The organism is Streptomyces sp. NPDC015171, from assembly GCF_043079545.1.
Lineage (GTDB): Bacteria > Actinomycetota > Actinomycetes > Streptomycetales > Streptomycetaceae > Streptomyces.
The window spans coordinates 745669-801824 of sequence record NZ_JBIBUO010000002.1; the positions used below are offsets into that span (position 1 = coordinate 745669).

At 74.5% G+C, this 56156-nt stretch carries 54 protein-coding genes and 1 pseudogene (2 of these 55 only partly in view); 40 read left to right on the forward strand and 15 right to left on the reverse strand.

Annotated elements, in window-relative coordinates; all coding sequences use genetic code 11:
* On the reverse strand, nt 1-1070 hold the 5' portion of the coding sequence (locus ACF073_RS07785; protein ID WP_392067542.1) for an alpha/beta hydrolase. Its footprint begins 493 nt before the window's first position; the window shows 1070 of its 1563 coding nt (coding positions 1-1070); its start codon is at nt 1068-1070; its stop codon lies beyond the left edge, outside the window.
* 148 nt (nt 1071-1218) lie between these two features.
* Entirely contained in the window at nt 1219-2292 is a 1074-nt protein-coding gene (locus tag ACF073_RS07790) for an Rv2578c family radical SAM protein (RefSeq protein ID WP_392067544.1), read from the reverse strand.
* Nucleotides 2293-2426: 134 nt separating this feature from the next.
* Between ACF073_RS07790 and ACF073_RS07795 the strand changes: the two genes are divergently transcribed.
* From ACF073_RS07795 to ACF073_RS07815, 5 genes and pseudogenes are all read left to right on the forward strand, one after another.
* A complete protein-coding gene (locus ACF073_RS07795; RefSeq protein ID WP_392067545.1) occupies nt 2427-2870 on the forward strand; it encodes an SRPBCC family protein in 444 nt (147 codons plus the stop codon).
* 151 nt (nt 2871-3021) lie between these two features.
* A complete protein-coding gene (locus ACF073_RS07800) occupies nt 3022-5460 on the forward strand; it encodes an MFS transporter (protein WP_392067547.1) in 2439 nt (812 codons plus the stop codon).
* A gap of 152 nt (nt 5461-5612) precedes the next feature.
* Nucleotides 5613-8072, forward strand: coding sequence for a SpoIIE family protein phosphatase (locus ACF073_RS07805; protein WP_392067548.1), 2460 nt, complete (start codon nt 5613-5615; stop codon nt 8070-8072).
* Nucleotides 8073-8149: 77 nt separating this feature from the next.
* Entirely contained in the window at nt 8150-8869 is a 720-nt protein-coding gene (locus ACF073_RS07810; protein WP_392067549.1) for a class I SAM-dependent methyltransferase, read from the forward strand.
* A gap of 195 nt (nt 8870-9064) precedes the next feature.
* Nucleotides 9065-9376: pseudogene (locus tag ACF073_RS07815) on the forward strand (aldehyde dehydrogenase family protein); the annotation flags it as partial.
* Between the two features lie 136 nt (nt 9377-9512).
* On the opposite strand, the gene ACF073_RS07820 reads toward ACF073_RS07815, so the two are convergent.
* Entirely contained in the window at nt 9513-10757 is a 1245-nt protein-coding gene (locus ACF073_RS07820; RefSeq protein WP_392067550.1) for an NADH:flavin oxidoreductase/NADH oxidase family protein, read from the reverse strand.
* A gap of 96 nt (nt 10758-10853) precedes the next feature.
* Here ACF073_RS07820 and ACF073_RS07825 point away from each other — a divergent pair, with 96 nt between their 5' ends.
* The 6 genes from ACF073_RS07825 (at nt 10854) to ACF073_RS07850 (ending at nt 17805) form a co-directional block, all read left to right on the forward strand.
* Nucleotides 10854-11471, forward strand: a complete 618-nt coding sequence (locus tag ACF073_RS07825; RefSeq protein ID WP_392067552.1) for a TetR/AcrR family transcriptional regulator — start codon at nt 10854-10856, stop codon at nt 11469-11471.
* Nucleotides 11472-11564: 93 nt separating this feature from the next.
* Nucleotides 11565-12398 (forward strand): M55 family metallopeptidase, encoded by an 834-nt coding sequence (locus tag ACF073_RS07830; protein WP_392067553.1) that lies wholly within the window; start codon nt 11565-11567, stop codon nt 12396-12398.
* On the forward strand, nt 12391-13695 hold the full coding sequence (locus tag ACF073_RS07835; protein ID WP_392067554.1) for a M20/M25/M40 family metallo-hydrolase: 1305 nt from the start codon (nt 12391-12393) through the stop codon (nt 13693-13695). Before ACF073_RS07830 ends, ACF073_RS07835 begins: the two co-directional genes overlap by 8 nt.
* Nucleotides 13696-13710: 15 nt before the next feature.
* Nucleotides 13711-15666, forward strand: coding sequence for a prolyl oligopeptidase family serine peptidase (locus ACF073_RS07840; protein ID WP_392067555.1), 1956 nt, complete (start codon nt 13711-13713; stop codon nt 15664-15666).
* Nucleotides 15663-16586, forward strand: coding sequence for an LD-carboxypeptidase (locus ACF073_RS07845; protein ID WP_392067556.1), 924 nt, complete (start codon nt 15663-15665; stop codon nt 16584-16586). The genes ACF073_RS07840 and ACF073_RS07845 overlap by 4 nt, the downstream gene beginning before the upstream one ends.
* Nucleotides 16587-17259: 673 nt before the next feature.
* Nucleotides 17260-17805, forward strand: a complete 546-nt coding sequence (locus ACF073_RS07850) for a GNAT family N-acetyltransferase (protein WP_392067557.1) — start codon at nt 17260-17262, stop codon at nt 17803-17805.
* Between the two features lie 5 nt (nt 17806-17810).
* Here ACF073_RS07850 and ACF073_RS07855 read toward each other — a convergent pair whose 3' ends face one another.
* Nucleotides 17811-18158 carry a VOC family protein gene (locus ACF073_RS07855; RefSeq protein ID WP_392067559.1) on the reverse strand — a complete coding sequence of 116 codons (348 nt, stop codon included), beginning with the start codon at nt 18156-18158 and terminating at the stop codon, nt 17811-17813.
* Nucleotides 18159-18238: 80 nt separating this feature from the next.
* On the opposite strand from ACF073_RS07855, the gene ACF073_RS07860 reads away from it, so the two are divergent.
* The 13 genes from ACF073_RS07860 (at nt 18239) to ACF073_RS07920 (ending at nt 28010) form a co-directional block, all read left to right on the forward strand.
* Nucleotides 18239-18664, forward strand: a complete 426-nt coding sequence (locus ACF073_RS07860) for a phage holin family protein (protein WP_392067560.1) — start codon at nt 18239-18241, stop codon at nt 18662-18664.
* Nucleotides 18665-18812: 148 nt separating this feature from the next.
* Complete coding sequence (locus ACF073_RS07865; protein ID WP_392067561.1) at nt 18813-20429, forward strand: NAD(P)/FAD-dependent oxidoreductase; 1617 nt, start codon at nt 18813-18815, stop codon at nt 20427-20429.
* Between the two features lie 46 nt (nt 20430-20475).
* Entirely contained in the window at nt 20476-22323 is a 1848-nt protein-coding gene (locus ACF073_RS07870; protein ID WP_392067562.1) for a transketolase, read from the forward strand.
* A 276-nt stretch (nt 22324-22599) separates the two neighbouring features.
* Nucleotides 22600-22995 (forward strand): gas vesicle protein, encoded by a 396-nt coding sequence (locus ACF073_RS07875; RefSeq protein ID WP_392067563.1) that lies wholly within the window; start codon nt 22600-22602, stop codon nt 22993-22995.
* Between the two features lie 64 nt (nt 22996-23059).
* On the forward strand, nt 23060-23479 hold the full coding sequence (locus ACF073_RS07880) for a gas vesicle structural protein GvpA (RefSeq protein WP_392067564.1): 420 nt from the start codon (nt 23060-23062) through the stop codon (nt 23477-23479).
* Nucleotides 23476-24246, forward strand: a complete 771-nt coding sequence (locus ACF073_RS07885) for a GvpL/GvpF family gas vesicle protein (RefSeq protein ID WP_392067566.1) — start codon at nt 23476-23478, stop codon at nt 24244-24246. Before ACF073_RS07880 ends, ACF073_RS07885 begins: the two co-directional genes overlap by 4 nt.
* A gap of 30 nt (nt 24247-24276) precedes the next feature.
* Nucleotides 24277-24540, forward strand: coding sequence for a gas vesicle protein GvpG (locus ACF073_RS07890; protein WP_392067567.1), 264 nt, complete (start codon nt 24277-24279; stop codon nt 24538-24540).
* Nucleotides 24537-25250 carry a DNA primase gene (locus ACF073_RS07895; protein WP_392067568.1) on the forward strand — a complete coding sequence of 238 codons (714 nt, stop codon included), beginning with the start codon at nt 24537-24539 and terminating at the stop codon, nt 25248-25250. Before ACF073_RS07890 ends, ACF073_RS07895 begins: the two co-directional genes overlap by 4 nt.
* Nucleotides 25247-26428: an SRPBCC family protein gene (locus ACF073_RS07900; protein ID WP_392067570.1), complete on the forward strand. Its 1182-nt coding sequence runs from the start codon at nt 25247-25249 to the stop codon at nt 26426-26428. The genes ACF073_RS07895 and ACF073_RS07900 overlap by 4 nt, the downstream gene beginning before the upstream one ends.
* A complete protein-coding gene (locus ACF073_RS07905; RefSeq protein ID WP_392067571.1) occupies nt 26425-26763 on the forward strand; it encodes a gas vesicle protein in 339 nt (112 codons plus the stop codon). Before ACF073_RS07900 ends, ACF073_RS07905 begins: the two co-directional genes overlap by 4 nt.
* Nucleotides 26760-27521, forward strand: a complete 762-nt coding sequence (locus ACF073_RS07910) for a GvpL/GvpF family gas vesicle protein (RefSeq protein WP_392067572.1) — start codon at nt 26760-26762, stop codon at nt 27519-27521. Before ACF073_RS07905 ends, ACF073_RS07910 begins: the two co-directional genes overlap by 4 nt.
* Before the next feature lie 13 nt (nt 27522-27534).
* Nucleotides 27535-27720 carry a gas vesicle protein gene (locus ACF073_RS07915; RefSeq protein WP_392067574.1) on the forward strand — a complete coding sequence of 62 codons (186 nt, stop codon included), beginning with the start codon at nt 27535-27537 and terminating at the stop codon, nt 27718-27720.
* Nucleotides 27720-28010: a gas vesicle protein K gene (locus tag ACF073_RS07920; protein ID WP_392067575.1), complete on the forward strand. Its 291-nt coding sequence runs from the start codon at nt 27720-27722 to the stop codon at nt 28008-28010. Before ACF073_RS07915 ends, ACF073_RS07920 begins: the two co-directional genes overlap by 1 nt.
* A gap of 13 nt (nt 28011-28023) precedes the next feature.
* Here ACF073_RS07920 and ACF073_RS07925 read toward each other — a convergent pair whose 3' ends face one another.
* Nucleotides 28024-28845 (reverse strand): class I SAM-dependent methyltransferase, encoded by an 822-nt coding sequence (locus ACF073_RS07925; protein WP_392067576.1) that lies wholly within the window; start codon nt 28843-28845, stop codon nt 28024-28026.
* Between the two features lie 142 nt (nt 28846-28987).
* Nucleotides 28988-30481, reverse strand: coding sequence for a bifunctional phosphatase PAP2/diacylglycerol kinase family protein (locus ACF073_RS07930; protein WP_392067578.1), 1494 nt, complete (start codon nt 30479-30481; stop codon nt 28988-28990).
* Nucleotides 30482-30561: 80 nt separating this feature from the next.
* Between ACF073_RS07930 and ACF073_RS07935 the strand changes: the two genes are divergently transcribed.
* The 3 genes from ACF073_RS07935 (at nt 30562) to ACF073_RS07945 (ending at nt 33296) form a co-directional block, all read left to right on the forward strand.
* Nucleotides 30562-31218, forward strand: coding sequence for a histidine phosphatase family protein (locus tag ACF073_RS07935; RefSeq protein ID WP_392067579.1), 657 nt, complete (start codon nt 30562-30564; stop codon nt 31216-31218).
* Between the two features lie 90 nt (nt 31219-31308).
* On the forward strand, nt 31309-32928 hold the full coding sequence (locus tag ACF073_RS07940; RefSeq protein WP_392067580.1) for an ABC-F family ATP-binding cassette domain-containing protein: 1620 nt from the start codon (nt 31309-31311) through the stop codon (nt 32926-32928).
* Between the two features lie 56 nt (nt 32929-32984).
* Nucleotides 32985-33296, forward strand: coding sequence for a DUF6158 family protein (locus ACF073_RS07945; protein WP_392067581.1), 312 nt, complete (start codon nt 32985-32987; stop codon nt 33294-33296).
* A 13-nt stretch (nt 33297-33309) separates the two neighbouring features.
* Here the strand turns inward: ACF073_RS07945 and ACF073_RS07950 are convergent, their stop codons facing one another.
* Nucleotides 33310-33852, reverse strand: coding sequence for a type 1 glutamine amidotransferase domain-containing protein (locus ACF073_RS07950; protein ID WP_392067582.1), 543 nt, complete (start codon nt 33850-33852; stop codon nt 33310-33312).
* A gap of 105 nt (nt 33853-33957) precedes the next feature.
* Nucleotides 33958-34335, reverse strand: a complete 378-nt coding sequence (locus tag ACF073_RS07955) for a DUF2795 domain-containing protein (protein WP_392067583.1) — start codon at nt 34333-34335, stop codon at nt 33958-33960.
* A gap of 287 nt (nt 34336-34622) precedes the next feature.
* Here ACF073_RS07955 and ACF073_RS07960 point away from each other — a divergent pair, with 287 nt between their 5' ends.
* The 3 genes from ACF073_RS07960 to ACF073_RS07970 all read left to right on the forward strand — a co-directional run bounded on the left by ACF073_RS07960 (nt 34623) and on the right by ACF073_RS07970 (nt 37893).
* Nucleotides 34623-35423, forward strand: coding sequence for a hypothetical protein (locus ACF073_RS07960; protein ID WP_392067585.1), 801 nt, complete (start codon nt 34623-34625; stop codon nt 35421-35423).
* A gap of 134 nt (nt 35424-35557) precedes the next feature.
* A complete protein-coding gene (locus tag ACF073_RS07965) occupies nt 35558-36817 on the forward strand; it encodes an aminotransferase class I/II-fold pyridoxal phosphate-dependent enzyme (RefSeq protein ID WP_392067586.1) in 1260 nt (419 codons plus the stop codon).
* Nucleotides 36814-37893 (forward strand): MBL fold metallo-hydrolase, encoded by a 1080-nt coding sequence (locus tag ACF073_RS07970; protein WP_392067587.1) that lies wholly within the window; start codon nt 36814-36816, stop codon nt 37891-37893. Before ACF073_RS07965 ends, ACF073_RS07970 begins: the two co-directional genes overlap by 4 nt.
* Nucleotides 37894-37897: 4 nt before the next feature.
* Here the strand turns inward: ACF073_RS07970 and ACF073_RS07975 are convergent, their stop codons facing one another.
* Both ACF073_RS07975 and ACF073_RS07980 read right to left on the reverse strand, forming a co-directional pair.
* Nucleotides 37898-38518: a DedA family protein gene (locus ACF073_RS07975; RefSeq protein ID WP_392067588.1), complete on the reverse strand. Its 621-nt coding sequence runs from the start codon at nt 38516-38518 to the stop codon at nt 37898-37900.
* Nucleotides 38515-39288 carry an MBL fold metallo-hydrolase gene (locus ACF073_RS07980; protein WP_392067721.1) on the reverse strand — a complete coding sequence of 258 codons (774 nt, stop codon included), beginning with the start codon at nt 39286-39288 and terminating at the stop codon, nt 38515-38517. The genes ACF073_RS07975 and ACF073_RS07980 overlap by 4 nt, the downstream gene beginning before the upstream one ends.
* 84 nt (nt 39289-39372) lie before the next feature.
* On the opposite strand from ACF073_RS07980, the gene ACF073_RS07985 reads away from it, so the two are divergent.
* The 5 genes from ACF073_RS07985 (at nt 39373) to ACF073_RS08005 (ending at nt 45470) form a co-directional block, all read left to right on the forward strand.
* On the forward strand, nt 39373-39804 hold the full coding sequence (locus tag ACF073_RS07985) for a hypothetical protein (protein ID WP_392067589.1): 432 nt from the start codon (nt 39373-39375) through the stop codon (nt 39802-39804).
* Between the two features lie 139 nt (nt 39805-39943).
* Nucleotides 39944-42040 (forward strand): phage holin family protein, encoded by a 2097-nt coding sequence (locus tag ACF073_RS07990; protein WP_392067590.1) that lies wholly within the window; start codon nt 39944-39946, stop codon nt 42038-42040.
* Nucleotides 42041-42121: 81 nt separating this feature from the next.
* Nucleotides 42122-43183 (forward strand): ATP-binding protein, encoded by a 1062-nt coding sequence (locus ACF073_RS07995; protein ID WP_392067591.1) that lies wholly within the window; start codon nt 42122-42124, stop codon nt 43181-43183.
* Nucleotides 43184-43239: 56 nt separating this feature from the next.
* Nucleotides 43240-44973, forward strand: a complete 1734-nt coding sequence (locus ACF073_RS08000; RefSeq protein WP_392067722.1) for a hypothetical protein — start codon at nt 43240-43242, stop codon at nt 44971-44973.
* 71 nt (nt 44974-45044) lie between these two features.
* Nucleotides 45045-45470, forward strand: coding sequence for an OsmC family protein (locus ACF073_RS08005; RefSeq protein WP_392067593.1), 426 nt, complete (start codon nt 45045-45047; stop codon nt 45468-45470).
* 74 nt (nt 45471-45544) lie between these two features.
* On the opposite strand, the gene narJ is transcribed toward ACF073_RS08005, so the two are convergent.
* The 3 genes from narJ to ACF073_RS08020 form a co-directional block, all read right to left on the reverse strand.
* Entirely contained in the window at nt 45545-46039 is a 495-nt protein-coding gene (narJ, locus tag ACF073_RS08010) for a nitrate reductase molybdenum cofactor assembly chaperone (RefSeq protein ID WP_392067594.1), read from the reverse strand.
* A 133-nt stretch (nt 46040-46172) separates the two neighbouring features.
* Complete coding sequence (locus tag ACF073_RS08015) at nt 46173-47036, reverse strand: helix-turn-helix domain-containing protein (RefSeq protein WP_392067595.1); 864 nt, start codon at nt 47034-47036, stop codon at nt 46173-46175.
* 96 nt (nt 47037-47132) lie between these two features.
* On the reverse strand, nt 47133-47966 hold the full coding sequence (locus tag ACF073_RS08020; RefSeq protein ID WP_392067596.1) for a helix-turn-helix domain-containing protein: 834 nt from the start codon (nt 47964-47966) through the stop codon (nt 47133-47135).
* Nucleotides 47967-48125: 159 nt separating this feature from the next.
* On the opposite strand from ACF073_RS08020, the gene ACF073_RS08025 reads away from it, so the two are divergent.
* The 3 genes from ACF073_RS08025 (at nt 48126) to ACF073_RS08035 (ending at nt 50338) form a co-directional block, all read left to right on the forward strand.
* Entirely contained in the window at nt 48126-48431 is a 306-nt protein-coding gene (locus tag ACF073_RS08025; RefSeq protein WP_392067597.1) for a 4a-hydroxytetrahydrobiopterin dehydratase, read from the forward strand.
* A 5-nt stretch (nt 48432-48436) separates the two neighbouring features.
* Complete coding sequence (locus ACF073_RS08030; RefSeq protein WP_392067599.1) at nt 48437-49216, forward strand: methyltransferase domain-containing protein; 780 nt, start codon at nt 48437-48439, stop codon at nt 49214-49216.
* Nucleotides 49217-49441: 225 nt separating this feature from the next.
* Nucleotides 49442-50338, forward strand: coding sequence for a class I SAM-dependent methyltransferase (locus tag ACF073_RS08035; protein WP_392067600.1), 897 nt, complete (start codon nt 49442-49444; stop codon nt 50336-50338).
* 22 nt (nt 50339-50360) lie between these two features.
* Here ACF073_RS08035 and ACF073_RS08040 read toward each other — a convergent pair whose 3' ends face one another.
* Nucleotides 50361-51890 carry a hypothetical protein gene (locus tag ACF073_RS08040; RefSeq protein WP_392067601.1) on the reverse strand — a complete coding sequence of 510 codons (1530 nt, stop codon included), beginning with the start codon at nt 51888-51890 and terminating at the stop codon, nt 50361-50363.
* A gap of 101 nt (nt 51891-51991) precedes the next feature.
* On the opposite strand from ACF073_RS08040, the gene ACF073_RS08045 reads away from it, so the two are divergent.
* Complete coding sequence (locus ACF073_RS08045) at nt 51992-55372, forward strand: hypothetical protein (RefSeq protein ID WP_392067602.1); 3381 nt, start codon at nt 51992-51994, stop codon at nt 55370-55372.
* A gap of 60 nt (nt 55373-55432) precedes the next feature.
* Nucleotides 55433-56134 (forward strand): SDR family oxidoreductase, encoded by a 702-nt coding sequence (locus ACF073_RS08050; protein ID WP_392067603.1) that lies wholly within the window; start codon nt 55433-55435, stop codon nt 56132-56134.
* A 13-nt stretch (nt 56135-56147) separates the two neighbouring features.
* Here ACF073_RS08050 and ACF073_RS08055 read toward each other — a convergent pair whose 3' ends face one another.
* Nucleotides 56148-56156, reverse strand: partial view of a glycoside hydrolase family 75 protein gene (locus ACF073_RS08055; RefSeq protein WP_392067605.1) — the final stretch only. The gene runs 684 nt beyond the window's last position; only the last 9 of its 693 coding nucleotides appear in the window; its start codon lies beyond the right edge, outside the window; it ends in the stop codon at nt 56148-56150.

Sequence of the window (56156 nt, forward strand, 5' to 3'; positions counted from 1 at the left end):
GCCGTGTAGACGCTGTAGCCGTTGTCGCCCGCGGCGTCCACGGCACCGAAGTTCTGGTACGCCTCCACCAGCGGCCCGGTGCCCTTGTGGTGGACGTAGGCGGCGAAGGCGTCGGCGAGGTAGGGCCAGTAGCCGTTGTAGTAGCCGCCCAGCATGAAGGTGTCCTCCAGCTCGGCGGCGCCGACCTTGCCCCCGGCCGGCTTCTTCGCCAGGTCCGAGCGCATCGCGTACCAGCGGGCCTCGATCCTCGCGGGGTCCTTGCCGAGCCGGTAGGCGGCGTCGTGCCGGGCGATCCAGGCCATCAGGGCGCGATGGCGGTCGTTGAAGGCGTAGTCCTGGCCGAGGTTGTCGCCGTACCAGACGCCGCTCGGGTCGACGATGGAGTCCAGCACCAGGCGGTGCACCCGGGCGGGATACAGCTTCGCGTAGACCGCGCCCAGATAGGTGCCGTAGGAGTAGCCGAAGTAGCTGATCCGCGGGGCGCCGAGAGCACGGCGGACGGTGTCCATGTCCCGGGCCGCGCTGACGGTGTCCAGGTACGGCAGCAGACCGGCGTACTTGCGGCCGCAGGCCGCGGCGAAGGACTTCGCCCGGTCGAGGCCCGCCCGCTCCAGCGCGGGCGTGGCCGGCACGGGGTCCGGGCGCCCGGGTGCGAAGTGGCCGGGCGCGCAGTCCAGCGCGGGGCTGCTCCGGCCGACCCCGCGCGGATCGAAGCCGATGACGTCGTACCGGCCCGCCACGCTCCTCGGCAGCGCCGAGGCCACGAACCCGGCGAGCGCGAGGCCGCTGCCGCCGGGGCCGCCGGGGTTGACCAGCAGCGGGCCCTGGGAGACCGACGCGGTGTGCGGGACGCGGGTCAGGGCGAGCGTGAGCTGCCGGCCCGACGGGCGCGCGTGGTCCAGCGGCACCCGCACGGCGGCGCACTGCAGCTTGGGATACTCGCGGGTGCCGCACTTCTTCCAGGCAACCTTCGGCACCGGGGCGGCGCCCGACGCGTGGGCGGGCACGGCGATGAGCGAGCCCGCCAGCACGGCGGCGGTCGCGCACAGCGCTGCTGCGCGTGTTCTCATACGGGTCCTCCCGGGACGGCGGGTCACGCGAACCGCGAGGCTCACGGTTCTCGCCGGATCGTCCCGGAGCCGGGGCCCCGAAGAACGCGTTGCGGCCATACTTGACCCAATTGGGCCGTGGGATGCCCCCTAACGCCCTCGCGCGCGCTCACATGAGGCTGAGCTGGACCGGCTCGGGCCCGGCGGGTTCCTCGGCGGGTCCCGCCGGGCGGATCCGGCGGGACAGACCCGCGCGCGTGGGGCCGATGCCGTACTCCCGCGCCAGCTCGTGCACCTGACGGGTGATCCGGCGCTGGTACCACCGGGGCGCGTAGGCGCCCTCCGCGTACAGCCGCTCGTAGCGCCGCACCAGGTGCGGATGGTGCCGCCCCAGCCAGGCCATGAACCACTCCCGGGCGCCCGGCCGCAGATGCAGCGCCAGCGGGGTGACGGAGGTGGCCCCGGCCGCCGCGATCGCCCGTACCGTGGCCCGCAGTTGGGCCGGGTCGTCGCTCAGGAACGGGATCACCGGCGCCATCAGCACCCCGCAGCCGATCCCGTGCTCGCCGAGGGTGCGGACGACGTCCAGCCGGCGCTCGGGCGCGGGTGTGCCCGGCTCCACCGTGCGCCACAGCTCGGTGTCCAGGAAGCCGACGGAGACCGAGACGCCCACCTCCGTCACCTCGGCCGCCCGGACCAGCGGCTCCAGGTCGCGCAGGATCAGGGTGCCCTTGGTGAGGATCGAGAACGGGTTCGCGTGCTCGGTGAGCGCGGCGATGATGCCCGGCATCAGCCGGTAGCGGCCCTCGGCCCGCTGGTAGCAGTCGACGTTGGTGCCCATCGCGACGTGGTCGCCCCGCCAGCCGCGGGAGCCGAGCTGGCGGCGCAGCACCTCGGGGGCGTTCACCTTCACCACGATCTGGGTGTCGAAGCCGATGCCCGTGTCCAGGTCCAGATAGCTGTGCGTCTTGCGGGCGAAGCAGTAGACGCACGCGTGCGAGCAGCCGCGGTAGGGGTTCACCGTCCATTCGAACGGCATGCGCGAGGCACCCGGCACCCGGTTCAGCACCGAGCGCGCCCGCACCTCGTGGAAGGTGATCCCGCGGAACTCGGGCATGTCGAACGTACGCGTGATCACGGCGTCCGCGCCGAACAGCGCGGCATCGGCGGGCCGGCCGTGCTCGGCGGGTTCTCCGGACGGACCGGATCGCGTCGGCTCCACAGTGAGGTTGTCCCAGCGCATGACGCCTCCTCGGTAGCGCTGGGCCCAGAATAGAACATGTGTTCCCATGATCGTGCGGACCCCGATTTGGGCGGCCGGGCGCCGGGGTGGTTGGCTTGCCCCCACCCCGAGAAACCAGGTCCTGGAGGGACGCAATGGCGCAGGTCGAGGCCACTACCGAGCGGGTCGTCGCAGCGGACGCGGAGAAGGTGTTCGACACCCTCGCCGACTACCGCGACGCGCGGCGCAAGCTGCTGCCCGAACCGTTCAGCGAGTACGAGGTGCGCGAGGGCGGCGACGGCGAGGGCACCCTCGTCCACTGGAAGCTCCAGGCCACCAGCAAGCGCGTGCGCGACTGCCTCCTGGAGGTCAGCGAGCCCACCGACGGCGAGCTGGTCGAGAAGGACCGCAACTCCTCCATGGTCACCACCTGGCGCGTCACCCCCGCCGGCGAGGGCAGCTCCCGCGTGGTCGTCACCACCACCTGGCAGGGCGCCGGCGGCATCGGCGGCTTCTTCGAGAGGACCTTCGCGCCCAAGGGGCTCGGCCGGATCTACGACGCGCTGCTCGCCAACCTCGCCGCCGAGGTCGAGAAGTAGCCTCAAGAACCCGACGGCGAAGGGGTGTTGCCCCCTTCACCGGTTCGAGTGGATCTCCGCCCCGTACCGGGCGGTGCCGTAACTCGCCGCAGTTGCTCGCAGTTGTCGCCTTACGCGGGAAATGTGACAGGTGTGGCGAGGGGAGCGGTACGTGGGCGGGACGACTCTGGTGCAGCACGAGCCGATCGCGGCTCCGGCGGCGGACGAGGAGAAGGCCGTCGCACCCCCGCCCTCCGCGCCGGCCGCCGAACTCGGCCCCCGCCGGATCCGGCTGGTGTTCTTCGGCCTGATGCTGGCGCTGCTGCTGGCCGCCCTCGACCAGATGATCGTCGCCACCGCCCTGCCGAAGGTGGTCGGCGAACTGCACGGCCTGGACAAGATGTCCTGGGCCATCACCGCCTATCTGCTGACCTCCACCATCGGCCTGCCCCTGTACGGCAAGCTCGGCGACCTCGTCGGCCGCAAGGGCGTCTTCCAGTTCGCCATCGCCGTCTTCGTCGTCGGCTCCGCCCTCGCCGGGCGGGCCGGGAGCATGGACCAGCTGATCGCCTTCAGGGCCGTCCAGGGCGTCGGCGCGGGCGGACTCATGATCGGCGTACAGGCGATCATCGCCGACATCGTGCCGCCCCGGGAACGCGGCCGGTACATGGGCCTGATCGGCGCCGCCTTCGGCCTCGCCTCCGTCGCGGGGCCGCTGCTCGGCGGCTACTTCACCGACCACCTCTCCTGGCGCTGGTGCTTCTACATCAACGTCCCCTTCGGCCTGGTCACCCTGGCCGTCGTCACCGTCGTCCTCAAGCTGCCCCGGCAGCGGGTGCGGGCCAGGCTCGACCTCCTCGGCGCGCTGCTGCTCGCCGCCGCCTCCACCTGCCTGGTGCTGCTCACCAGCTGGGGCGGCACCGAGTACGCCTGGGGCTCGCGGCAGATCCTCGGCCTCGGCGCCGGCGCCCTCGCCGCCACCGTCCTCTTCCTCGTCGCCGAGCGCTTCGCCGCCGAACCCCTCATCCCGCTCCGGCTGTTCCGCGACTCCGTCTTCAACATCAGCGGTCTGGTGGGCCTGGTGATCGGCGTCGCCCTGTTCGGCGCCGCCAGCTATCTGCCGACCTTCCTGCAGATGGTCGACGGGGCCAGCGCCACCGAGTCCGGGCTGCTGATGCTGCCCATGATGGCCGGGATCGTCGGCGCGTCGATCATCGGCGGGCAGCTCATCAGCCGCACCGGCCGCTACAAGATCTTCCCCGTGCTCGGCGGCGCCCTCTCGGCCCTCGGCATGTGGCTGCTGTCCCGGCTGGAGGTCGACACCTCCCGGCTGCAGTACAGCATCTGGATGGCCGTCCTCGGCGCCGGCATCGGCCTGGTGATGCCCGTCCTCGTCCTCGCCGTGCAGAACTCCGTGCGCCCCGCCGACCTCGGCAGCGCCACCAGCGCCAACAACTACTTCCGGCAGATCGGCGGCAGCGTCGGCGCCGCGATCTTCGGCACCCTCTTCGCCGACCGGCTCACCGACTCCCTGCGCCGCGAACTGCCCCCGCGCGCGGGCGCCGCACTGCCGGACCCCGACTCGATCACCCCGCAGCTCGTCCACACGCTGCCCCCGGCACTGCGCGACGCCTACATCCGCGCCTACGCCGACGCGATGCCCCGGATCTTCCTCTACCTCGTCCCGGTGCTCGTGCTCGGTCTGCTCATCGCGTTCTTCCTCAAGGAGAAACCACTGGTGTCCCACCACACCGCCGAAACGGAGCCCGAGACCGTGAACGCCTCGATCCCGCAGGCCCGCCCCCAGCCCCCGGCCGCGGGGACCCCCCTGCCGCCCCGCTCCCCGTACACCGCCGGGATCCCCGTCTGCGGCACGGTGCAGCACCCCGACGGAACCGTGGTGCCCCGCGCGGCACTCACCCTCATCGACGTCTCCGGGCAGCAGATCGGCCGGGGCGCCAGCGGCGACGACGGCCGGTACGCGCTCAGCACGCCCGGCGTCGGCTCCTACGTCCTGATCGCCGCCGCCGGCGGACACCAGCCGCAGGCCGTCTCCGTCACCGTCGGCGAACGGCCCGTCGAACTCGACGTGGTCCTCGGCGGCGCCGGACGCCTCGCCGGCGCCGTCCTCACCGCCGACGGCAGCCCCGTCCGGGACGCCACCGTCACCCTCACCAATGTGCACGGCGAGGTCGTCTCGGCCACCCGCAGCGGGCGCGAGGGCGGCTACGTCATCACCGAGCTGGTCGCGGGCGAGTACACCCTCGCCGCCAGCGCCCCGGCCTTCCGGCCCGCCGCGCTCCCGGTCACCGTGCAGGCATCCCGGGAGACCCGGCAGGACATCGAACTCGCGGGCGGCGCGGTGCTCAAGGGCATCGTGCGGGCCAGCGGCGGACGTCCCGTGGAGGACGCCCGGGTGACCCTGCTCGACGCGGCGGGCAACGTCGTCGACACCCTCACCACCGGAGCCGACGGATCGTTCCGGTTCGTCGACCTCTCGTCCGGCGAGTACACCGTCATCGCCGCGGGTTACCCGCCGGTCGCCACGGTCCTGCAGGTCGCGGGCGGTGGCCGCACCGAACGCGATCTCCAGCTGGGGCACGAGGACTGACGGGGCGCGCGCCGCGCGCCCGGCCGCGCGCCGGTGCTTTCCGGTGCTGTCAATTCCCGGATTGCCACACATCGCGACCGGCCGCCGCCTTACCGTAGTGGCGGGCGGCACAGATCGTTTGCGGACAGCCGTGGGGAGAAAGGGCCTGGGTCATGGACCGTGGCAGCGAGCGGGACACCTCTCCCGGGCGCGGCGTCGGCGACACCGGAGCGGGCCGGATTCCCCTGGCCGTGGTCGTCGTCGACCGGGCCGGGCTGGTGTCCCACTGGAGCAGTGGTGCGCGGCGCCTGTTCGGCGTGGACAGGCAGGACGCCGTCGGGCACCCGGCGGCGGACCTGCTGCCGGTCTCCGGCGCCCTGCCGGAGCAGCCGCACGACATGCCGGACACGGCGACGCCGCACGCCTACGCGGCGTACGACGGACCGGGACCCGACCTGGAGTCCTCGCTCGGCGGGCACACCGGCTACGCCACGGCGGGCCGCGCCCGGCTCGCCCCGCCCCGGCAGGACGCCGGCGGCGAGCGGCTCGACGTGCTGTGGTGGGCCTACCCGCTGGTCGGCCCCGGCCCCTCCCGGCTGCTCGTGCTCGCCGCCGACGCCACCCGGCTGCGGGACGAGCGCGGCTACGACGACGAGACCGCCGAGCGCATCGCGCCCGGCTTCGCCCGCCACACCGAACTGCCCGCCTCCGTGGAACTCGAGCGGCGCCTGCCCGACATCCTGCCCAGCATGGGCCCGGGGCTCAGCGCCCGGATCGTCTCGCAGATCCTCGAACTCGGTTATCCGGTCCTGGAGTTCAGCCAGTTCGACCGGGTGCCCGTCACGCCGTACTGGGGCGTGCCCCGGCGGCCGGGCCGCACCCGCGCCCAGGCCGTCGTACCGCAGGAGCGGGTCGCCGCGGCCGTGGTCCCGGCCGGCGCCGAACTCGATCTGGAGTACGCCGCCGTACGCGAGCGGCTGGAGTTCCTCAACGAGGTCAGCTCCGGCATCGGCTCCTCCCTCGACCTCGGCGAGACCATCCGCGAGGTCACCAGCGCCGCCGTGCCCCGCTTCGCCGACTTCGCCGGCACCCATCTGCGCGCCGCCGTGCTGGCCGGCGAGGGCTTCCCGGACGGCCCGCCGGACACCAGCACCGTGATGTTCCGCGTCTGGGTCGAGCACAACGACGAACCGGGCCGCTGGGACGACACCGTGCCCGTCGGCGAGGCCTTCGCCTTCCCCGAGCACACCCCGTTCTACCAGTGCATGGTCACCGGTGAGCCGGTCCTCGTGCCGCAGGTCACCGCAGAGCTGTCCGAGCGCATCTCCGGCGAGTTCGAGAAGCGCGACCTGCGGCCGCTCATCGGCGGCCGGTCCCTGCTGATCGTCCCGCTCAAGGCGCGCAACGTCGTCCTCGGCTTCATGGTGCTGATGCGCCGCCCCGACCGCGCGCAGTTCGACGACATCGACCGCACCACCGGCGCCGAACTCGCCGCCCGCGCGGGCCTCGTGCTCGACAACGCGCGCATGTACACCTACCAGGAGAACGTCGCCGACACCCTCCAGGACAGCATGCTGCCGCAGGTGGCGCCGCGGATGGCGGGCTGCGACATCGCCACCCGCTATCTGCCCGGCACCCGGCTCGGCCGGATCGGCGGCGACTGGTTCGACACCATCAAGCTGCCCGGCTCCCGCACCGCCCTCGTGGTCGGCGACGTCATGGGCCACGGTCTCAACTCGGCCGCGATGATGGGCCAGTTGCGTACGGCCGTACAGACCATGGCCACCATGGAGACTCCGCCGGCCCAGCTGCTGCGCAACCTGGACGACCTGGCCCGCAGGCTCGGCGACACCTACCTCGCCACCTGTCTGTACGCGGTCTACGACCCGATCCGCGGCGAGCTGACCCTCGCCAACGCCGGGCACATCCCGCCCGTGCTGGTCCGCGCCGAGGACGGCAGCAGCGAACTCCTCGACCTGCCCACCGGCGCACCCGTGGGCGTCGGCGGTGTCCCCTTCGAGGCCGTCCGGGTCAAGGTCGCGCCCGGGGACCGGCTGGTGCTGTGCACCGACGGCCTGGTGGAGGTGCGCGGCACCGACATCGGCGAGGGCCTGGCCGCGCTCTGCGAGTCCGCCGCGCACCCCGCCGCCTCGATGGACGACGCCTGCGACACCATCATCCGCGCGCTGAACCCCCGCGGCGGACGCAAGGACGACGTCGCCCTGCTGATGGCCCGCCTCAACGGCATCCCCGACGACCATGTCGCCGAATGGCGGCTCGACGCCGACCCGCGCGAGGTGGCCAGGGCCCGCCGCCTGGTCCGCGCACGGCTCCTCGACTGGGGTCTGCCGCAGACCGTGGAGACGGCCGAGCTGCTGGTCAGCGAGGTCGTCACCAATGCCGTACGGCACGCGGCCGGCGACGGGATCGGACTGCGGGTGGTCCGCACCGACGCGCTGCTGTTCGAGGTCACCGACCACGAACCCGCCCTGCCCGCCATGCTCGCCGCCGGCCCCTACGAGGAATCGGGCCGTGGCCTGCGCGTGGTCAGCCGGCTGGCCAAGGAGTGGGGTGCCAGCGCCAGCGGGCACCGCAAGACCGTCTGGTTCGAACAGATCATCCACATCTCGTGAAGGTGGCCTCCCGGCTCTTGCCCCGCTCCCGGTCCCCGCGATATCCCGATCACGGAACCGAACCGTGGGGAGATCGTATGAACGTCTCGGACAAGTACCGTCATTCCTGGGAGAGTTACTGGCGGGAGACCTCCGACGCCCGGGGGGAGGCGATATGGGACGCCGACGCCTCGCTGAGCGCGGCGCCGCACAGCGAACTGCTCCTGCCGCACGCTGATCCGGACCGCACCATCCTCGACCTCGGCTGCGGCAACGGCACCCAGACCCGCTACCTGGCCACCCGGTTCGCCCGTGCCGTGGGCGTCGACCTCTCGCACGCGGCCGTCGAGCACGCCCGCCGCGCCGGCAGCGGCGGCGATGTCGAGTTCCAGCAGCTCGACCTGACCGACACCGACGCCGTGCGCGGCCTGCACCAGCGGCTCGGCGACAGCCACGTCTACATGCGGGCCGTCATCCACCAGAGCGAACCGGCCGCGCGCCCCGTGGTGGCCGCCGCCGTCGCCGAGCTGATCGGCACCGAAGGCCGCGCCTTCGTGGTCGAACTCACCTCCGCCTCCCGGGACGTCCTCGAGCGGGCGGCGTCCGAGCCGGGCGGCCCGGGCCCCAAGCTCCAGCGTGTCTTCCAGCACGGGCTCAAGCCCGCCGACGCCGCCGACGAGGAGATACCGCGCCTGCTCGCCGAGGCCGGCCTCACCGTCCTCGCCGAGGGCGAGACGGCCCTGCCGCAGACCGAGTACCTCGCGGACGGCACCCGCATCGAACTGCCCGCCCACTGGTTCGTCCTCGCGCGGGCCTGACCGCGCTCCGGCGGTCCCCGGGCGGGGCGGCCGCCGGTCCTGACCGCCGTCGCCCGTCCGCCGCTCGGCGGTCTTCCCTCGCGCACAGGGCCGCACAGGCCGGGTCCGCCGACGCCCCCGTGGCGTGGGCCGGGCCCGGCTTCGCCGTTCCGCGGGCCGCGACCGCAGATTGTTGACGGTGCTCACATTGCAGGTCACGGTCATGTCTGGTCCGGCGACGGGGCCCGGGGCCGGGCCGTCGCCGCCCGTGTGCACGCCGGCACCGTCAATGCGAACGAGGCCTTCGCCGCCGCGTGGGGAAGCGTCGACGCGCCGATGGGCGGCATGGGCGACTCGGGACTGGGCCGTCGGCGCGGCGCCGAGGGCATCCTCAAGTACACCGAGCCCCAGACCGTCGCCCACCAGCGCGTCCAGGGGTTCACCCCGCCGGCCGGCGTCTCGCCCGAGACCTGGGCCGCGCTGCTGACCGGCGCGCTCAAGGTGCTCAAGGCGGCCGGCGTCCGCTGAGACGCCGCCTCGGCACACCAGGGGACCCCGGAAGGACGGGGTCCCCTGTGGCGGGCGCCGCGCAGGCGACCGAGCGGAAGGGCCCCAGGCGGGTCGCGGCGAGCGACGAGCGCCTGGGGCCCTTCCCCTCGCACGCCTACGCGGCGCCCTGCGACGCGGACAGCCAGGCGCGGTAGCGGCGCAGGGCCCGTCGCTGCCTGCGCCGCTCGGAGAGGAGGGCGAGCGCAGGGTGGGTGCGGGGCGTGGGGCGGCTGCCGCGGGCGATGCGCCGCATCTGGTGGCGGACCTGGGCCATGCCGGCCGCCGAGGCGAGGGCCTTGTCGGACCAGGTGACCGGCCGCAGGCTCGCGTCGGCCTCGCGGCCCTGGCGCCAGCGCTCGGGCAGGTCCGGGGTGACGGCGAGGGCCGTGCCCATCCCGACGATCGCCACGCCACTGTCGAGGACCCGCTCTGCGGTGCCGCGCCGGGTGATGCCGCCCGTGAGCATCAGCGGCAGCGGGCTGGCGGTGACCAGGTCCTTCGCCAGGTCGAGGAAGTACGCCTCGCGGGCCTGGGTGCGTGCGTCGGCCGCGCGGCCCGACATCGCCGGGCTCTCGTAGCTGCCACCGGACAGTTCGACCAGGTCGACGCCGAGCGGTGCGAGCATCTCGATCACCTGGCGAGCGTCGTCGGCGTCGAAGCCGCCGCGCTGGAAGTCGGCGGAGTTGAGCTTCACCGCGACCGCGAAGGACGGGGAGACGGCGGCGCGCACGGCGCGGACGACGTCCAGCAGCATCCGGGCCCGGTTCTCCAGCGAACCGCCCCACTGGTCGGTGCGCTTGTTGACCAGGGGGGACAGGAACTGCGACAGCAGGTATCCGTGCGCGGCGTGGACCTCCACACCGTCGAAGCCCGCCTGTTCGGCACGCCGTGCGGTGACGGCGTACCGGGCGACGGTGGCCTGGATCTGCTCGGGGCTCATGGCGACGGGCTTCCCGAAGCGGCCGCTGTGCCTGCCCAGGTCGACGGCGACCGCGGAGGGCCCCCACACGACGCCGGGCATGTCGGATCCGATCTGGCGGCCGGGGTGGTTGATCTGCATCCAGATCGCCCCGCCACCGGCCTTGCCGGCCGCCGCCCACTCGATGAACGGCTCCAGCGGTGCCGCCTCGTCGAGCACCACGCCGGCGGGCCCGGTCAGCGCCTCGGCGTGGACCATCACGTTGCCGGTGATGAGCAGTCCGGTGCCGCCGGCCGCCCAGCGCCGGTACAGCCCGAACAGCTCCTGGTCCGGGAGCTGGCCGTCGCCGGCCATGTTCTCCTCCATGGCCGCCTTCGCGATCCGGTTGTCCAGTACCTGCCCGGAGCGCAGGGACAAGGGCGAGAACAGCTCGCTGGTCATCCGGGTTTCCCCTCTCGATCTCGGTCGCCTAGAATGTATGCAGCGTTCACATTAGGGCAGCGATGTAAGCGACGTAAACATGAGGGAGCGTGACCTATGTCGCAGGCGAGCGGCACGTACCACCACGGCGATCTGCGCGCCGCCTGCCTGCGCGCCGCGCGCGAGCTGCTGGAGGAGGACGGCAGCGCCGGGCTGTCCCTGCGGGCCGTGGCACGGCGGGCCGGCGTCTCGGCGACGGCGCCCTATCGCCACTACGCGGACCGGGACGCGCTCGTCTCCGCGGTCGCCGCGCAGGGCTACCGCGAACTCGCCGAACACCTGGCCGCGGCGCACCCCTCGCCCGCCACCCCCGACGAGCTGGCGGCCGTCGCCGTCGCCTACGTCCGCTTCGCTCTGGATCGCCCGGCGCTGTTCCGGGTGATGTTCGCGGAGCCCTGCGATCCGACCAGCGAGGAACGGGTCGCCGCGACCACCGCCATCTCGGAATACGTCCGCGCCGCCGTCCGCGGCGCCTTCCCCGGCGCCGACCCGGACGCCCTGTCCACCACGGTGTGGGCCCTCGTCCACGGCCTGGCGTTCCTGCACCTCGACGGCAAACTCGACACCTCCACCCCCGAGGTGGTCGCCGACCAGGTCCGCGCGGCCGTCCGCGCACTCTTCACCGCCCCCGCCGCGGCGCCGGGGCCGACGGCCGCACCGCACGGGCGGGGGTAGGGGGAGGGGACCGCGGGGGCGGGCGGCGGGAGTGCGGGCGACCTCCTTCCACCTCGTAGGAAGTTCCCCCGTCGGCGCGTAACGTGAGGCACCATGAAGATCCTCATCAGTGCCGACATGGAGGGTGCCACGGGTGTCACCTGGCCGGGCGATGTGCTGCCGGGGACACCGCAGTGGGAGCGGTGCCGGTCGATGTTCACCTCGGACGTGAACGCCGCCGCGGAGGGCTTCTTCGACGGCGGCGCCGACGAGGTGCTCGTCAACGAGGCCCACTGGTCCATGCGCAATCTGCTCCTCGAACGGCTCGACGAGCGGGTGGAGATGCTCACCGGCCGGCACAAGGCGCTGTCCATGGTGGAGGGCGTCCAGCACGGTGACGTCGACGGCATCGCGTTCGTCGGCTACCACGCGGGTGCCGGCATGGAGGGCGTCCTCGCCCACACCTACCTCGCCAACCAGATCACCGGGGTGTGGCTGAACGACGTGCGCGCCAGCGAGGGCCTGCTCAACGCGCATGTCGTCGCCGAGTACGGCGTCCCCGTCGTCCTCGTCACCGGCGACGACGTGGCCTGCGAGGACGCCCTCGGCTACGCCCCCGAGGCACTGAAGGTCGCCGTCAAGGACCATGTGTCGCGGTACGCCGCCGTGTGCCGGACCCCGGCCCGTACGGCGGCCGACATCCGCGCGGCGGCCGAGCAGGCCGCACCGCTGGCGGTCCGTCACGAGCCGGTGGAGGCCGGGCCGTTCACGGTCGCCGTCGAGTTCGACGCGGAGCACCTGGCGCAGTCCGCCACCGTCGTCCCCGGGGTGGCGCGGACCGGCGAGCGCAAGGTCGCCTACACCAGCGCGACCATGTACGAGGGGATCAGGACGTTCAAGGCGGTCACCACGATCGTCTCCGCCGCCGTGGAGGAGCAGTATGGCTGACCGGCTGGCCCTCGACGAGGTGGTGGAGTTCACCTCCGGGCTGATCCGCATCGACACCACCAACCGGGGCGGCGGTGACTGCCGGGAGCGGCCGGCCGCCGAATACGTGGCCGGGCGACTGGCCGGGGCGGGCCTCGAACCCCTGCTGCTGGAGCGCGTCCCGGGACGCACCAACGTGGTGGCCCGGATCGCGGGCACCGACCCCTCCGCCGACGCGCTGCTGGTCCACGGTCACCTCGACGTGGTGCCGGCCGAGGCCGCCGACTGGAGCGTCCACCCGTTCTCCGGCGAGGTCCGCGACGGTGTGGTGTGGGGGCGCGGAGCCGTCGACATGAAGAACATGGACGCGATGATCCTCGCGGTGGTCCGGTCCTGGGCCCGGCAGGGCGTCCGGCCCCGGCGCGACCTCGTCATCGCGTTCACCGCGGACGAGGAGGCCAGCGCCGAGGACGGCTCGGGGTTCCTCGCCGACCGGCACCCCGAACTCTTCGAGGGCTGCACGGAGGGCATCAGCGAGTCCGGCGCCTTCACCTTCCACGACGGCTCCGGCCGGGAGATCTATCCGATCGCCGCGGGCGAACGGGGCACCGGCTGGCTGAAGCTCACCGCCCGCGGCCGCGCCGGGCACGGCTCCCGGGTGAACGCGGAGAACGCCGTGACCCGGCTCGCCGCCGCCGTCACCCGCATCGGCGAGCACCGCTGGCCGCTGCGGATCACCCCGACCGTACGGGCGGCCCTCGACGAACTCGCCGCCCTCCACGGCATCGAGGCCGGCTCCGCCGACGTGGACACCCTGCTGGAGAAGCTCGGGCCGGCCGCGCGGCTGGTGGAGGCGACCGTCCGCAACAGCGCCAACCCGACCATGCTGGACGCCGGTTACAAGGTCAACGTCATCCCCGGCGAGGCGGTCGCCCACGTGGACGGACGCTTCCTGCCCGGCGGCGAGGACGAGTTCGCCGCCACCCTGGACGAGCTGACCGGCCCCGATGTGCGGTGGGAGTTCGCGCACCGGGAGAGGGCCCTGGAGGCACCGGTGGACACGCCGCTGTTCGCCAAGATGCGGGCCGCCGTGACGGAGTTCGCGCCCGGAGCCCATGTGGTGCCGTACTGCATGGCGGGCGGCACGGACGCCAAACAGTTCTCCCGGCTCGGCATCACCGGCTACGGTTTCTCTCCCCTGAAGCTGCCCCCCGGCCTCGACTACCACGCGCTGTTCCACGGCGTGGACGAGCGCGTGCCCGTGGCCGCGCTGCACTTCGGGGTCCGTGTCCTGGACAGCTTCCTGCGGACGGCCTAGACAGTGGGGGACGAGATGCTCAGATCACCGTACGGCTCGTGGCCGTCGCCCATCGACGCGGCGCTCGCCGCCGCGCACGACGGACGGCCGGAGTGGGTGGGCTTCGTCGGGGACGAGGTCTGGTGGACCGAACCCCGGCCCGCCGAGGGCGGCCGGCGGACCCTGGTGCGACGGCGCTCCGACGGCGGCGAGGAGTCGGTGCTCCCCGCCCCGTGGAACGTGCGCAGCCGGGTCATCGAGTACGGCGGCCTGCCCTGGGCCGGCGTGCACCACGACGGCCGGCTCCTCGTCGTCTTCGTGCACTTCGCCGACCAGCGGCTGTACCGCTACGAGCCCGGCGGCGAGCCCGTCCCGCTCACCCCGGTCTCCCCGCTGGGCGGCGGCCTGCGCTGGGCGGAGCCCCGGGTGGACCTCGCCCGCGGAGAAGTGTGGGCGGTGCTGGAGGAGTTCACCGGGGACGGCCCCGACGACGTACGGCGGATGCTCGCCGCCGTACCGCTGGACGGTTCGGCCGCCGGCGACCGGGCCGCCGTCCGGGAGCTGACCGGGTCCCGGCACCGGTTCGTCACCGGCGCCCGGCTGTCCCCCGACGGCCGGCGGGCCGCCTGGCTGGGCTGGGACCACCCCCGGATGCCCTGGGACGGCACGGAGCTGCTGGTCGCCGACGTGGGCGAGGACGGCGTGCTGACCGGCGTGCGGACCGTCGCCGGCGGCCCTGACGAGGCCGTCGCCCAGGCCGAGTGGTCGGCCGACGGCCAGCTCCTGTACAGCAGCGACCGCAGCGGCTGGTGGAACCTCTACCGGGACGGCACCCCGCTGTGCCCGCGCGAGGAGGAGTTCGGCGGGCCGGTGTGGCAGCTCGGGCTGCGCTGGTTCGCGCCGCTGGACAGCGGTCTGCTGGCGGTCGTGCACGGCCGGGGCCCGACCGTGCTCGGCATACTCGACCCGGAGTCCGGCGAGATAGTCGACGCGGCAGGACCGTGGACGGAGTGCACCGCCACCCTCGCCACCCATGGCGCCCGGGTCGTCGCGGTCGGCGCGAGCCCGCGCACCGGACACGAGGTGGTCGAGCTGGACACCGCCACCGGCCGCGCCCGGGTGATCGGCGCCCGGCACCGGGACCCCGTCGACCCGGCGTACTACCCGGAGCCGCAGATCCGCGCCTTCGGCGGCCCCGACGGCCGCGAGGTGCACGCCCATGTCTACCCGCCGCACCACCCCCGCCGCGCCGCGCCCGACGGCGAACTGCCGCCGTACGTCATCTGGGCGCACGGCGGCCCCACCAGCCGCGTCCCGCTCGTGCTCGACCTGGCGATCGCCTACTTCACCTCCCGCGGCATCGGCGTCGCCGAGGTGAACTACGGCGGCTCCACGGGATACGGCCGGGCCTACCGCGAGCGGCTGCGCGAGCAGTGGGGCGTGGTCGACGTCGAGGACTGCGCGGCCGTCGCCCGCGCCCTCGCCGACGAGGGCACCGCCGACCCCGCCCGGCTGGCGATCCGGGGCGGCAGCGCCGGCGGCTGGACCACCGCCGCCTCCCTGACCACGACCGACGTCTACGCCTGCGGCACCATCGTCTATCCGGTGCTGGACCTCGCCACCTGGGGCCCGGGGGAGACCCACGACTTCGAGTCCCGCTACCTCGAGTCGCTGATCGGCCCGCTCGCCGAGGTGCCCGCCCGGTACGCCGAGCGCTCCCCGACCGCGTACGCCGACCGGCTCACCGTGCCGTTCCTGCTGCTCCAGGGGCTGGACGACGTCATCTGCCCGCCCGCGCAGTGCGAGCGCTTCCTCGCCCGGATCGCCGGCCGGGGCGTGCCGCACGCCTATCTGACGTTCGCCGGGGAGGGACACGGGTTCCGGAAGGCCGAGACGCTGGTGCGCGCCCTGGAGGCCGAGTTCTCGCTGTACACCCAGGTGTTCGGACTGGAGCCGACACCGCCGATACCGAAGGTGGACCTGATCCCGTGAAGGAACTGGTACGGCCGCACCGGCTGGCCCCGGGGGCCCGGGTGGCCGTCGTCGCCACCAGCGGCCCGGTGCCCGAGGAGCGGTTGCAGGCGGGGCTCGACGTGCTGCGCGGCTGGGATCTCGACCCGGTGGCCGGGGACCATGTCCTGGACCGGCACGCGGAGTTCGGCTATCTGGCCGGCTCGGACGCCGACCGCGCCGCCGACTTCCAGCGCGCCTGGTGCGACCCCGGCGTGGACGCGGTGCTGTGCGCCCGCGGCGGGTACGGCGTCCAGCGCATGATCGACCTGCTCGACTGGGACGCGCTGCGGGCGGCCGGGCCCAAGCTGTTCGTCGGGTTCAGCGACCTCACCGTCCTGCACGAGGCCATCGCCGCCCGGCTCGGTCTCGCCACGCTGTACGGCCCGATGGCGGCCGGCATCGACTTCATCAAGAACGCGCGGGCCCAGGAGCATCTGCGGGCCACCCTCTTCGCGCCCGAGACGGTCCGCACCATCGCCTCCAGCGGTACGCCGCTCGTGCCGGGCCGGGCCCGGGGCGTCACCCTCGGCGGCTGCCTGTGCCTGCTCGCAGCGGAACGCGGCACCCCGCACTCCCGCGCCTCGGCGCGCGGCGGACTGCTCTGCCTGGAGGACGTGGGCGAGGAGGCGTACCGGCTGGACCGGTACCTCACCCAGCTCCTGCGCTCCGGCTGGCTGGAGGGCGTGCGCGGGGTGCTGCTCGGCTCCTGGGAGGGCTGCGGTGACCCGGCCGGGCTGCGGACGATGCTGGCCGACCGGCTCGGCGGACTCGGCGTCCCGGTCGCGGCGGACGTCGGATTCGGGCACTGCGAAGGGGCGTTGACGATCCCCTTCGGGGTGCCCGCCGAACTCGACGCGGACGCGGGCACGCTGACACTGGAGAAGCCGGCACTGCGCTGACGGCCGCGGCCGGCAAGCGTGGGGGCAGGCGGTCCTGGTGGAGGCCGTGGGGCAGGCGGCCCTGGACTGGCGGTAGCGGGGCAGGCGGTCCTGGGGTGGAGGTCGTGGGGCAGCCGGTTCTGGGCTGGTGGCAGGGGGGCAGGTGGCCCTGGGGCGGCGGGCGGGGGCTGGCAGGGGGTCAGCGGTCGGGGGCACGTGGCCGTGGGCTGGTGGTCGGGGCTGATGTCGGGTGCCGGTGGCTGTGGGGGGCAGCTGGTCCTGGGCCTGGTGGCAGGGGAGTAGGTGGCCCTGGGGCGATGGCCGGGGGCTGGTGGTCAGGGGTCAGCGGTCGAGGGCACGTGGCTGTGGGCTGGTGGTCGGGGCTGATGTCGGTGCCGGCAGGTGTGGGGTGGCCGTGGCCGGGCCGGCTGCTGGGTGCCGGTGGCTGTGGATCGGTCGCGGTGGGCAGGGCGTCGGGTGCCGACGGCCGGGGGCGCCCTCTGTGGGGTGACGGCTGGGGGTCGGGTGCCGGGGTGGTGACGGCCGAGCCGGCGTGGGCGGAGGGACGTTGACGCTGGGCCGGCAGCCGAGGGCGGTCGGTTGCCGGGGGCGTGGCGGCCGAGCCGGCGGGCGACGGCGGAGGTGGGTGGATATGCGGGCGACGCCGCGGTCGGTGGCGTCGTACGCTGGCCGGATGCCGCACCCTCCGTCCCGTCGGCTCTCCGTCGGCCCGCGCGTCGCCATCCGCCCCTTCACCCTCGAAGACGGCCCCGAGTTCACCGCACGGGCCCGGGAGAGCAGGGAACTGCACCGGCCGTGGCTGTTCCCGCCGGACAGTGACGAGACCTACGCCGACTACGCCGGCCTGCTGATCGAGGACCCGGCCCGGGCCGGCTTCCTGGTGTGCGAGCGGGACGGCGGGGGCATCGCCGGCTTCATCAACATCAACAACATCGTGCGGGGCGGCTTCCGGTGCGGCGCCCTCGGATACGGGGCCTTCGCGCACGCGGCCGGGCGCGGCCTGATGCGCGAAGGCATGGAGCTGGTGATCGGGCACGCGTTCGGGCCGCTCGGCCTGCACCGCCTGGAGATCAACGTGCAGCCCGGCAACGCCGCCTCCATCGCCCTCGCCCGGGGCGCCGGCTTCCGCCTCGAAGGCTTCTCGCCGAACATGATCTACATCGGCGGAGCCTGGCGCGACCACGAACGCTGGGCCCTGACCACCGAGATGCGCGACTGAGCGGCTCAGCCGCGCTGGTCCACGTACTCGAAGACCGACCCGTCCGGATGCACCGCCAGCAGATTGCGGCCGGCCGGTGTCGCCAACGGCCCCGCGACGACCTGGGCGCCCAGCTCGGTCAGCAGCCGGTGGGCCTCGTCCACGTCCTGGACGGCGATCGTCGCCGCCACCTTGCGCAGGATCTCCAGCTCCGACTCCGGGCCGCTCATCAGCAGGAACGAGCCGACCGCCGCGACCTCGACACCGCCGCGCCTGAAGCGCAGCGCTCTGCCGCCCGCCAGACGCTCGTAGAAGGGGACGGCGGCTTCGAGGTCGTCGACGCAGATGCGCAGCGAGGCGCCCAGAATCTCCATGCGCACGAGCCTAGTTGGGCGCGCGGGCAGTGCGCAGGGGCTCCGCGTTACCTGCCCTGTCCTGCGGGTACCCGCACACCATGGACCGCTTGGATCACCTGGAACATCTGGACAAGGACGTCGTCGAAGAGCTGGCACAGGTGGCACGCGAGACGGTACGCGACGAGCTGCGCACACAGAGCCGCAAGCAGCGCCGCACCGCCCTGCTGTACGGCGCGTCGGGCGCCGTCGCCCTGTACGCGGGCGGCGCGGTGGCCCTGGCCGTCGGCCTGGCCCTGACAGCCGTGCTGCCCGGCTGGGCCGCGGCACTGATCACCGCTGTGCTGCTGGGCGCGGTGGCGGCCTGCCTCCGCAGCGCCGCCCACTCCGGCCACCGCCTGCATCCCCTGCACCGCGTGCCCGGCGGCAGCCCGCCGGCCGCCCCGCCGAGCGGCCTCGGCCTGCCCTACCCGCCGATGCCGCCGTACCCCCCGGTCGACCCGGACAGCCCGCACCACCGGAGCTGAGCCGTTCGCTGCCCCCGGCCGCCGCGGCAGGGCCGGGGACGGCGTTCGGGTGCCCGGACCGGCGGACGAGTGACCCGCCCGGCGTTTGGGTGCCCCCGGCCCGGTTACGCGGAACACCTCGGAGGAGCCATACCGCCGGAGGCACACCGTGAGCCGACCTCGCGTCCTGATCGTCGGCGCCGGTTTCGCGGGGTACCGGGCTGCCCGCACCCTCGCCCGGCTCACCCGCGACCGTGCCGACATCACCCTGCTGAACCCCACCGACTACTTCCTGTACCTGCCGCTGCTGCCCCAGGTCGCCGCCGGTGTCCTGGAGGCCCGGCGGGTCACCGTCTCGCTGCCCGGCACGCTGCGCGGGGTGCGTCTGGTGCTCGGCGAGGCGGACGCTGTCGACCTGGAGCGGTGCGCCGTCCACTACACGGGCCCCGAGGGCGGCACCGGCAGCCTCGGCTACGAGCGCCTCGTGCTGGCCGTCGGCAGCGTCAACAAGCTGCTGCCCGTGCCCGGTGTCGCCGAGCACGCGCACGGCTTCCGGGGGCTGCCCGAGGCGCTGTACCTGCGCGACCACGTGACCCGGCAGGTGGAGCTGGCCGCCGACGACGACCCGGAGACCAGCGCCGCCCGGTGCACCTTCGTGGTGGTCGGCGCCGGCTACACCGGCACCGAGGTGGCCGCCCAGCTGCAGATGCTCACCGACCGGCTGGCCCGCAGGCAGCCGCTGCCGGCCGGCCTGCGCCCCCGCTGGCTCCTGCTCGACCTGGCGCCGAGGGTGCTGCCCGAGCTGGACGAGCGGCTGTCCCGTACGGCCGCACGCGTGCTGCGGGCGCGCGGTGTCGAGGTGCGGACCGGCACCTCGGTGAAGGAGGCCACCCGGGACGGGGTGCTCCTCACCGACGGGGAGTTCGTCCCGTCCCGGACCCTGGTGTGGTGCGTGGGCGTGCGGCCCGATCCGCTGGTGGAGGCGGTCGGGCAGCCGCTGGAGCGCGGCCGGCTGATCGTCGATCCGTATCTGCGGCTGCCGGGCCGTCCCGACGTGTTCGCCTGCGGGGACGCGGCGGCGGTGCCGGATCTGGAGCGGCCGGGCGCGTTCACGCCGATGACGGCCCAGCACGCCTGGCGGCAGGGCCGGGTGGCCGGCGAGAACGTGGCGGGCTCGCTCGGCCTCGGCCGGCGCCGGCGCGCGTACCGCCACCACGATCTGGGCTTCGCCGTCGACCTGGGCGGTGTCCGGGCCGCCGCCAACCCGTTCGGCATCCCGCTGTCCGGGCCGGCGGCGGGCGTGGTCACCCGTGGCTACCACCTGGCAGCGCTGCCCGGGAACCGCGTCCGGGTCGCCGCCGACTGGCTGCTGGACGCCGTCCTGCCGCGCCAGGGCGTCCAGCTGGGCCTGGTACGGGCCTGGTCCGTGCCACTGGACACGGCCTCACCCGAACTGGCGCGGGTACCCGGCGCTCCGCCGCCCCCGGCCGCTCGGGCGACGGCCGGGCCGCCGACGGAGCAGGCGCCGCCACCGGCGGCGTACGAGCCGCGGCCCCCGGGCCGCGAGCCGCCGCCGGCCGGTTCCGACCCCCGCCCGGAGGGCCGTGCGCCGAGGCCGCCGGCCCGGGGGAGGGGCCCGGAGTCCGCGCGGAAGCCGTCCGGCGCCGGAGCCGCCGGGAGCGGGCCGGACCGCCCGGCCCCCGGTTCCCCCGAGCGCGCCGGCCCCGCGGCCCCCGAACCCGGCGCCCCCGCAGACCCCGCCGACCGTCCGGACCCGTCCGACTGAGCGCGGCCGGGCGCGACGAGACCGACAAGGAAGACCGAGGAGACCTATGAACACCGACGAACTCGCCGAACTGGGACAGCAGTTGCGCGTGGACAGCGTCCGGGCGTCCGCCGCGGCGGGATCCGGGCACCCCACGTCCTCGATGTCCGCGGCCGACCTGATGGCCGTCCTGCTCGCCCACCATCTGCGGTACGACTTCGAACGCCCCGACCACCCGGCGAACGACCGCTTCGTGCTGTCCAAGGGACACGCCTCCCCGCTGCTGTACGCCGCGTACAAGGCGGCCGGTGCGATCGAGGACGGCGAACTGGTCACGTTCCGCAAGCTCGGCAGCCGGCTGGAGGGCCATCCGACGCCCCGCAGGCTGCCCTGGGTGGAGACGGCCACCGGCTCGCTCGGCCAGGGTCTGCCGGTCGGCGTCGGCATCGCGCTGGCCGGGAAGCGGCTGGACCGCACCGGCTACCGGGTGTGGGTGCTGTGCGGCGACAGCGAGATGGCCGAGGGCTCGGTGTGGGAGGCCGCCGAACACGCGGGCCACGAGAACCTCGACAACCTCATCGTCATGGTCGACGTCAACCGGCTCGGCCAGCGCGGCCCCACCCGGCACGGCCACGACCTGAACGCCTACGCCCGCCGCTTCCAGGCGTTCGACTGGCACACCATCGAGATCGACGGCCACGACGTCGACGCGATCGACCGGGCCTACGGGGAGGCGCTGGCCACCACCGGACAGCCCACCGTGATCCTCGCCCGCACCCTCAAGGGCAAGGGCGTGGCCGCCGTGGAGGACCGCGAGGGCCTGCACGGCAAGCCGCTGCCCGACCCGGAGGAGGCCGTCGCCGAACTCGGCGGACAGCGCGAGCTGCGGGTGCGCGTGTCCGAACCGCAGGCCGCCGCCGCGCTGCGCTCGCTGACCACCGAGGTGGTCCAGCTCCCGCAGTACGAGGTGGGCGAGGACGTCGCGACCAGGGACGCCTTCGGCAAGGCCCTCGCCGCCCTCGGCGGCGCCCGCGGCGATGTCGTCGCCCTGGACGGGGAGGTCGGCGACTCCACCCGCACCGAGGAGTTCGCCAAGGCCCACCCCGACCGGTTCTTCGAGTGCTACATCGCCGAGCAGCAGCTCGTCGCCGCTTCCGTCGGCATGGCCGTGCGCGGCTGGGTGCCGTTCGCCTCCACCTTCGCCGCGTTCTTCACCCGCGCCTACGACTTCGTGCGCATGGCCTCCATCAGCGGCGCCGGGATCAATCTGATCGGCTCCCACGCCGGTGTCGCGATCGGGCAGGACGGGCCCTCGCAGATGGGTCTGGAGGACCTGGCGATGTTCCGGGCCGTGTACGGCTCGACGGTGCTCTACCCGTGCGACGCCAACCAGACCGCCCGGCTGGTCGCCGCCATGGCCGGCCTGGACGGCATCCGCTATCTGCGCACCTCCCGCGGGAAGAGCCCGGTGATCTACGGACCCGGCGAGGAGTTCCCGGTCGGCGGCAGCAAGACGCTCCGCTCCAGCGAGGAGGACCGGCTGACCGTCGTCGCGGCCGGGGTGACCGTGCCGGAGGCGCTGGCCGCCGCCGACCGGCTCGCCGAGGACGGCATCCGGGTGCGGGTGATCGACCTGTACTCGGTCAAGCCCGTCGACGCCGAGACCCTGCGCCGGGCGGCCGACGAGACCGGCTGCCTGCTGACGGTGGAGGACCACCACCCGGAGGGCGGCCTCGGCGACGCCGTCGCGGAGTCGTTCGGCGACGGCCGGCCGGTGCCCCGTCTGGTCCGGCTCGCCGTGCGCACCATGCCGGGCTCCGCCGCGCCCGACGAGCAGCTGCACGCGGCCGGTATCGACGCCACGGGCATCGCGGCGGCGGCCCGGCTGCTCATCGAGGAGGCGGTGGTGCGCTGAGCCACGGCGCGCGGCCCGTCCGAGCGGGCCGTCGCACGGTGCGGCCCCGGCGGCCGGGGAAGAGCGCCTGAGAGCGCCTTCCCCGGCCGCTGGGGCGTCACGGGGGCACCCCGGAGGCCGCCCCGCCCTCCGGAGGAGCCCCCCAACTGTCTGTGCGGCACTGCGTGGCTGACACACGCACGCGCTCCGACCAGGCATGACGGGTCGTCGAGCAGAGGCGTTGGCCCGGCGAGGTTTGGCCAAGGATGTGGCGGCCACCCGCAGAGAGAGGTGGCCATGTCGAACGCAAAAGACACATCGCAATCACATAACTCACGAGAAACACAGAACTCCAGTGGGTCACGAGGGGCGCGTGAGGACCCCGAGACACAGCACGACACCCACGGGCACGCGGCGGAGACCCGGCGTGCGAGCCCCATGGAGGTGCTGCGCCAGGCGCGCGCCCAACTCGCGGAACTCATCGGACTCACGCCCGAGTCGGTTTCCTCCTTCGAGCAGACGCGGGACGGCTGGGCGCTGGAGGTCGAGGTCCTCGAACTGGAGAGGGTGCCCGACACGATGAGCCTGATGGCCAGCTACCAGGTGGAGCTGGATCTGGAGGGGCAGTTGACCGGCTATCGCAAGGTCCGCCGGTACGAACGGGGGAGAGCCGAAGGACGCGGGGGCCGCTGAGCCGCCGCCCGGGCCCGCCCGCGCGGGCCGTGCACCCGACCACGCATGAGGAGGAATCGCCAGTATGACTGTAGTTCCGGCACAGCAGACCGGAGGCGGAGGGGGCAGCAGCGGCCTCTACGACGTACTAGAGCTGGTCCTGGACAGGGGACTCGTGATCGACGCCTTCGTGCGCGTCTCCCTGGTCGGCATCGAGATCCTGAAGATCGACGTCCGGGTCGTCGTGGCCAGCGTCGACACCTACCTGCGCTTCGCCGAGGCGTGCAACCGCCTCGACCTGGAATCCGGCCCGCACAAGGACCCCGGTCTGCCCGAGATCGTCGGCGAGGTCACCGAGTCCGGTGCCCGCGGCAAGTCCAAGGGCGCCCTGTCCGGGGCGGCCCAGACCATATCCGAAGCCTTCAACCAGGCCCGTGAGGAAGGACAGCCCGAGTCCCGGCCCCGCCGCAAGGCTCCGGCGCGTCGGAAGGAGGAGCAGGAGTGAGCACCTACGTCTACGGCATCACCGCCCGCTCCCACCCGGGACCTCCCGAGGGCATGACCGGTGTGGGCGAGCCCGCCCGCGAGGTGCGCGTCCTCACGGCCGGTGAGCTGACCGCCGTCGTCAGTGACGCCCCGGAGGATCTGCGTCCCAAGCGCAGGGACCTGCTCGCGCACCAGAACGTGCTGGCCGAGACCGGCGCGGCCGGCTGTGTGCTGCCGATGCGCTTCGGCAGCGTGGCCACCGACGACGAGGCCGTCGCCCAGGTGCTCGCCGACCGCTCGGAGCACTATCTGGAGCGGCTGCGGGAGCTCGACGGCAAGGTCGAGTACAACGTCAAGGCCACCCATGTCGAAGAGGCCGTGCTGCATCTCGTGATGGCCGAGAACGCCCAGGTGCGCTCCCTGGCCGAGGCCAACCGCCGCTCGGGCGGAGGCGCCTACGACGACAAGATCCGTCTCGGCGAGATGGTCGCCGCCGCCGTCCAGGCGAGGGAGGCGGAGGACGCCGTCGAGGTGCGGAACCTCCTGGAGCCGGCCGCCGCCGCGGTCAGCGTGGGCCCCGAATCCACCGGCTGGCTGGTGAACCTGTCGTTCCTGGTCGCCCGGGACTCGGCGGACCGCTTCATCGCCGCCGTCGAGCAGGTCCGCAAGAGCCACGCCCATCTTGAGCTGCGGATCAACGGGCCGCTGCCGCCGTACAGCTTCATCGAGCCCGGCCCCGCCGAGCCCGCGGGCAGTACGGCCGGCATGGACGCCGGAACGCAGTAGCGCTCCCGGCCCGAACGGAAGGAGGACCCCGTGGGACTGATCGGCGAAGTGCTGATGCTGCCGTTCGCGCCGGTGCGCGGCAGCGCGTGGGCGATCAGACAGGTGCTCCGCGAGGCGGAACGGATCTACTACGACCCCGCCACCGTACGGGCCGAGCTCGCCCGCCTCGAAGAGCAGCTTGAGGCGGGCGAGATCACCGAGGAGGAGTTCGACCAGCGCGAAGACGAACTGCTCGACCGGCTGGAGACGGCCCTGCGCTCCGGCGACACCACAGGCAACGGGACGGGACGATGAACCGAACGGCAATGGGCCTCGCCATAGGGGCCGGATATCTGCTCGGGCGTACGAAGAAGCTGAAGATGGCGCTCGCGATCGGCTCGCTGGTGGCGGGCAAGAAGCTCAACCTCAGTCCGAAGATGATCGCGGACGTGGTGAACCAGCAGCTGAAGAACAACCCGCAGTTCAAGGAGATCCAGGATCAGCTGCGCCAGGATCTGCGGGGCGTCGGCAAGGCCGCGAGCGGTGCGATGGTCGAGCGCCAGATGAACGCGCTCGCCGACCGGCTGCACAGCCGCACCGCCCAGGTGCGCGACGAGGTCTCCGGGGCGGGGGACGAGAAGGACGACGAGGACGCCTACGAGGACTCCGCCGAGCAGGAGGAGGACGGCGGCCGCGAGGACGAGGGCGGCCAGGAGGACGACGGCGGCCGGCAGGACGAGGGCGGCCGGAAGCGCGGCGGCGACCGGGAGGACCGGCGTGGGCGCGACGGCCGGGCGAGCCGCGGGGACGAGCCCCGCCGTACGGGTAGGCCGGCCGAGAGGACGGCCGGCAAGAAGTCGGCTCCGGCCAAGAAGGCCGCCGCCGGCAAGACGGCCCCCGCCAAGAAGGCGGCGGCCAAGAAGACGGGCACGGCCCGCAAGACGGCCGCGAAGAAGACGGCCGCGACGGGCGGAGCGACCCGGAACGCCGCTGTGCGGCAGTCGAAGGGCGGCGATGACCGATGACCGATTCCCGCGGATCAGCCACCTCGGTGGCGGGCAAGGCCAAGGACACGGCCCAGGGCGGTCCGCTCGCCGGGCTGGCCCAGAGCGAGGCCGCCGACCGGCTGAAGGCGGAGGCCCAGGAGTTCCTGGCCGCGCAGGCCACGAAGATGCTCACCGGCCTGGGGCGCAAGCTGGGCCAGACCACGCTCAAGCTCAACGACATAGCCGACGGCAACAGCCCGGGTTTCGCCAAGCTGGCCCTCGACGGCGGGCGCAAGCTCGCCGAGGGCAAGGGGCCGTTGCGCTCGGCTCTGGAGCTGGGTGCCTCGCGTGCCAAGGAGAACGTGATGGACGCTGTCAGAGGCCTCGGGGGTGGCAAGGGCAAGAAGGGCGGGGCGGGCAAGAAGCCGACCGTCATCATGGAATCCGTCGACGTCGGCGTGCCGCTGCGCACCGCCTACGACCAGTGGACCCAGTACCAGAGCTTCAGCAGCTTCGCCAAGGGCGTCAAGAGCGCGAACCGGGCCGACGACACCCACTCCGACTGGCAGGCGAAGATCTTCTGGTCCACCCGGAGCTGGAAGGCCCAGACGACCGAGCAGATCCCCGACTACCGCATCCAGTGGACGTCGGAAGGCGCGAAGGGCACCACGAAAGGTGTCGTCTCCTTCCACCGGCTTGAGGAGAACCTCACCCGGGTCCTGCTGGTCATCGAGTACTACCCGACCGGCCTCTTCGAGAAGACCGGCAACATCTGGCGCGCACAGGGCCGCAGGGCGAGGCTGGACCTGAAGCACTTCGCCCGCTTCATCACCATCAAGGGCGAGGCCGAGGACGCCTGGCGCGGTGAGATCCGCGACGGCGAGGTGGTCCGCAGCCATGAGGACGCCGTCGCCGCCGAGGAGGAGGAGCAGGAGCAGGACCAGGATCAGGACGTCGAGGGCGAGTACGAGGACGAGGAAGAAGGGGAAGAAGAGGGCGAAGCCCCCGAGGGCGAGGCCGCGGAAGAGGGCTCCTACGAGGACGAGGAGGAAGAGGAGGACGAGGACGAGGAGGGCCAGGAGCCGGCGGACGAGTACGAGGACGAAGAGGAACCCGAGGGTGAGTACGAGGAGGAGCAGCCCGAGGGCGAGTACGAGGAGGAAGAAGAGGAAGAGGAAGAGGAACCCGAGTACGCCGGGCGCGGGAGCCGTCGATGACGATGCCCAGTCGCTTTCCCGAGCCCTATGGACAGGGGTCGGGGGCGAACCTGGCCGACATCCTCGAACGCGTGCTCGATAAAGGTATCGTCATCGCCGGCGATATCAGGATCAACCTGCTCGACATCGAACTCGTCACCGTCAAGCTGCGGCTCATCGTCGCCTCGGTCGACAAGGCCAAGGAGATGGGTATCGACTGGTGGGAGACGGACCCGGCGCTCTCCTCCAAGGCGCGGCGGGACGAGCTGACGCGGGAGAACGCCGAGCTGAGAGAACGCCTCGCCCGGCTGGAGGAGCTGGAGGGCGGTCGCCGCACCCCGAAGGAGGCCCCATGACCGGACTGCGGTACGTGTACGCCGTCTGCCGTCCCTTCGAGCTGCCCCTGCAGTCCCAGCTCGCCGGCGTCGGGGGCGCCCCGCCCGGGGTGCTGCACCACCACGGGCTGGTCGCCGTGGTCAGTACGGTGCCGGAGGCCCACTTCTCCGAGGAGGCGCTGAAGGCCCACCTGGAGGACCTGGACTGGCTGGCCGCGACCGCCCGAGCCCACCAGGGCGTGGTCGACGCGCTCAGCACGGTCACCACCCCGCTGCCGTTGCGGCTCGCGACGGTCTTCCACGACAACAGCGGTGTCCGGGCGATGATCGAGGCCCGGGAGGACGACTTCCGGCGCATTCTCGACCGGCTCGAGGGCCGGGTGGAGTGGGGCGTGAAGGTCTACCTGGAGCCGGAACCGGAACCCGCCGAGGCCGTCCCCGTCGCGTCCGGGCAGGTCAGCGGGCGTGACTATCTGCGTCGGCGGCGTGAGCACAGCCGGGGGCAGGAGGACAGGTGGCAGCGGGCGGAGCGGTTCGCGCGGTCCCTGCACGAGCGGCTCGTCGGGCACGCGGAGGACGTCCGGATCCACGCCCCCCAGAACTCCGCACTCTCCGCGGTCCCGGGGCAGAACGTCCTGAACGCGGCCTACCTGGTGCCCCGGCGGCATTCCGAGGAGTTCGTGGAACTGGTCGACCGTACGAAGGACGAGGAGCCGGGGATCCGCGTGGAACTCACCGGTCCGTGGGCCGCCTACTCGTTCACCGGAGAGGAATCATGAGGAGGGTCCGACGGTGACCGTCGTGGAACGCCGTGAGATCGCGCTGGTCGATCTCCTCGACCGGCTGCTGGCGGGCGGCGTGGTGATCACAGGCGACCTCACGCTGCGCATCGCGGACGTCGACCTGGTGCGCATCGACCTGAACGCCCTGATCAGCTCCGTGAACGAGCAGGTCCGTTCCCCCTTCGAGGAGCTGTGATGACCTCCCCCGGACCGCGCAAACGGCTCGACCTCGAACCCGACACCGTCGAGCGGGACCTGGTGAAGCTCGTCCTCACCGTGGTGGAGCTGCTGCGCCAGCTCATGGAGCGGCAGGCCGTGCGCCGCTTCGACACCGGAGAGCTGACCGAGGAGCAGGAGGAGCGGATCGGGCTCACCCTGATGCTGCTGGAGGACCGGATGGCCGAGCTGCGGGACCGGTACGGCCTGCGGCCCGAGGACCTGAATCTGGACCTCGGGCCGCTCGGACCGCTGCTGCCCCGTCAGTGACGCCGGGCGCGGATCAGGACTCCTTGCGGCACAGGATCTCGCCGTGCAGGACCGCGAACCAGCCGTCCTCCTGCCCGCCCCACTCCCGCCACGCCCGCGCCACCGCCGCCAGCTGCTCCGCCGTCGCGTGCCCGCCTTCCGCGGCGCGGCCTGCGTAGGCGGAGGCGAGCGTGCGGTCCGCCCACAGGCCGCTCCACCAGGCCCGCTCCTCGGGCGTGGCGAACGTCCAGGTGCTGGAGGTGGCCGTGATGTCCCGGAGCCCCGCGGCCCGCGCCCACGCCGTCAGCCGGCGCCCGGCGTCGGGTTCGCCGCCGTTGGCGCGGGCCACCCGTTCGTACAGGTCGAGCCAGTCCGCCAGGCCGGGCACCGCCGGATACCAGGTCATCGCCGCGTAGTCCGCGTCCCGTACGGCGATGAGGCCGCCCGGTCTCGTCACCCGGCGCATCTCGCGCAGCGCCCGCACCGGGTCGCCCACGTGCTGGAGCACCTGGTGGGCGTGGACCACGCAGAAGGTGTCGTCCGGGTAGTCCAGCGCGTGGACGTCGGCCACCGCGAAGTCGATGTTGGCCAGACCGCGCTCGGCGGCCGTGGCCCGGGCCCGCTCCAGGATGCCGGGCGCCCGGTCGACGCCGGTGACCCGGCCGTCGGGGACCAGCGCGGCCAGATCGGCGGTGATGGTCCCGGGACCGCAGCCGATGTCCAGGATCTTCATGTGGGGCTTGAGCGCGCCGAGCAGATAGGCCGCGGAGTTGGCCGCGGTCCGCCAGGTGTGCGAGCGCAGCACCGACTCGTGGTGCCCGTGCGTGTAGACGGCGGTCTCCTGCGCTTTCGGCATGGCGGTACCCCTTCACCCTCGTCGGCGGACCGGCCGGACCCGTCCGCCGGTACGGCTCAAAGGTACGCGCGCATGCCGAATGATGAGACCCCGATTTCGAGATGTGGACTGATGGCGTGTCAGTTCCTGAGTCGACGGCCCGTCAGGGTGTGCTCGGCATCGGGCAGTAGACCGTCAGGGCCCGCGGCAGCTTCTCCAGCGTGACTTCGCCCGACACCGCCGTGACCTCGCCGTCGTACGCCAGCGGGGTGCCCGGCGCCAGGCCGGTCAGCCGCAGCCGCTTCACCTGGACCGCCGAGTGCGCGGGGGAGCGGGTCAGCGGACCGGCCGCCGCCGCTGCCAGCAGCCGCAGCGCCGGCCGGCGGCTGCCGTGCACGACCCGCACGTCCAGCAGGCCGTCCGCCAGATCCTTACGGCGGCCGGGAGAGAGACCCATGCGGTGGTAGACACCGCTGCCCACGAACAGCAGCCACAGCGGCCGCCGTTCACCGCCCAGCTGCACCTCCAGCGGATGCCGGTCGGCGCGCAGCACACGCAGCGCGCCGAGCACCCCGGCCGGCCAGCCGCCGATCCGGGGCGACCAGCGCTCCCGCCGGCGCACCAGCTCCGGGTAGACGCCCAGGCTCAGCGTGTTCAGGAACAGCCCCTCGCCGTCCGCCGTGACGAAGCGGCCCGTGTCCACCTGGACCGCCTCGCCGTGCCGGACCGCCCGGGCCAGCGCGCGCTCGTCCTCCACGCCCAGGTCGTAGGCGAAGTGGTTGAGGGTGCCGCCGGGCAGCACCGCGAGCGGCACCCCGTGGCGCAGGGCCACCCCGGCGGCCGCGTTCACGGTGCCGTCGCCGCCGCACACCCCGAGCACCCGTGCCCGCGCCGCCGCCTTCTCCAGTGCCTCCGCGACCTCCTCCGGCGCGCACTCGACGATCTCCGCCGCCGGCAGCGCGGCCCGCAGCGCCCGCACCCGGTCCGCGGTGCCCGATCCCTGGTTGGCGACCATCACCAGACCCTCGCCCTCGGGCAGCGCCGGCACCTCGGCGCACGGCCGCACGGGGCCCCGCAGCTGCGCCCGGGTGGGCACCAGGCGCCGGATCAGAAAGGCCGCCCCGACACCGAGCGCCGCCCCTGCCAGCACATCGCTCGGGAAGTGCACCCCGGTGTACACCCGCGAGGCAGCCACCGAGGCCGCCACCGGTGCCACCGCCGCACCCCACGCCGGGGACTCCAGGGCCACCCCGGCGGCGAACGCGGCGGCCGACGCGGCGTGCCCGGACGGGAACGAGGTGGTGATCGGCTGCCGCTTCAGCTGCCGCACCCGTGGTACCTGGTCCAGCAGCGGCCGCGCCCGGCGCACGGAGCGCTTGCCGATCGTGTTGATCGTCAGCGAGGCCAGGCCGAGGGAGGCCAGCCCCCGCACCGCGGCCCGGCGGGCCCGGGGCGTACGGCTCGCGGCGATCCCGGCGGCGGCGGCGAACCACAGCACCCCGTGGTTCGCGCCCCGGCTCAGCCGGGGCAGCACCCGCTCGGCTCCGGGCCAGCGCCAGGAGGCGGCCGCCTCGAACACGCCGGCGTCGAGGTCGAGCAGCCGGCGCACCGCGCTTCGGCCGCTCTGGAGGGGGGTCAGGTCCAGGTCTTGGCTCATGGGGGGCGGTTACCCTGAAGTGCCCGTTTCTTGTGTACCGTGCGCCGGCCGCCCGCCCGGCGCGAGAGGAGAACCCCCGGATGCGCCTGCTCCTCGTCCGCCACGGCCAGACGCCGTCCAACCTGCGCCATCTGCTGGACACCGCCGTGCCGGGCCCCGGGCTCACCCCGCTCGGCGAGGCACAGGCCGCCGCCCTGCCCGCCGCGCTCGCCGGCGAGGACATCGAGGCCCTCTACGCCTCCACCCTGATCCGCACCCAGCTCACGGCCGCCCCGCTGGCCGCCGCCCGCGGCCTGGACGTGACCGTCCGCGACGGCATCCGCGAGCTGGCCGCCGGCGACCTGGAGATGCTGCCCGGGCACACCCCGGAGGCCGAGCGGTACATGCGCACGGCGTTCGCATGGGCGACCGGGGACACCGCGCTGCGCATGCCCGGCGGGGAGAGCGGCGAGGAGGCCCTCGGCCGGTACGACGCCGTGGTCGCCGAGGCCGCGGCGAGCGGTGCCCGGTGCGTCGCCATGGTCAGCCACGGCGCGGCGATCCGGGTCTGGACCGCCGCCCGCGCCGACAACGTCGACGTCGCCTTCGCCGCGGCCCGCCCGCTGGAGAACACCGGCGTGGTGATCCTGGAGGGCTCCCCGTCCGACGGCTGGAAGGCGCTGTCCTGGGAGGGGGCCGTGGTGGAACCGGCCGGCGAGGGCGGCCCCACCGGGGAGGCGCTGGACTCCGTCGGCTGACCGGGGCGGCGCCTGACACCGGCCCCGTGCCGGGGCACCTGCGGATATGCGTTTGCCCCGGGCGCGGGGCGGCACGGAGAATGCGTGCCCATGGGACATCTGGAAGCCGCGCACCTGGAGTACTACCTGCCCGACGGGAGGGCGCTGCTCGGCGATGTGTCCTTCCGGGTGGGGGAGGGCGCCGTCGTCGCGCTGGTCGGCCCGAACGGCGCCGGCAAGACCACGCTCCTGCGGCTGATCTCCGGCGAGCTGAAGCCGCACGGCGGCACCGTCACCGTCAGCGGCGGCCTCGGCGTGATGCGCCAGTTCGTCGGCTCCGTACGGGACGAGACGACCGTGCGGGACCTGCTCGTCTCCGTCGCCCCGCCCCGTATCCGCGAGGCGGCGCGGGCGGTCGACGCGGCCGAGCACGCCCTCATGACGGTCGACGACGAGGCGGCCCAGCTGCAGTACGCGCAGGCCCTCGCCGACTGGGCCGAGGCGCGCGGCTACGAGGCCGAGACCCTGTGGGACATGTGCACCACCGCCGCGCTCGGGGTCCCCTACGAGCGCGCCCAGTGGCGTCAGGTGCGCACCCTCTCCGGCGGCGAGCAGAAGCGGCTCGTGCTGGAGGCGCTGCTGCGCGGCACCGACGAGGTGCTGCTGCTGGACGAGCCGGACAACTACCTCGACGTGCCCGGCAAGCGATGGCTGGAGGAGCGGCTCAAGGAGACCCGCAAGACGGTCCTGTTCGTCTCCCACGACCGGGAACTCCTCGCCCGCGCCGCCGAGAAGATCGTCTCCGTCGAACCGGGCCCGGCCGGCGCCGACGCCTGGGTGCACGGCGGCGGCTTCGCCACCTACCACGAGGCCCGCCGCGAACGCTTCGCCCGGTTCGAGGAGCTGCGCCGCCGCTGGGACGAGAAGCACGCCCAGCTGAAGAAGCTCGTCCTGAACCTGCGCCAGGCCGCCTCCGTCAGCCACGAGATGGCCTCCCGCTACCAGGCGGCGCAGACCCGCCTGCGCAAGTTCGAGGAGGCGGGCCCGCCGCCCGAGCCCCCGCGCGAGCAGGACATCACGATGCGCCTGAAGGGCGGCCGTACCGGCATCCGCGCCGTCACCTGCGCGGGACTGGAACTGACCGGGCTGATGCGGCCGTTCGACCTGGAGGTGTTCTACGGCGAACGGGTCGCCGTCCTCGGCTCCAACGGCTCGGGCAAGTCCCACTTCCTGAGGCTGCTGGCCGGCGAGGAGGTCGCGCACACGGGGCAGTGGAAACTGGGCGCCCGGGTCGTACCCGGCCACTTCGCGCAGACCCACGCCCACCCCGAACTCCAGGGCCGCACCCTCCTCGACATCCTGTGGAAGGAGCACGCCCAGGACCGGGGCGCCGCCATGTCCCGGCTGCGCCGCTACGAGCTAACCCAACAGGCCGAACAGACCTTCGACCGGCTCTCCGGCGGGCAGCAGGCCCGTTTCCAGATCCTGCTGCTGGAGCTGGCCGGCGCCACCGCGCTGCTCCTGGACGAGCCCACCGACAACCTCGACCTGGAGTCGGCCGAGGCGCTCCAGGAGGGCCTGGAGGCCTTCGAGGGCACGGTCCTCGCGGTCACCCACGACCGCTGGTTCGCCCGTTCCTTCGACCGCCACCTGGTCTTCGGCAGCGACGGCCGGGTCCGCGAGACCCCGGAACCCGTCTGGGACGAACGGCGGGTCGAGCGGGCCCGCTAGCCCGGACCCGCGCACCGGTCTGCCGGGCCTCCGCATGCGGAGGCCCGGCAGACCGGATGTTCGTACAGTGGACTCAGGACCGTGACGGACACGACGAGCGGGGTGCCACCATGACCGGAGTCGACCCCAGCCGGCTGGACGACCAGCAGCTCATGAAGGAGCTGGAGACGATCCACCGCACGCGCCACGACACCCTCCTGTACGGCTCGAACGACGCACTGCGGGCCCACAACGAGCGCATGGCCCAGCTGGAGGGCGAGTACCTGCGCCGCAACCCCCGCCGCCTGGTCAGCGCCGGCCGCACCCGCGAGGGTGCCCGCGAGCGCGGCTGCGGCGAGACGGCGGCTCCGGGCACGCCCGGCACCTGAGCGCCGGCGGTGGTCAGCCGGCCGCTCCCGCGAACACGTGCAGGAACGCGTCGCAGAACGCCGGCAGATCGTCCGGATTGCGGCTGGTCACCAGCGGGCTCGACCCCTGCTCGCAGATCTTCACCCGCTCGTCCACCCAGGTGCCGCCGGCGTTGCGGATGTCCGTGCGCAGACTCGGCCAGGAGGTCAGCACCCGGCCGCGTACGACGTCCGCCTCCACCAGCGTCCACGGCGCGTGGCAGATCGCGGCGACCGGCCGGCCCTCGGCGAAGAAGTCCTTCACGAAGGCGACGGCCTTCTCGTCCGTCCGCAGGAAGTCGGGGTTGGCGACGCCGCCCGGCAGCACGAGAGCGCCGAAGGAACCGGCCGACGTCTCGCCCACCACCTCGTCCACGGGGAACGTGTCCGCCTTGTCCAGATGGTTGAACGCCTGGATCTTGCCGGAGTCGGTCGACACCAGCACCGGCTCGTGCCCGGCCCGCTTCGCCGCCTGCCACGGCTCGGTCAGCTCGACCTGCTCGACGCCCTCCGGCGCCATGAGAAACGCGATACGCATGATCTCGGCTTCCTTTCCCGCCGCGAGGCCCTGAGGGGCCCCGCGGAGTCCCACTGCGGCGCGCGGACCGGCGAGGGGCGCCCGTCCGCGCCGTCCGGTCCCGGCTCAGGCGCCGCCCGACAGCGCCTTCGCCAGCTGCTGGACGTTCTCGTACCGTTCCCCGTGCCGCAGCCCGGCCACCGCGTCGACCAGCCCGCCCGGCGCGTTGCTGCGGCGCAGCGCCCGGGCCAGCTCGCCCGGCTTCGCGGGGAACGCGTGCCGGCCCAGGTGCCGGGCCAGCTCGAGCCGGTTCCGCTCCAGCGACGCCGGGGAACCCAGTCCGCCGACCGGTCCGCTCCAGACCTCCGGGTCGTCGTCGGCCGCGGGCTCCGGGTCGTGCCACTCGTCGGCGCGCGTCGGATGCCCGGACCGCAGCTGGTTCCTCAGCTCATGCTTCATCTCCTCGTCCCGGTGGACGCTCAGCCGGTCGTTGCCTCGCTGCATGTCTCCCTCCAGGGTTGCCGTCCGCTCCGCGTACCCGGTGCCGCCCGTCCGACACCGGTTCCCCGGCCCCCTCCGTCATGTCCCCGGTACGGTCACCCGCCTGGCCCCGCGCGTCCCGCGAATGGGCCCCGGCCGCGCGCGGTACGGCCCCGCGCGGGCTGTCATGGCAGCGAGGGCACGAGCCGTGCCCCCCGTACCCGGACGCCGCACGGCGCCGCCGTCGTACCGGTGCGCCGGTGTACGGCCGTCCGACCGCCCCCGCCGCAGTCCGCCGAGGAGCCCCTCCCATGCGCCGCACCGCCCGCGCCCTGACCGTCGCCTTCGCCGCCGGTGCCGTGCTCGCCCTCACCGGGCCCACCGCCTGTGCCGGCCCTTCCGTCTCCGCAGATCCCGCCGTCTCCGCAGACCCCGCCGTCCCGGGCCTGACCGCCGACGGGGCCGCCTCGGCGGACCCCGCCGCCCCCGGCACACCGGCGGTGCCCTGGAGCGTCCCCTCCCTCGTCCCCGAGGGCGGGCAGGCCGGTGCCGCGCCGGACGCCGCCGGGCAGAACGTCCCCGCGGGTGACGTCCCCGCGGGTGACGCCCCTGTCGGTGGCATCGCCGGAGGTGACGGCGGCGGTGGGATCGGCGGCGGGCAGGTCGGCGGCGGTCAGGTCGGCGGCGAGCCGGACGCGGGCGGGCGGGAGAGCGCGGGGCAGGACGCGGGCGGGCAGGTCGGTGCCGGACGCGACAGCGGCGGGCAGGACGGCGGCGGGCGGGAGAACGCGGGGCAGGATGCCGGCGGGCAGGTCGGCGGCGGGCGGGACAGCGGCGCGCAGGACGGCGGCGGGCGGGACGGGCAGTGGTGCGGGGAGTCCCGTGGCGCTTCCTGCCAGGGTGACGACACCTGCCGCGCGTCCCACGACGACGGCGGCTGCGAGCCGGCCGGCCTCCAGCACGGGGTGGAAGCGGGTCAGGGCGGCACCTTCAGCGACTCGGTCCCGGCACTCGTCGCAGGCGGCGTCCTCATCGCCGCCGCCTGCGCGGGCGCCGTGTACCGCGTGTGCGGGCGCCCGCGGTTCCCGGGAGGCGGATCCACCGGGATGTGATCGGGGCGACTCCGGCACCACCCATGTCCGGCCGTCCCGCGGGTACACACCCTCCCGAGGGCAGGACGGCACACGGCGAGGAGCACTCCCCGGACAGGCGGCACGACGGCACCACGGACTGCGCGGAGGCGGACATGCGGCGCACGGACCACGGGGAGGACCACGGCCCCGTCCGCTACGGGCCGCCCCTGCCCGGCGACGGCCTGCCCGTGCTCCCCGAACTCTCCGCCGTGCTCGCCGCGGCGGCGGGCCGCACCGACGCCCAGCCCGTCGGCGGCGCCCCCGCCCTGCTGGAGGCGGCCTGCGGCTACTGGACCCGCCGCGGACTGCCCTGCGTCCCCGACCGGGTGGCCGCGGGGCCCGGCGCCCCCGCCCTGCTGCTCGCCCTGACCGCCGCGCTCGCCGGCGACGGAGCCGACGTCCTCGTGCCCCGGCCCTGCCCCGCCTGGTGGGCACCGTACGCCCGGCTCCTCGGCCGGCCCGTCTTCCATGTGCCGACCCCTGCCGAGAGCGGCGGCGTCCCCGACCCGTACGCCCTGCTGGAGACGGTCCGCCGGGTGCGCGCCGAGGGCGGGGACCCGCGGCTGCTGGTGCTCTCCGTCGCCGACGACCCCACCGCGGCCGTCGCTCCGCCCGAGCTGCTGCACGAGACCGTCGAGGCCGCCGTCGCCGAGGGCCTGCACCTGGTCAGCGACGAGACCTGGCGCGACACCCTGCACGACCCGCACGGGACCGTGCTGCTCAGTCCCGCCGAGATGTGGCCCGACGAGGTCACCGTCGTCACCGACCTGGCCGGCGCCCTGCTGCCCGCCGGCTGGCCCGCCGCCGTCGCCCGCTTCCCGGCCACCGGCAGCGGACGGCAGCTGCACGCACGCGTGCTCGACATCCTCACCGCACTCGGCGCCCGGATCCCCGCACCGCTCGCCGCCGTCGCCGGCTACGCCCTCGACGAGCCCCCGCCCGTCGCCGAACGCCGCGAGGCCACCGTGCGGCTGCACGCGCGCGTGGCCGCCGCCGCGCACTCCGCGGTCGTCGCCGCCGGTGCGTTCGCCCGGCCGCCGCAGGCCGGCCGCCATCTGTACGCCGACCTCGGGCCGCTGCGCGAACCGCTCGCCGCCCAAGGCGTCGGCGACGCACAGGAACTGGAGGACCTGCTCACCGTCCGGCTCGGCATGCCCGCGCCCGGCGGACACCGCTTCGGCGACGACCTCGGGGCGCTGCGCGTACGGCTCGCCACCGGGCCCCTGCTGGGCGGCACGGACGAGGAGCGCAGGGAATCCCTCACCTCCCCCGCGCCGTTGGAACTGCCGCACGTGCAACGCGCGTTGATCTCCTTGAGGTCGGCCTTCGACGATCTCCGCGACGACGCTCAGCGATGGGAGCCTCCTCGATGACGCAGCAGACGCATGAGCCGGGCCGGGCCACGACGACCACGGCAGCGGACCTGCCCGGCACGCCGGCCCCCCTCGCCGCCCCCGAGGCCCCGTTCCCCCCGCTGGCCGAGCCCCGCCCCCTGGGCGAGCACCGGGTCTGGCCGCGCACCTTCCACGACCGGCTCACCGCACCCCTGCCCGGCCTCAAGGCCCTCGCCCGCTTCGCCCGCGAGGGCGCCGTACGCCCCGGCCCCGAGGGCCTCGCCGACGTCCACCGGCTGCCGTACGCCCCCGCCCCGCTGCCCCGCGCCGACACCCGCGCCCTCGCCGTCAGCTGGGCGGGGCACGCCAGCTGGATCGTCCGGATCGCGGGGCTCACCGTCCTCACCGACCCGGTCTGGTCCCGCCGCATCCTCGGCACCCCCGCCCGGGTCACCCCGGTGGGCGTGCCCTGGGACGCGCTGCCCCGCGTCGACGCCGTCGTCATCAGCCACAACCACTACGACCACCTGGACGCCCCCACCCTGCGCCGGCTCCCGCGCGACACCCCGGTGTTCGTGCCCGCCGGCCTCGGCGGCTGGTTCCGGCGCCGCCGGTTCACCGTGGTCACCGAGCTTGACTGGTGGGAGGGCGCCGAACTTACCGGCGTCCGCTTCGACTTCGTCCCCGCCCACCACTGGTCCAAGCGCACCCTCACCGACACCTGCCACAGCCTGTGGGGCGGCTGGGTGCTCACCGCGCCCGACGGGCAGCGCCTGTACTTCGCCGGGGACACCGGCTACGGCCACTGGTTCTCCCGCATCGGCCGCCGCTACCCCGGCATCGACCTCGCCCTGATGCCCATCGGCGCCTACGACCCCCGCTGGTGGCTGAGCGACGTCCACTGCGACCCGGAGGAAGCGGTGCGGGCCACCCTCGATCTGGGCGCCCGCCGTATGGCCCCGATGCACTGGGGCACGTTCGTCCTGTCGGCCGAGCCGGTCCTCCAGCCGCTCACCCGGGTGCGGGCGGCCTGGGAGCAGGCGGGTCTCGACCGGGCGGACCTGTGGGACCTGCCGGTGGGGGCCTCGAAGGTGCTGGAGAGCGCCACGCCGTAGGGCCTCAGCCGGCGGCCCGCAACCGGCGGACGAGTGCGGGCACCGCGCTGACCGCCACGGTCAGCGCGACCGCCACCACCACCCCTTCCCACGGCTCCTCGAACAGCGAGCCCCCCAGAATGCCGATCACCTGGTAGGTGGCCGCCCAGGCGAGGCACGCGGGCAGGTTCCCGCGGGCGAACCTCCGCGACGGCCAGTCCGCCATCAGGCAGGCCAGCATCACCGGTATCCGCCCCGCGGGGACGAGCCGGGACAGCACCAGCACCGCCACCCCGTGCTCGGCGAGCTTCCCGCGCGCCTGCGCCAGCCGCTCCTCGGGCGCCCGCGCCCGGATCGCCGCGAGCCACCGCGACCCGTTCTTCGACCGCATCCCGCGCCGCCCCAGCCAGTACAGGGCGATGTCCCCGAGGAACGCGGCGAGGGAGGCCGTCACGAACACCAGCGCCGGCGCGAACGGGGCCGGCCGATGGAACGCGACCACCGCGGCCGAACTCACCAGCGCACCCGTCGGCACCACCGGCACCAACGCCCCGAGGAACACCAGCAGGAACAGCGTCGGATATCCGACCGCCTGCTGCGCCGACTCGGGCGACACGGTTCTCGACGCCTCGGCGAGCCATGTCACCGCGCGACCTCCAGCCGCACGCTCTCCCCGTGCCCCAGCTTGTGCACCGCCACCCGCGGCGCGGCCAACGCGGCGAGCCGGACGAACTCGTCGCCCGGCGCGTAGAACTCGTGCGGGCGCACCGCGTCCATGCCGATCGGCCAGTACGTCCCGTAGTGCACCGGCACCGCGGCCCGCGGCGCCAGCCGGGCCAGTGCCCGCGCCGCCCGCCCCGCGTCCAGATGCCCCTCCCCGAGATACGGCCCCCAGCCGCCCACCGGCAGCAGCGCCGCGTCCACCGGGCCGACCCGCTCGGCCATCGCGTCGAACAGCCCGGTGTCCCCGGCGAAGTAGGTCCGCGCCTCGCCCTCCAGGACATAGCCGAGCGCGGGGGAGCGCTGCGGGCCCACCGGCAGCCGCCGTCCGTCGTGCAGCGCCGGCACCACCCGGATCAGCATCTCCCCGATGCGTATCTCGTCCCCGGGCGCCACCTCGGTGATGCGCAGCTGTCGCAGCCGGCGCAGCCCGGGTACCGCCCGTGGTGCGCCCCGGGGCACGAGCAGGCGCGTGCCCGGGGCGAGGCCGGCGAGCGACGGCAGATGCAGATGGTCGGCGTGCAGATGCGAGACGAGCGCCACGTCCGCGCGGCGGGCCCCGGCGGGCGGCGGCGCACCCAGGCGGCGCCGCAGGTGCGCCAGCCGGCGGGCGAACAGGGGATCGGTGAGCACCCGGACGTTCGCATCCTCCACCGTGCAGGTGGCGTGACCCCACCAGGTGATCTCCACCGGCACCTTCTCCGCCTCCTTCACGCGACTCCCCGAAGCCTACGGGCAGGAGTAGGGTCGGCGGCGAAACCCGGAGGTGAGGGGGACGCCATGGGACAGCTGCGGGGCGCCTCGGGCGTGGCCACGCCGGTGCGGGTCACCGCCATCGCGAGCCTGACGCCCTTGGAGGAGCTGGAGGCCGACCCCTTCCTGGTGGACTCGCGCAGCCAGCACGCGATGTGCGCCCGCTGGGCCGCCGAGCACGGCTATGTGGTCGCCCGGGAACTCCTCGTCGGCGGACTGCGGTTCGACCATTGCGCGCTGTGGGACGGGGTGCGGTCCGGGGTGGACGTGTTCGTCGCCCCCAGCCTCCGGGTGCTGCGCAGGGCCCTGTCCTCGGTGGAGGAGTTCACCGCCGAGTGCGCGCGCCGCGGCGTACGGGTGGAGACGGTGGGGCGGGCCGAGCCGTCGTACGACGCCCAGATGAAGGCACGCGTGCACCGCCGCCTTTCGATGCCGACGGCCGGCTACGACGGACGCTGAGGGCCCCTCTCCCGGCGGCCCGCCGGTCCGGTGGCGTCCGTATGACAAGGTGGAGCGGGGCTCGATCGCCCCGGCGAAGCGAGAGGGGCCCTCCCGGCCCGAGGGCGGGGGGCGGCCGGGGACGTGAGGTGTACGGGGCGTGCGAGGCGTGCGGTGGCGGCGGATCGCCAGTCAGGTCGGGCGGAGCATCGCCGTGTGGGCGGTCTCCACGGTCACCATGCTGGCCCTCGCCGCGGTGCTGCCCGACTTCCAGCTCCAGTCCGCCGACGGCGACAGCGCCACCCGGATCGCGGTCGCCGCCGCCTGCGGTGCCGGCGCCTTCGGCATCCTCTCCGCCGTGGTCTGGCCGCTCCTGGTCCGGCTGCTGCTGCTCGTCCCCGCGTTCTTCCTCGGCCTGCTGGTCTTCTTCCTCAACGGCTCCCTGCTGCTGCTCGCCCTGCGCATCAACCCCTCGGGCCGGGGCGACGCCGCCCCGGAGACCGCCGTCATCGTGGCCGCCGTGATGTCCGCGGTCGCCTCCGCCACCGGCGCGGCCCTCGTCGTCCGCGACGACGAGGCCTACCGGCGCCGCCTGCAGCGCCTCGCCACCCGTGGCCGCCGGGCCCATCCGCCCTGCCCCACCGCCCCCGGCCTGGTCTGCGTCCAGCTGGACGGCGTCGGCCACGACGTCCTCACGGAGGCGGTCCGCAAGGGCCTGATGCCCACCGTGGGCCGCTGGCTCGCCGCCGGCGGCGGCCCTCCGGCGGCGGGCCCCGGTCTGCCCTCCCACCGCCTGACCCCCTGGCGCACCGACTGGTCGAGCCAGACGGGCGCCAGCCAGCTCGGCATCCTGCACGGCAGCACCTTCGACGTGCCGGCCTTCCGCTGGTACGAGAAGGACCGCGGCGAGGTCATGGTGTGCAACCGGCCGACCAGCGCGGCCGAGCTGCAGCGCCGCGCCATGCTGCACACCGGTGACGGCGGACTGCTCGCCGTCGACGGCGCCAGCCGCGGCAACCTCTTCAGCGGCGGCGCCGGCGAACAGGCCCTCGTGCTGTCCATCGCCACCCGCCGCCGCGGCCGGGCGAACCGTTCCCGCGCCGGGTACTTCGCCTACTTCTCCGACCCCGCGAACGCCGTCCGCACCGCCCTGTCCTTCGTCGCCGAGGTGGCCCGCGAGATCGGCGAGTCCACCCGGGCGCGGCTGCGCGGACAGCGCCCGCGGGTCGGCCGGGGCGGCCTCTACCCCCTGGTGCGCGCCTTCGCCACCGTCGTCGAGCGGGACGTCGTCGTGGCCGCCGTCATGGGCGACATGCTCGCCGGCCGCACCGTCGTCTACGCCGATCTCGTCGCCTACGACGAGGTCGCCCACCACTCGGGACCGTGCGGGCGCGACGCGGAGAAGGTCCTGCGGCGCCTCGACCGGTCCCTCGCCCTCCTCGAACGCGTCGCCGAGCACGCCCCGCGCCCGTACCGGATCGTCGTCCTCTCCGACCACGGCCAGAGCCCCGGTGAAACGTTCCGCGCCCGCTACGGCCTCACCCTCGGCGACCTCGTCCGGGCCGGCAGCGGACTGCCCGTGCCGCGGCGGGCCGAGCGCACCCGCAGCGGCACCGAGGCGCGCGCCGCCGTCCGCGCCGCCCTGCGCCGCCCCGTGGAGGAGAAGGGCGCGCACCACGGCCAGGCCCGCCGTCCCGAGCCGATCGTGCTGGCCTCCGGCAACCTCGGCCTCATCTCCTTCCCGGACGTCCCGCACCGGATGACCAAGGAGGAGATCGACGTCCGCCACCCCGCCCTGCTCACCACTCTCGCCAACCACCCCGGCATCGGCTTCCTGCTGGTGCGCAGCGCCGCACACGGCGGCGTGGTGCTGGGCGCCCACGGCGCCGAGATCCCGCTGGCCGACCTGGACGACGAGCCGGGCCCGCTGGCCCGCTTCGGTCCCGGCGCCGCCGACGCCGTGCGCCGCACCCACTCCTTCCCGCACACCGCGGACATCATGGTGAACTCGGCCCATGACCCCGCCGACGGCGAGGTCCTCGCCTTCGAGGAGCAGATCGGCTCCCACGGCGGACTCGGCGGCGCCCAGTCCCGTCCGTTCCTGCTCTCCCCCTCCGAGCTGTCCGCACCGGTCGCGGACGGGGCGGAACTGACCGGTGCCGAGGACGTCCACCGGGTGCTGCGGCGCTGGCTGCGCGAGCTGAACGGCCCGCAGGTACCGCTCGGCACGGACGTGCCGGAGGAGCGGGCCGCCTGAAAACCGGCTGCGCGGGGACGGCCCGACGGACCACACTGTCCGGGTCGTACACGTATCGAACATCCGTAAGGACCCCTCGCGTTGCAGGCTGCCGTCACCGTCACCCCCTCCCGCGTCCCCGAACTCCTCCTCGGCCTCGCCACCGTCCGGCCCGTCTTCCTCTGGGGTGCTCCGGGGATCGGGAAGTCCTCCCTGGTGCGGGAGTTCGCCGACTCCCTCGGCCTGGAGTGCGTGAGCCTGCTCGGCACCCAGCTCGCACCCGAGGACCTGATCGGCGTGCCGCAGATCCGCGACGGGCGCTCGGTGTTCTGCCCGCCGGAGACGATCGCGCGGGACGAGCCGTACTGCCTGTTCCTGGACGAGCTGAACGCGGCGTCCCCGGACGTGCAGAAGGCGTTCTACTCCCTCATCCTGGACCGCCGCATCGGCGGCTACGAACTGCCGGCGGGGTCCATCGTCATCGGCGCCGGGAACCGCTCCACCGACAACGCCCTGGCCAGGCCCCTCGCCTCCGCCCTGGTCAACCGGCTCGCCCACGTCCACCTGGAGGTGTCCGCCACGGACTGGCTGGCCTGGGCCGGGGGCAACGGCATCCACCCGTGGATCGTGGACCACCTCACCGACCGGCCGGACCATCTGTGGTCCAAGCCGCCCAAGACCGAGGAGCCGTTCTCCACGCCCCGCTCCTGGCACATGCTCTCCGACGCCCTGCACTCCTTCGGTACCGGCCTGGACGAGCCGACCCTGGACGTCCTCGCGCACGGCACGCTCACCCCCGCGCACGCCACCGCCTTCTGCGGCTACGCGAAGGTCGTGCGCAGCCGGTTCGGGATCGAGGCGATCCTCAAGGGCGACGCCCGCTGGCCGCACCGCCTCCAGGACCGCGACCTGCTGTACTACCTCGCCGAGTCCTTCCGCGGCCGGCTCGTCAAGGAACTGCCCGTCTCCAAGGACCACATGTCGGCGAACGGCCGGCAGATCGCCTACCGCGCCAAGTCGCTGCTGGTGCAGCTCGCCGAGATCTCCGTGGAGGTCGCCCAGACCGTGATCGCCCCGGACGCCGAGGGCAACCCGGTCCTGCCGCCGTGGTTCCTGGTCGAGGCCGCCCGCGACATGCCCCGCCTGGTGGAGGCGCGGCGGTGAACCGGCCCCCGCAGAAGAAGAAGCGGGACCTGGCGGGCGAGGCGTTCGCCGAGGGGATGCGGCTGCTGCGCGCCAACCCGGCGCTCGCGGCCGTCGACTTCAGCACCTGCCGCGCCGAGAACTGCGCCGTCGCCCCGCGCGAGGGACTGCTCGTCGTGGACTCCGACGGCACCGTGCACGCCCGCGCCGACCGGCTCGCCGAACCCGGCGCCTGGGCGTGGGCGCTCGCGCACGCCGCCCTCCACCTCGGCTTCGGCCACCTGCCGGCCGCCAAGGGCGCGCGCGAGCAGCCCGACCGCCACGACCTCGCCGCCCGCTGCGTCGTCGTCAACCGCTTCCTGCTCGGCTTCCCCGTCGGCACCACCCCCGAGGACCTGCCCACGAGCTACCCCGACGGGGACGAGGAGCGGCTCGCCGCCCGCTGGCGGGCGCACGGCCTGCCGCCCGCCTACGAGCACTGCGGCACCGCGCGCGACCGGCCCGACCAGCTGCTCACCGAATGGCTGCCCTGGCAGGGCCCGGTCCCCGACCGGCAGCTGGCCTTCGCCACCGCCCTGACCCGGACCGTCTCCGCCGCGATGGACATGGCCGGCGGGCGCCGGGACTCCCTGGACGGCGAACGGCCCGCACAGCGCCCCTGGGAAGCCGCCCTGAGCTGGTTCATCACCTCCTACCCGCTGCTCGGCGGCATCGCCGCCGGCATCACCCTGGTCGCCGACGCCGAACTCGCCCACGCCCACGGCATCCAGGTCGCCGCCGTCGACCCCGAGGCCGGCGAGATCTACGTCAACCCGCTGCGCCGCTTCGAGGACGAGGAGTGGCGGTTCATCCTCGCCCACGAGATGCTGCACGCCGCCCTGCGCCACGGCGACCGCTGCGGCACCCGCGACCCCTATCTCTTCAACGTCGCCTGCGACTACGTCGTCAACGGCTGGCTGGTGGAGATGCGGGTCGGCACCATGCCCGAGGGGCTGCTGCACGACCCGCGGCTGGCCGGCCTGTCCGCCGAGGAGGTCTACGACCGGATCACCGCCGACCTGCGCCGGATGCGCCGTCTCGCCACCCTGCGCGGCAAGGGCGTCGGCGACGTCCTCGGCGGCCCGATCCGCCCGGCCGGCGACTACGCCGACCTGGACGAGTTCTACCGCCGCGGCCTCACCCGCGGCCTGGACCTGCACCGGACGCAGGAGCGCGGCTTCCTGCCCGGCGGGCTGGTGGAGGAGATCCGCGCCCTCAGCCATCCGCCGCTGCCCTGGGACGCCCGACTGGCCCGCTGGTTCGACGAGTTCGTCCCGCGCCCGGAACCCGTCCGGTCCTTCGCCCGGCCCGCCCGCCGCCAGGCGTCCACCCCCGCCATCCCGCGCGCGGGCCGGTACTTCCCGCCCGAGGAGGTCGCCCGCTGCACCTTCGGGGTGGTCCTGGACACCTCCGGCTCCATGAACCGCACCCTGCTCGGCAAGGCGCTCGGCGCGATCGCCTCCTACGCCGAGGCCCGTGACGTACCGGCCGCCCGCGTGGTGTTCTGCGACGCCGCCCCGCACGACGCCGGCTATCTGCCGGTCACCGAGATCGCGAGCCGGGTCCGGGTGCACGGGCGCGGCGGCACGGTCCTGCAGCCCGGCATCGATCTGCTGCACCGGGCCGAGGACTTCCCGCCGGCCGCGCCGGTGCTGGTCATCACCGACGGCTGGTGCGACGTGCTGCGCGTGCGCAGGGAACACGCCTATCTGATCCCGCAGGGAAGTCACCTTCCGTTCACCCCGCGTGGGCCGGTCTTCAGAGTGCGATGAGCCCGGATGTGATCGGATAGGGGGTCACGGGAAGGCAACCCCGGACCGCGACACTCGCGAAAGGAAGCAACGTGGCAACCACGCGCACCGCGCACACCGTCTGGAACGGCAACCTGATCGAGGGCAACGGCGTCGTCGCCTTCGACTCCTCCGGCATCGGCGACCAGCCGGTCACGTGGGCCTCGCGCGCCGAGCAGGCGAACGGCAGGACCAGCCCCGAGGAGCTGATCGCCGCCGCCCACTCCAGCTGCTTCTCCATGGCCCTCTCGCACGCCCTGACCGGCGCCGGGACCCCGCCCACCCGGCTGGAGACCAAGGCCGACGTCGGCTTCCAGCCCGGCGAGGGCATCACCGGCATCCACCTCACCGTGCGCGGCGAGGTGCCGGGCCTGGACGCCCAGGGCTTCGCCTCGGCCGCCGAGGACGCCAAGAAGAACTGCCCGGTCAGCCAGGCCCTGGCCGGTACGACGATCACCCTGACGGCCGAGCTGGCCTGACGCCCGGACACCGCGGGTGCCGCGTCCCGGCCGGGGCGCGGCACCCGTACGTCAGGGGCCGTACGGGAGCACGGTCAGCGGCGCGCTGCGGTGGAGGCGGGCGGCACGGTGGCGCACACCGCGTCCAGGACGCCCGCGTACGGGGTGCCGTAGTCGGCCAGCCGGGCCCGCAGCCGCTCCAGGCTGTCGCGATGCTCGGTGAGCAGGCTGGTGTCGCCGGTCCGCGCGGTGAACTCCAGTACCGCGGGCAGGAAGTCCGGCAGTTCCTCGCCGCCGCACTCCAGGCCGTGCCGGCGGTAGACCTCCTCGAAGCGGACCAGCGACGTCCCGCGCCGCGGGCTGTCGCCGTCGCGCCACCAGCTCAGATAGAGGCTGTGCCGGTTCCCGGGTTCGAAGACCCGCACATAGTGGGCGGCCAGCTCCCGCGGCGGGGTGAGGGCCGCGTGGTCGGTGAACGCGCGCAGCTGCGGGGCGGCCTGGCGCAGCAGCGGGAGCCGGGCGGTGAAATCGTCGTCCGGGTAGGTCAGACAGAGGGCCGCCGCCTGGTAGAACACCGCGTCCGAGGGCATCAGGCCTCCCCGGGCGGTATCTGGGTGTCGGTCACGTACGCTCCCTAGGTTCACCCCGTACTCAACCTAGGGGCGGTCCCCGCCGCGCACCTGTTCGCAGACCCGTACGGGTCACCGCGGGCCGGGGCCGGGGTCAGAGGCCCTCGCGGTACTCCCTCAGCAGCCGCAGCGTGCGCTGGGCGGACGCGGCCCGGGCCGTCATGTGGTCCAGCACCTCCAGGTGCGCGGACACCTCCCGGCGCGAGTCCAGGTAGAGGGCGCCGGTCAGATACTCGGTGAACACCATGTCCGGCAGCTCGGGCTCGGCGAACCGGAACAGCGTGAACGGCGCGTACGTCCCCGGGTGCGGGCCCGCGGCGAACTCGGCGATCTGGAGCGTCACCCGGTCCCGTACGGCGTACTCGAGGAGCCGGTCGAGCTGGTCGCGCAGCACCTCGGGCCGTATGCTCACCGGCCGTCTGAGGACCGTCTCGTCCATGATCACCCACAGGTGGGGCGGGTCCTCCCGGTCCAGCAGCCGCTGCCGCTCCATGCGCAGCGACACATGCCGTTCGACCGACTCGGGCGAGGTCTGGCCGATCGTGCCCGCCTCCATCACGGCCCGCGCGTACTCCTCGGTCTGCAGCAGCCCCGGCACGAAGTGCGGTTCGTAGGACCGGATGATCCGGGCGGCGCCCTCCAGGCTGACGTACAGGCTGAACCAGTCCGGCAGCACATCGTGGAACCGCTGCCACCAGCCCGGCTGGTTCGCCTCCTCGGCCAGCCCGACGAAGGCGCCGGCCTCCTCCTCGGACACCCCGTAGGTGGTCAGCAGCACCTGGACGTAGGGGATCTTCAGCGCGACCTCGGCCATCTCCATCCGGCGCACGGTCGCCGACGCCACCCTGAGGACCCGGGCGGCCTCCTCACGGCTGAGCCCGGCCGCTTCCCGCAGCTCCTGCAACCGCTTGCCGAGCACCACCTGACCCACGGTGGGCGCAGCCCGCCGCTCACTCACGCCACGCCCTCCCCTACGCGCCGATACGCGGAACGCAGTCTGTCATGTGTGAGCGTTTCGCACACGTGCCCGAGGTGAGGAACCGTGCCGGGTGCCTCAACCGGCCAGGGTGTGCAGGTACTTGGCGGTCGCGGGGTCCGCCGGCAGGAACGTCTCGATGGCGAGTTCGGCGACCGTCACGTCCATCGGGGTGTTGAACGTGGAGATCGAGGACACGAACGACAGGGTCCGGCCGGCGTGCTCGATGCGCATCGGCAGCGCGAAGTACGCCACGGGCTCCGCCGGTTCCGCGCCGGCCGGCTCCTCGGGCACCGGATAGGCCGCCACCTCCTCGTACAGGGCGCGGAGCCGGTCCGAGCGGTGCAGGGCGATCTCCCGCTCCATCTGGGCCAGCAGGTGCCCGCGCCACTCCCGCAGATTCCGGATGCGCGGCGCCAGCCCCTCCGGGTGCAGCGTCAGCCGCATCGCGTTCGGCGCCGGGGACAGCAGCTTCTCCGGCACGCCCTCCAGCAGCATGGCGATGCCCCGGTTCGCGGCGACGACCGTGTACCCCGCGTCGACCACCAGCGCGGGATAGGGCTCGTAGCCCCGGATGAGCCGCTCCATGCCGTCGCGCAGCGCGTCCAGCGCCGGATCGTCCAGCGGGGTCTCCGGAAAGCGCGGTGCGTAACCGGCCGCCAGCAGCAGGGCGTTGCGCTCCCGCACCGGCACGTCCAGCCGCTCGGCGAGCCGCAGCACCATCTCCTCGCTCGGCCGGGACCGGCCGGTCTCCACGAAGCTGATGTGCCGCGCCGAGGAGTCGGCGCGCAGGGCCAGTTCCAGCTGGGAGATCCGGCGCCGCTCCCGCCAGGCGCGCAGCAGCGGGCCGACGCCCTTGCCGGTGACGGCGGCGGGGGCGCTGACGGCGGGTCCGGTCGCGGCAAGGGTCATGCCGCCGACCCTAATCGAGGCCGGAGGCCGGCAACGAGTCCCGGAGGCGGGCGAAGCGGGCCGGCCGCCGTGCCGGTGCCCGCCCGCCGCGCCGCCGTGGCACGCTGAATCCGTACCGTCACCCCCCGCACGGGGACACGCACCGAAGGGAGCCCGGCCATGGCCGTCGAACCGCTGTCGCAGAAGGAGATCGAGGACCGGCTCGCCGAACTGCCCGGCTGGTCGGTGGAGGACGACCGCCTCGTCCGCTCCTACCGGCTCGGCTCGCACTTCGCCGCGGCGGCGCTGGTCGTGCACATCGCCGGCATCCAGGACGAGCTGGACCACCACTCCGACCTCACGCTCGGCTACAACACCGTCCGGCTCAGCGTGAACACGCACAGCGCGGGCGGCGCCGTCACCGCGAAGGACTTCTCCCTCGCCCGCAGGGTGGAGGACATCGCCCCAGGCCACGGGGCACACTGAACGATGTGCTCGACTACGACAAGGAAGCCGGCGACTACGACCTGTCCCGCGGCGGCGAGGCCCGCGCCGAAGCCGCCGCACAGACCGTCCTCGGCCTGATCCCGCAGGGGCGGGGCCGGCTCCTCGACGTCGCCTGCGGCACCGGGATCGTGACCCGGCGGCTCGCCGCCGCGCGCCCCGGGCTGCGGGTGACCGGCGCGGACCTCACCCCCGCCATGGTCCGTATGGCGTCGGCCCGGCTGCCCGGCACCATCGTGCGGGCCGACAGCCGCCGGCTGCCCTTCCCCGACGGCACGTTCGACGCGGTCACCACCGTCTGGCTGCTGCATCTGCTGGACGCCCCGGGGGACGTGCGCGCCGTCGTCGCCGAGTGCGCCCGCGTGCTGCGCCCCGGCGGGGTGTACGTCACCACCGTCGACAAGGCCGCAGCGCACGACGTCGGCAGCGACATCGACGCCGTCCTCGCGGGCCGCCCGCGACGCCCCGCCGCCGACGCGGCCGACACGGTCCGCGCGCACGCCGGGCGGCACGGCCTCAGACCCGCTGGGCACGGTTCCTTCCGCGGTACCGGGCAGGGCCGCAGCCCCCGAGGCACCATCGCCGACCTGCGCCGCGGCTGGTTCACCCAGCTGCCGCCCGGCGAGCCGCGCACCGAGCACTTCGCCGCCCGGCTGGCCGGACTCCCCGACCAGGACCGCCCGCGCGCCGACCCGCACTTCACCGTACGCGCCTTCCGGAAACCGGTGACGGACCCCGTCGACTCCCGGTCGCGGGGCGGCGGCTGACGCACGGGCGAGCGGGGCCGTGACCACAGGTGTGACGGCGCCTCGGGCGTCCTCGCCGGTACGGCCGTCCGGGCCGGCACGTCCCAGCGGGCGGCGAAGGCCGGGTCGCCGGCCCGCCGCCGGGTGGCCGTACCGGCATCCCGGTTTGCCGGATCGGCAACAGGGCTGGCCCTCGGCCGGTGCGCCGTCGCACCCTGTCGGCACCCGCACGAGAGGCTGACCAGCATGGCGCACGACCACCACGACCAGCACCACACCGGGCACGGGCACGGGAACGGCACGGACATCGACTGGAACGAGATGGGCCCGCTGCTGGAGTCGCAGGCGGAGCTGTTCAGCCCCGTCTACGAGCGGGCCATGGCCTGGCTCGCCCAGGAGGTGACCGAGCCGGGGCTGATCGTGGACGCGGGCAGCGGCCCCGGAGTCGTCTCCTGCCTGTTCGCCGAGGCGTTCCCCGGAGCCCGGGTCGTCGCCGTCGACGGCACCGCGCCGCTGCTGGAGCGCGCCCGCGCCCGGGCCGCCCGCCAGGATGTCGCCGACCGCTTCGGCACCCTCGCCGGTGAACTGCCCGAGGTGCTCGACTCGTTGGACTACCCCGCCGATCTGCTGTGGGCCAGCCGCAGCCTGCACCACCTCGGCGACCAGCGCGCCGGGCTCGCCGCGTTCGCCGAGCGGCTCGCCCCCGGCGGCACCCTCGCCCTCCTCGAAGGCGGCCTGCCCTCCCGCTTCCTGCCCCGTGACATCGGCATCGGCCGGCCCGGACTGCAGGCCCGGCTGGACGCGCTGGAGGCGGAGTGGTTCGCCCGGATGCGGGCCGACCTGCCGGGCTCCGTCGCCGAGACCGAGGACTGGCCCGCCCTGCTGACCGCCGCCGGCCTCGGCCACACCCGTACCCGCACCTTCCTGCTCGACCTGCCCGCACCGGCCACCGACCGGGCCCGCGGCTATGTCGCCACGCATCTGTCCCGGCTGCGCGCGGGCTTCGGCGACGCCCTGGACGCCGACGACCGCACCACCCTCGACCGGCTCACCGACCCCGCCGACCCGGCGAGCGTGCACGTCCGGCCGGACGTGTTCATCCTGGGCGCGTACACGGTGCACACGGCGGTCCGCCCCGTATAGCCCGGCCGTGCCGCCGCGCGGCTCAGCACCGCCCGGGCCGCGCGTACACGCTCACCCGCGCACCCCGCACGGACCGGGTCCCGCACTCCTCGAAGGACTCCGCGAGCACCCGGAGCTTCACCGCGTCCCGCGGGTCGGTGCCCTGCGGCTGTCCGGCCGGGTCGCGCAGGACGACCACCCGGTGCGCGGCTCGCAGGCGGGCGCGGACGGCGGACGGCGCCGCCTCCACGCCGTACAGGGTGCCCGAGTCCGCCGGTCCGCGCTCCAGGGCGAGATCGCGCAGCCCGGCGACCGAGCCCGGGTCGAGGAACGTCCACACCCGGCGCCTGCCGGGCAGATACAGCACCCCGTCCGCGCCCCGGCCCGCCGAGCGGACGGCAGCGGCCACGGCCGTGACGTCGTCCAGGCGGCCGGCCGGTGTGCGCAGATGGACGGTGACGGGCAGCAGGGCCGCCAGCGCGCCCCCGGCGGCCAGTACCGCGCAGGCCCGGCACCTGACCCCGGCCCGCACCAGCCGGTCAAGGGCCGCACCCACCAGCAGCGCGGTCCCGTCCTGGCCGTAGAGCACGTACCGGTCCACGTACAGCGGCTTCACCAGGGACGCCAGCATCAGCAGCAGTCCGGGCAGCACGCACAGCGGCAACGCCAGCGCGACCAGGCCCACCCGGCCGTCCGGCCGCCGCCGGGGCAGCAGGGCGGCGCAGGCCGCGCCGAGCAGCGCGACCCCGGCGAACCCCAGCAGCGCCCCGGCGCCCAGGCCGCCGATCCACGCCACCTGCTCCGACTGCCGCCCGCTCGCCACGGCGAGCGGAGCCACACCGGCCGCCACCGCGCCGGCCGCCGGCGCCCAGGCCCGCCGGACGGCACGCGGCACCGCCATGGCGTGCGCGGCCAGTACCGGCACCGCGAACTCGTGCAGCAGACAGGCGCCGAGCAGGGCGGCGGCATAGGCCGCCCAGGCCCGGCGGGTCCGTACCCGCACGGCCCGGACGAGCAGGTACGACGCCCAGATCACCAGCGCGCAGACGAGGGCGTACGACCGGCCCTCCTGCGCGTACCGCTGCACCGGCGGCAGCAGGACGAACACCACCCCGGCCGCCGCCCCGGCCCGCTGCCCCGCGAGCCGTGCCCCGAGCAGCGCGAGCAGCCCGGCGCTCGCGGCGGTCGCCAGCACCGACGGCAGCCGCAGCACCAGCAGCGGATCGGCCGTGCCGAAGACGCGGAACAGGCCGTGCATCAGCAGGTAGTACAGGCCGTGCACGAGGTCGGCGTGCTCCAGCGTGCGGCCGAGGCCGGACAGCGGACGCCGGGCCATGTCGTAGGTCACCGCCTCGTCCCGCCACAGGCTGCCGCCCCGCCGCACGCCCCACAGACCGAGGGCGAGCGCGAGCACGACGGGGGCGACGGGGGAGAAGGACCGGCGGGGCGGGCGGGTGACGGCCGGCGGGGGCACGGTCCGCGGGGTGTGCAGGGTGGCGATGGCGGGCTCCGGTGCGGGTGGGGAGAGCGCGCCCCGCAGGAGGGCGGCGCCGCTGTGCACCGAGGAGTCCACGCGGCGGACGATTGATGGGCAGCCCCGCCGGGGCTCACCGATCAATTCCCGTACCGGCGTTGTTAGCGTGGAGGACGTCGCTGTCGACGGGGGAGACGGACATGGGGCGCCGGGAGAAGCCGCTGGACCCGGGGGCGGGAGCGGTGCAGCGGTTCGCGTACGAACTGCGCAAGCTGCGTGACGAGGCGGGCACGCCGACCTACCGCGCGATGGCGGCCCGGGCCGGCTACTCCGGGCCCACGCTGTCCGCCGCCGCGGCCGGGGAGCGGCTGCCGACCCTGCCGGTGCTGCTCGCCTATGTCACCGCGTGCGGCGGGGACCCGGCGCGGTGGGAGCGGCGCTGGCGCGCGGTCACCGCCGAGGCCGCCGGCGTGCCCGCCGCCGAGGACGGGCCCGGCGGCCCGTATCCGGGGCTCGCCCGGTTCGACACCGCCGACCGGGACCACTTCCACGGCCGCGACGACCTGGTCGCCGAACTCGCCGGCCGGGTCCGCCGGACCCCGCTCTGCGCGCTCGTCGGCGCCTCCGGCAGCGGCAAGTCGTCCCTGCTGCGGGCCGGACTGATCCCGGCGCTGCGGGAGAGCGCGGACCCCGGCGCGCGCCCGGCCGCGATCCGCGTCCTCACCCCGGGCCCCCGCCCGGGCGGCCACGAGGCCCTGTTCACCCCGTACGACGGTCCGGGCGACACGCTGCTCGTCGTCGACCAGTTCGAGGAACTCTTCGCACTCTGCGCCGACCCGGCCGAGCGGGAGCTGTTCCTCGGCCGGCTGCTCACCGGGCTCGACCCCGGGTCCCGGCTGCGCGTCGTGCTCGCCGTGCGCGCCGACTTCTACGGCCGCTGCGCCGACCACCCCGCGCTGGCCAGGGCGCTGGGCGAGGCGACCGTGCTGCTCGGCCCGATGTCCGCGGGGCAGCTGCGGGAGGCGGTCGTGCGGCCCGCCGCGCGGCACCGGCTCGTCGTCGAACGCGCCCTGACCGCACGGATCGTCGAGGACATCGCGGGCGAGCCCGGCGGACTGCCCCTCATGGCCCACGCCCTGCGCGAGGTCTGGCGCCGCCGCACCGCCAGGACCCTGACCCTGGCCGCCTACGAAGCCGTCGGCGGGGTGCGGGGCGCCGTCGCGCACACCGCCGAGGACCTCTACACCCGCTGCACGCCCGCCGAAGCCGCCGCCGTCCGTGCCCTGCTGCTGCGCCTTGTCCACCCCGGCGACGGCACCGAGGACACCCGCCGTCCGGTCGACCGCGCCGAACTCGGCACCGGAGCCACCACCGCCCGCGTCCTCGAACGGCTCGTCCGCGCCCGGCTGCTGACCGTCGACGGCGGCACGGTCGACCTGGCCCACGAGGCCCTCCTCGACGCCTGGCCCCGGCTGCGCGGCTGGATCGACGCCGACCGGGCGCGGCTGCGCGCCCACCGCCGGCTCACCGAAGCCGCCCGCGGCTGGCGGGAGCTGGACCGGGACGCGGGCGCCCTCTACCGGGGCGTCCGGCTCACCGAGGCCCGCGAGCTGTTCCACGCGGACGAGAGGGCGGCGGAGCTGAACGGCCCGGAGCGGGACTTCCTGGCGGCGAGCGTGGCGGCGGACGACCGGGCCCTGCGCCGCGCCGTCCGCACCGCGCGGCGGCTGCGCGGCCTGACCGCCGCCCTCGCGGCGCTGCTCTGTCTGGCCCTGGCCACCGGCGCGGTCGCCTGGCGGCAGAGCGGGGTCAACGCACGGCAGCGCGACCAGGCCGAGGCCCGCCGGGTCGCCGCGCTCGCCGGCACCCTGGAAGCCGCCGACCCGCGTACCGCGATGCGCCTGGCACTGGCCGCCTGGTCCGCCGCCGACCTCCCGGAGACCCGGACCGCCCTGCGTACGGCCGCCGCCCAGAGCGAGCAGGACGTGTTCACCCAGCCCGAGGAGGGCGGGCGGGCGCTCAACGCACCCGCATGGCTCAGCGACGACGGCCGGGTGCTCACCGCGGTGGCGCACGACCGGGCCGTGCAGTGGGACGTCCGCACGCACCGGCGCATCCGCTCCGTCGGGCGTCCGGGCCTGTCCGAGGACGTGATCGCCGTCAGCGGGGACGGCCGGCTGATCGCCCAGGCGGCACCCGGCGGCAGCGGCACGCTCGTCCGCGGGCTCGCCGACGGGAGCACCCGGCGGCTGCCCACCGGCACCTCGCAGGACACGGACGGCGGCTTCGGGCCGACCGACCGCACCTTCCTCGTCCGCCGCCCCGCCCACGACCCGGACGGCGACCGTGCGGTCCTGGAGCTGTGGGACCTGGACACCCGGCGCGTGCTGTACCGCTACGCGCACGGCGAGGACGACGGCCCGCCGCCCCTGCCGAGCCCGGACGAACGCCACCTCGCCTGGTGCGGGCACGACGGCACCCGGCTGCGCGTCCTCGACCTCCCCACCGGCCGGCTGCTGGCCGCTCGCCCGCCCCGCTCGACCGGACGCCTGCTGTGCGAGGGGGAGGAGCTGGTCTTCACCCCCGACGGCCGCGCCGTCGCCTCCGCCACCTCCGAAGGCATCGTGACCTGGGACTTCCACACCGGCCGCGAACGCCCCCGGCTGCCGGTCGCGGGCGGCGCGCACGCGGTGGCCTTCCACGGCGCGTACGCCCTGACCTGGACGTCCGGTTCCCTCTCCCTGTGGCGCACGGACCTCGCCGCCCCCGCGGACGGCGGCCCGCGCGCGCCGCTGCTCACCTACCCGGTGGCGGGTTCGACGCTCGGTGATCTCACGCTGGATCCGGCGGCGGACGTCCTGCGCTACCGCGAGAGCGGTCGCACCAGTGTCGTCCACACCCTGTCGCTGCACGGGCTGACGGGCCCAGACTGGCGGGCGAGACCGGCCGGCCGCGCCGCGTTCGACGTGCGCGGCCGGCCCGTCCCGGCCCACGGACCTCCGGTCGTCGGCCGGGAGAACACCCTCGCGGTCGACCCCGCGGGCCGTACCGCGATGACCCACGAGGGCACGCTGGTGGACATCGCCACCGGAAGACGGCACACCGGCGGGGTCACGGGGGAGGACCTGCTGCGCACGGCCGCCTTCAGCCCCGATCGGCGCCTGCTCGCCGCCGAGGACGGCAAGGGCCGCCTCACGCTGTGGGACGCGCGCACCTGGCGCAGGACCGCCGTCCTCAGACCGGCCGGTGCCACCGTGGTGACCTCCGCCCTTGCGTTCTCCGCCGACGGATCCGCGCTCGCGGCGAGCACGGCCGACGGGGCCGTGCAGACATGGGAGACGGCCCGGCCGCGGCCGGCCGCCGCGACCCTGCCGGCGGGTGACGGCCCGGTCCTCGCCGTGGGATTCGGCCCGGGCGGCGCGGAGTTGCACATCGCCACACCCCATCTCCCGGACCGGGTGCTCCCGTTGGCGCCGGGGCGGGCGGCGGCCGCGATCTGCGCGCGGGCCGGCCAGGTCACCCGCGCGCAGTGGCACCGGTACCTCCCGTCCGTGCCGTACCGCGAGACCTGCCGCTCTTGACTTCGAGCGCACTCCACGTGATGGAGTCCGAGCCGATCACCGAGAACACAGGGGGCAGAGATGACCGATTCTCCGGTCGCACTCATCACCGGCGGCGGCAGCGGTATCGGCGCCGCCGTCGCACGGCAGCTGCTGGACGCCGGACACCGGGTCGCCGTCACCGGCCGGGGCGAGCCGCGGCTGCGCGCGTTCGCCGAGGGGCTGGGCGAGCCCGCCGGGCTGCTGACGATCACGGGCGACGCGGCCGACTACGACGACGTACGGGCGGCGGTCGACCGCACGATCGAGGAGTACGGCCGGCTGGACACGGTCGTCGCCAACGCGGGCTTCGCCACCCATGACGCCGTCGCCGACGGTGACCCGTCGGGCTGGGCCCGGATGGTGCTGACCAACGTCCTGGGCCCGGCCCTGCTCATCCGTGCCTCCGTGGACGCGCTGAAGGCGACCGGCGGCCGGATCGTGCTGGTCGGCAGCGTCGCCGGGTTCGTGAACACGCCGGGCAACCTCTACGGCGCCACCAAGTGGGCGGTCACCGGGCTCGCCGAGAACACCCGCCGCCAGGTGACGGAGTTGGGCATCGGTGTCACCCTGATCGCCCCCGGCCGGGTGGAGACGCCGTTCTGGGGCGGCACCGACAGCCTGCCGCCCGGGCGGCTGCTGACCGCGGACCAGATCGCCGACTCGGTGGTCTGGGCGATCCGGCAGCCGGCCGGGGTCGACATCAACACCGTGGTCGTACGCCCGCTGGGTCAGCCCAACTGACGTACTCCCGGAATCAGTTGTT

Coding starts and splice junctions, on each gene's coding strand:
- ACF073_RS07950 (WP_392067582.1), bottom strand. CDS start 33,852: ATGCGTATCGCGTTTCTCATGGCGCCGGAGGGCGTCGAGCAGGTCGAG.
- ACF073_RS07925 (WP_392067576.1), bottom strand. CDS start 28,845: ATGCCGAAAGCGCAGGAGACCGCCGTCTACACGCACGGGCACCACGAG.
- ACF073_RS07875 (WP_392067563.1), top strand. CDS start 22,600: ATGTCGAACGCAAAAGACACATCGCAATCACATAACTCACGAGAAACA.
- ACF073_RS07855 (WP_392067559.1), bottom strand. CDS start 18,158: ATGGAGATTCTGGGCGCCTCGCTGCGCATCTGCGTCGACGACCTCGAA.
- ACF073_RS08045 (WP_392067602.1), top strand. CDS start 51,992: ATGGGGCGCCGGGAGAAGCCGCTGGACCCGGGGGCGGGAGCGGTGCAG.
- ACF073_RS08035 (WP_392067600.1), top strand. CDS start 49,442: ATGGCGCACGACCACCACGACCAGCACCACACCGGGCACGGGCACGGG.
- ACF073_RS07810 (WP_392067549.1), top strand. CDS start 8,150: ATGAACGTCTCGGACAAGTACCGTCATTCCTGGGAGAGTTACTGGCGG.
- ACF073_RS07935 (WP_392067579.1), top strand. CDS start 30,562: ATGCGCCTGCTCCTCGTCCGCCACGGCCAGACGCCGTCCAACCTGCGC.
- ACF073_RS07805 (WP_392067548.1), top strand. CDS start 5,613: ATGGACCGTGGCAGCGAGCGGGACACCTCTCCCGGGCGCGGCGTCGGC.
- ACF073_RS07880 (WP_392067564.1), top strand. CDS start 23,060: ATGACTGTAGTTCCGGCACAGCAGACCGGAGGCGGAGGGGGCAGCAGC.
- ACF073_RS07830 (WP_392067553.1), top strand. CDS start 11,565: ATGAAGATCCTCATCAGTGCCGACATGGAGGGTGCCACGGGTGTCACC.
- ACF073_RS07795 (WP_392067545.1), top strand. CDS start 2,427: ATGGCGCAGGTCGAGGCCACTACCGAGCGGGTCGTCGCAGCGGACGCG.
- ACF073_RS07860 (WP_392067560.1), top strand. CDS start 18,239: ATGGACCGCTTGGATCACCTGGAACATCTGGACAAGGACGTCGTCGAA.
- narJ (WP_392067594.1), bottom strand. CDS start 46,039: ATGCCCTCGGACGCGGTGTTCTACCAGGCGGCGGCCCTCTGTCTGACC.
- ACF073_RS07960 (WP_392067585.1), top strand. CDS start 34,623: ATGCGCCGCACCGCCCGCGCCCTGACCGTCGCCTTCGCCGCCGGTGCC.
- ACF073_RS07910 (WP_392067572.1), top strand. CDS start 26,760: ATGACCGGACTGCGGTACGTGTACGCCGTCTGCCGTCCCTTCGAGCTG.
- ACF073_RS08000 (WP_392067722.1), top strand. CDS start 43,240: ATGCGGCTGCTGCGCGCCAACCCGGCGCTCGCGGCCGTCGACTTCAGC.
- ACF073_RS08025 (WP_392067597.1), top strand. CDS start 48,126: ATGGCCGTCGAACCGCTGTCGCAGAAGGAGATCGAGGACCGGCTCGCC.
- ACF073_RS07905 (WP_392067571.1), top strand. CDS start 26,425: ATGACGATGCCCAGTCGCTTTCCCGAGCCCTATGGACAGGGGTCGGGG.
- ACF073_RS07940 (WP_392067580.1), top strand. CDS start 31,309: ATGGGACATCTGGAAGCCGCGCACCTGGAGTACTACCTGCCCGACGGG.
- ACF073_RS07965 (WP_392067586.1), top strand. CDS start 35,558: ATGCGGCGCACGGACCACGGGGAGGACCACGGCCCCGTCCGCTACGGG.
- ACF073_RS07985 (WP_392067589.1), top strand. CDS start 39,373: ATGGGACAGCTGCGGGGCGCCTCGGGCGTGGCCACGCCGGTGCGGGTC.
- ACF073_RS07820 (WP_392067550.1), bottom strand. CDS start 10,757: ATGACCAGCGAGCTGTTCTCGCCCTTGTCCCTGCGCTCCGGGCAGGTA.
- ACF073_RS07930 (WP_392067578.1), bottom strand. CDS start 30,481: ATGAGCCAAGACCTGGACCTGACCCCCCTCCAGAGCGGCCGAAGCGCG.
- ACF073_RS07790 (WP_392067544.1), bottom strand. CDS start 2,292: ATGCGCTGGGACAACCTCACTGTGGAGCCGACGCGATCCGGTCCGTCC.
- ACF073_RS07955 (WP_392067583.1), bottom strand. CDS start 34,335: ATGCAGCGAGGCAACGACCGGCTGAGCGTCCACCGGGACGAGGAGATG.
- ACF073_RS08020 (WP_392067596.1), bottom strand. CDS start 47,966: ATGACCCTTGCCGCGACCGGACCCGCCGTCAGCGCCCCCGCCGCCGTC.
- ACF073_RS07970 (WP_392067587.1), top strand. CDS start 36,814: ATGACGCAGCAGACGCATGAGCCGGGCCGGGCCACGACGACCACGGCA.
- ACF073_RS08050 (WP_392067603.1), top strand. CDS start 55,433: ATGACCGATTCTCCGGTCGCACTCATCACCGGCGGCGGCAGCGGTATC.
- ACF073_RS07895 (WP_392067568.1), top strand. CDS start 24,537: ATGAACCGAACGGCAATGGGCCTCGCCATAGGGGCCGGATATCTGCTC.
- ACF073_RS07945 (WP_392067581.1), top strand. CDS start 32,985: ATGTTCGTACAGTGGACTCAGGACCGTGACGGACACGACGAGCGGGGT.
- ACF073_RS07900 (WP_392067570.1), top strand. CDS start 25,247: ATGACCGATTCCCGCGGATCAGCCACCTCGGTGGCGGGCAAGGCCAAG.
- ACF073_RS07870 (WP_392067562.1), top strand. CDS start 20,476: ATGAACACCGACGAACTCGCCGAACTGGGACAGCAGTTGCGCGTGGAC.
- ACF073_RS07835 (WP_392067554.1), top strand. CDS start 12,391: ATGGCTGACCGGCTGGCCCTCGACGAGGTGGTGGAGTTCACCTCCGGG.
- ACF073_RS07840 (WP_392067555.1), top strand. CDS start 13,711: ATGCTCAGATCACCGTACGGCTCGTGGCCGTCGCCCATCGACGCGGCG.
- ACF073_RS07850 (WP_392067557.1), top strand. CDS start 17,260: ATGCCGCACCCTCCGTCCCGTCGGCTCTCCGTCGGCCCGCGCGTCGCC.
- ACF073_RS07825 (WP_392067552.1), top strand. CDS start 10,854: ATGTCGCAGGCGAGCGGCACGTACCACCACGGCGATCTGCGCGCCGCC.
- ACF073_RS07920 (WP_392067575.1), top strand. CDS start 27,720: ATGACCTCCCCCGGACCGCGCAAACGGCTCGACCTCGAACCCGACACC.